Genomic DNA, 49,565 nt, shown 5'->3' with positions numbered 1-49,565 from the left:
GTATTTATATAATATATATAGTGCTTATAAATTTATTATTAGGTTTTTTAAGGAAGCGGTGAGGCCACCTTTTCACGTTAGAGAGATTATTAACTATTGCTTTGAGATTGGGTTAAAATCACTTCCGCTAATTACGCTTACAGGTTTTATTATAGGAATTGTTTTCACCAAACAATCGAGGCCAGCATTAGACGATTTTGGGGCTGCCTCATTATTGCCTTCACTTATTGGAATAGCTATAGTAAAAGCTATGGGAGCTTTGGTAACAGCTTTAATTTGTGCGGGAAAAGTAGGCTCGGGCATAGGGGCTGAGCTGGGCTCTATGAGGGTAAGCGAACAAATAGATGCTATGGAAGTATCTGCCATTAATCCATTTAAATATTTAGTTGTTACTAGGGTATTGGCTACAGCTATTTCTGTTCCTATACTTTCATTATATTGTGGATTGGTGGCCATGCTTGGTTCGTATTTAAATATAAATGCCAATGAAGCTACTAGTTTTATCACCTTTATTCAAAATGCATTTTCTACTATACAGTTTCTCGATATATTTACTTCGGTTGTCAAATCTATTTTGTTTGGTTTTACCATAGGGTTAGTGGGGTGTTATAAAGGATATAATGCTACACAAGGCACTCGTGGTGTGGGCAGGGCGGCAAATGAGGCCGTGGTGCTTGCTATGTTTTTGGTTTTTATTGAAGAGATGATAGTAGTTCAAATATATAATTGGATACGCTTGTATTAATATAATATATGGATACGAAAGGAGAGGATATAATAAATAAAGAAACGAAAGTAATTTCCATTAGAGGATTATATAAATCTTTCGGCGATTTAGCGGTATTAAAAGGCATTGATTTGGATGTCTTTAAAGGGGAGAATGTGGCCGTTTTAGGCAAATCGGGTACGGGTAAATCGGTGCTTATAAAACTTATGGTAGGCCTGTTACTGCCTGATAAGGGAGAGATAAATGTGCTGGACCAGCAAGTAGATAAATTAAATACAAAAGAATTGGACGCTCTGCGATTGCGTGTGGGTTTCTCGTTTCAAAGTAGTGCTTTATATGATAGTATGAGTGTCCGTCAAAATCTTGAATTTCCACTAAAAATGAACAGGAAAAACATGGGGAAGAAAGATATAGATATGGCAGTGGAAGAGGTATTGGATGCGGTGGGTTTGAAAGACAAAATGAACCATATGCCTTCTGACCTTTCAGGCGGCCAACGTAAAAGAATAGGAATAGCAAGAACTTTAATACTTAAACCAGAGATTATGTTATACGATGAGCCCACTGCGGGTCTTGACCCTATTACCTGTATTGAAATTAATGAACTGATAAATGAAGTGCAGCAACAATATAATACAAGCTCCATTATTATAACCCACGACCTTACCTGTGCCAAGGAAACAAGCAATAGAATTGCGATGCTGCTTGATGGTAAGTTTTTAAAAGTGGGAACATTTGAGGAGGTTTTTGATACAGACAACGAACAGATAAATAGTTTTTTTAAATATAATTTTATACAATAATATTATGAGCGAGTCACCAAACAAACGAGCAATAATGGTAGGTCTTTTTATTGCCATAGGACTAAGTTTTCTTATAGCCGGAATTATGATAATAGGCAATGTACACGAAACTTTTAAAAGCAAAATAAGAATAGTAGCTTTTTTCGAGGATGTAAATGGTTTGCAAAAAGGAAGCAATATTTGGTTTTCAGGTGTGAAAGTAGGTATAGTGAGCGAGGTAAAACTATATAAAAAATCGCAGGTGGTAATAATGATGAAGGTAGAAACGAATGCACAACAATATATTCGTAAAGATGCCTTTGTTAAAATTGGTTCTGATGCCCTTATCGGGAATAAAATTTTAGTTATATATGGCGGAACCCCCCGCTACGCCCAAGTGGAAGAAGGCGATACGCTAGGCGTAGAAAAAGCATTTTCTACCGAGGATATGATAAATATGCTGCAAGAAAACAACAAGAATTTTTTAGCCATTACCACCGATTTTAAAAGCATCAGCCATAAACTAGCAGGTGGCGATGGCACACTGGGAAAACTCTTGAACAACAATGATGTGTATAATAATATAGATGCGGCAACAGCATCGCTACACATAGCTTCAGCAAAGGCTGAGCAATTAATAACTTCACTATCGGTATATAGTGCGGGACTTAATAAAAAGGGGACACTAGCCAATGAATTGGTAACAGACACTATATTATATAATTCACTAAGATTATCAGTATTGCAGCTCAGAAAAATTTCGGATACTGCCTCTGTTTTTATAAACGGCTTAAAGCACGCGGGCAGCAACCCAAATACGCCTGTAGGAGTATTGCTTCATGATGAAGTGGCAGGGGCACACCTTAAAGAAACTATTAAAAACCTAGAGAGCAGTTCGAAAAAACTAGATCAGGATTTGGAAGCAATTCAGCATAGTTTTTTATTAAGAGGGTTCTTTAAAAAGAAACCCAAAGCTAAAAAATAAAAGCCCGATAATTTTATTCCTCAACTTTGTTCTATTAGCTCAACACAAACCACTTTTTCCTATAGGAGATTATGCTTATACCGAAACTCAATATATAATAGTCCAAAAGAAAGGGACTAAATGTATTGTAGTTCGGCATTACCATTCTACAAACCAAATCCGCCACAGGCGGAGAACTATTTTAGTTTAAGAATTATTATTAGGGTTGACTCACATGGTTTCATTAATTTACATTTCTATATACGATGTTCTTTTAAAATGTATTTTTAATACCAAGCTGGTATCAAAAACAGCAAGCACGCCCAATGTGCTTAAGCTACGCATGGACAATAACATACAAGCCCTTATGGTGGCCACACAGGCGTCATTTGCGAACATCAACGGGCAGGAAGATGCAATTGCATCAACAACCTGTGAACCATGTAATATCTTTCACTACTTGTGTAAGCTCCTTTTCTTTGCTTATGCTCACCTTTGCCCCAACTACACTTTTTGTTTGTATCACATTGCAAAAAACATCTAAACATATATCCGATTTTATTCGTGAGTTCCAATTGGAACATCCCACCAAGGGTGTTTGCTTTGATGCAAAGGTGTATGTTTTTACTGCTGCCTTAACTTTTCAAGTAGAAAGTGAAATACATATAATGACTAAAACTTCAAAAGTTTTAGATACCATCAATATTTTAAATCCTGAACTGGAAGAAAGGGGCTTGCCTAATATGTTCGAGATAGGGAAAGCTGAGCTTGCCTTTAAGCTAAAGAAGGGACTTATGATAAAAGGAGTCGCTCCGCATCAAGGTGATTATACAATCTTGATTCAACCTACTGGTAAAGATTGCGAAGAGCCCACCAGTGCCGAGTTTCACCCAAAGGTTAGTCTTTAATCACTGGTGTGTTGATGTTCCTTTGAGCTGGGATAGCGTGTTATGGTATCCCCCCTCGGACTGGGTCGTAATTCGTAATTCAACAAAGCTTGCACGTGGTTGGTTTCCTCACCACAGATGTTAGGAACATCTTGAAACCATTGGTACATATCACACCTTAGGTGTTTCAAAAACTTTATTACAATTATTTGCTGCCGAGATAATGCCTATAACGGAACATTTCTGGCGTAGTTAATATCCCGTAGGTTAAAACATCGTTGGCAAATATGAAATGGGGTATTTGCATAGCCCCGTCAGGGGCGATATATAAATTCTTCTGAACACCAATGGTGTCCTCACCAACCACTTCTGCCTAATCAAAACTAAGAGATAGAAAATGAAATGGTTAAATTTGTCTATTGTTTTCTATCGCTTGATTTGAGTTAACTTTGCAAGCGTATTTATGCATATACAAGTCCTCAAATCAAAGATACACCGTGCTCGCCTCACCCAAACCGAGCTACATTATGTGGGCAGTATCACCCTCGACCTTGCTTTAATGGAAGCGGCTAACCTTATAGAAAACGAAAAAGTACAGGTGCTCAATGTGCAAACAGGTGCCCGCCTAGAAACATACGTGATACAAGCCCCGCTAGATAGCGGCATGGTATGCCTCAATGGCCCCGCTGCCCGTTTGGCACAAACCGGCGACACGGTAATTATAATCTCCTATTGCTCTATGGAGTTCGAAGAAGCTAAAGCCTTTAAACCCTGGGTCATATTCCCTGATGAAAATAACAAAGTAGTACGTTGAAACCTTCAAGCAAAAACGGATTAAAAACCACTGCCTTTATTCTTCTTGGCCTTGCTTTGCTGTGGCTCGCCTTGCGTGGCCAGGATACTAAAAAGCTTTGGAGCACCGTCACCCATGCTGATTATAAGTGGGTTATTATTGCCATGAGTATAGGTTTGCTTAGCCATATTCTTCGTGCACTTCGCTGGAACCAATTGCTCGCCGCTACAGGCCGTGCCCCCTCTACCCTCAATACTTTTTGTGCCGTAATGGTAGGCTATATGGTAAACTATGCCATACCCCGGGCCGGCGAAGTGAGCCGCTGTGCAATGCTCAAAAAGTCGGACGATATTGATTTGGAAAAATCTGTGGGAAGTGTGGTTGCAGAGCGTGTTTTTGATGTGGTGGTCATGCTGCTTTTACTAGGCCTCGCCTTTGTGTTCCAATACGAATTAATAAGCCAGTTATATAACGATCTTAAAAAACAAACAGAAGGCACAAACGGCAACTCTTTGCTAATGCCTATTCTGCTAGGTTGTATGGCCGGGTTTGCCATGCTTGTTTTTGTGCTACGTAAACGCATAGTGCAAATGGCCTTATACCACAAAGTAAAGAACCTTTTCTTTGGTTTCTGGCAAGGGCTTAAAAGCATCCTTGTGGTTAAAAACAAGTTCTTGTTCCTATTATACACTGTCGCTATTTGGTTCTGCTACTTAATGATGATGTATACAGCTTTTAAAAGCATTCCGGCCACGCATGATCTTACTTTCTCGAATGCGATTACCGTATTGGTGGCGGGCAGCTTGGCTATGATAGTGCCTACCCCAGGTGGTGTGGGTGCATTTCAGCTTATATCTGCCTATACCCTTATGCTATTCAGTGTGCCCCGTGCCGATGGCGACGCTTGGGCCAATATCGTTTTCTTCGCCCAGCTTATTATGTTTGTTGTGATGGGTTCTCTTTGTTATTTTTGGCTCATTTTTAAAAGTAAAAACCTTGAACCCAAGCGAACAAATATTGTGTAAAATTATTACACCTCATGCTTTGCCCACCCTTTTACAAAAATGGCAGGGCGAAAAGGTAGTGTTCACCAACGGGTGCTTCGATATTATACACCGTGGGCATATAGATTATCTGGCAAAAGCAAAAGCTTTGGGAACTAAACTTTTTGTGGGTATCAACACCGACAGCTCAGTTAGCACCCTAAAAGGCTCACACCGTCCGCTGCAAGATGAACAAAGTCGCTTACAAATTATGGCGGCCTTCTTTTTTGTGGATGCCGTAATGCTCTTCAACGAGGATACGCCCTTTAACCTCATCAAATCCATTCAGCCCGATGTACTGGTAAAGGGCGGAGATTACATACCTGAAAATATTGTGGGTTTTGATATAGTTACTGAAAAGGGCGGGCTCGTAACCACAATCCCCTTCCTCCCCGGTTATTCTACCTCGGGCATCGAGCGAAAGATTATCTTAGTCCATTCGTCAAAATAATGGAGCCCAATGAACAATTGGTTATTATTGAGCTTGAGGTTTTGCTTGGCCAATATCTCGAAACCTACACCGAGGCTAGTTCTATGAATGCTGTAAAAAGCAAAATTGCGGCCCATATCCACGATAAACAAGGGCAGGGCATTGCAAAGCTCATGAGTTTTATGTACCTTGTTGATGTGAAAGAAGAGCTTTTTAAGGATACACTTCAAAATGTTCCCGAAGCAGAACAGCCTAATACTTTGGCCCAGTTGGTAATAGACCGTTTGTTGCAAAAAGTATACACGCGGTTGCAGTACCGTAAATAACTTAGCCTCATATATCTTTTTTTTCCTTTATTTTTGTGGGTTGAAAAATCAGCAAATCTATACTATGTTATTTCCATAGCATTTTGCTTTGTTTTCCTTAACTCACAGCTTTGATTAAATACGAAAAATACCAGCTTAAAAACGGTCTAACCGTTATTCACCACTACGATGCAAACACCCCGATGGTGGTGGTAAATGTATTATATAAAGTGGGGGCAAAGAACGAGAACCCCGCTAAGACAGGCTTTGCTCACTTGTTCGAGCACTTAATGTTTGGTGGCAGTATTAATGTGCCTAACTTCGATACCCCTTTGCAACTTGCAGGTGGAGACAACAATGCTTTTACCAATAACGATATCACAAACTATTACGAAACACTGCCCGCAGCAAATATTGAAACAGCACTGTGGGTAGAAAGTGATCGTATGTTACAGTTAGACTTCAGCGAACAAAGCCTCGAGGTGCAACGCAAAGTAGTGTGCGAAGAGTTCAAACAACGCTACCTAAACCAACCTTATGGCGATGTGTGGTTAAAGCTAAGACCTCTGGCATACAAAACCCACCCATACCAGTGGGCTACTATTGGTAAAGAACTATCGCATATTGAAAACGCTTCTCTAAAAGATGTGAAAGAATTCTTCTACAAACATTATGGGCCTGACAATGCAATACTGTCTATAGCGGGCAACATATCTTTTGATGAAACGGTAAGGCTCGCCGAAAAGTGGTTTGGTGGAATTGAAAACCGCAATATTACAAAAACAAATATGCCCATAGAGCCGCTGCAAAATGAGGAAAGATTCGAAACCGTAAAAGCTGATGTTCCCCAAAAAGCAATATATAAGGCCTATCACATGTGCGATCGCCTCCACGTCGATTTCCATGCCACCGATTTTATGTCCGATATACTTTCTGGGGGGAAATCAGGACGTTTGTTAAACAAACTTGTTAAGGAACAAAAATTGTTTAGCGACATCAACGCATACATAAGTGGCGATATTGATGCTGGATTGTTTGTTGTGGAAGGACGCTTGAATGATAATATTACTTTTGAACAAGCGGAGGAAGGTATAAGTATTGAACTCATCAAGCTGCAGCAAGAAACTGTAACTGATACCGAATTACAAAAGGTGAAAAACAAAGCAGAAAGCATATTTGTTTTTGGCCAACTAAACCTTATGAATAAGGCCATGAATCTTGCATTTGCCGAAAACATTGGCCACATTGATTGGGTAAATACTGAACTAGATTTATATAATAACGTACAAAAAGAACATATACAAAAAGTGGCAAAGCAAGTTTTAGTTCCAACCAATTGCTCTACCCTATATTATGAACCAAAGTAAAACTTTTGATTTTAGACAAGCCTCTCCTGCTATTAACTTGGTGGATACACTCCCTGTGCCCAATCATAAAAAGTTGGTTTTGGATAATGGCGTAACATTGCATTTATTGCCTGAGCTTAACACCATCGGGTTTCGGATAGATTTATATTTTGCAGCAGGTATTAAGCACAATTTGCAGCCCACAACATCTAACGCTGCATTCAATTTAATGACAGAGGGAACATTTGGTAAGTCCTCGGAACAGATTCATGAAAGCCTTGACTTTTACGGCTCCTTTCTCGAGAAAGATATTGCCTATAATTATTCAAAGCTCACTGTTTTCGGTACTGAGCCGAATTTTAAAGACATCTTTATTCTCATAATAGATATTATAAGCAATGCGTCTTTTGAAAACAAGGAAATAGACTTATATATAAATCGCCAAAAACAACGGCTTCTTGTTGATTTGCAAAAAAACGGAACTATTTGCAAACGAGCATTTGCTAAAGCTTTTTGGGGTACACAACACCCCTTGGGCAACATTTCAGAAACCACAGACTATGATGCATTAAAACAATCTGATCTAAATGCTTTTTTTGAAACATTAATCAAATCCGGTTTGCAACAAATCGTACTTTCAGGATGCTGTAGCAACATAATAATTGACACTATTAAAGAATTAAACATTTATACTAGCACAAAAGCAACTACCCACACAGATTTATTGTCTGACTATATACCCCAAAAAGGATTGATCTTTATTCAAAAGGACGAATCTATTCAAGCAGCCATTCACATGGGAACAAAACTAATTAATCGCAAGCACCCAGATTTCGTATGTATGCAGGTGGTAAGTACGCTGCTTGGTGGTTACTTTGGTTCTAGGTTGATGAAAAACATACGCGAAGAAAAAGGTTATACTTATGGGATTGGTTGTAGCTTGCAAAACATTGCGGATTTTGGTGTGTTCTCCATACACACAGAGGTGCTGAATGATAAATGGAACGATACCCTTGCTTGCATCGATTACGAAATTAACAAATTAAAAACAGAGCCTGTAACGGAGGAAGAGCTTCGCACGGTGAAAAACTATATGTGTGGTAATTTGGCCCGACTTTTTGATGGTTCTTTTGCCCAAGCAGACAGACTACAAATGCTTTTAAATGAGAAACTAGATTGGGAATATTATACAACTTATTTAAATGCGATAAAAAATACTTCTATTCAAACGGTTCAACTTTTGGCTAATAAATATTTAAACAAAGAAGACTTCACCACTATTGTAGTTGGGAGTAAATAAAAATTGTAAATATGATATACAATACGAAAAGATTAATGTTGTTTATTGTGCTGTGTTTTACAATGCATAATTCATTTTCTCAGACCCCTAACTTAAGGAGGGCGTGTGTCTCCGATAATGATTCTGACATTATACTATATTGGATTACCCCAACCGATGGCTGTAATGGCTTTATAAGTATGCATATTTGGGGAAGACAAGACACCACCAAGTCTTTTGATATTATTGATAGTGTAATGTTTTTGGCACAAAATACTTATTCGCACAAAGGAGCTAATAAAATATCTAAAGATTGGCAATATTTTCTTATATATCATAATCTTTGTAATGGCGATTCCTCACTTGCTTCCGACACAATAACTATAGACATTAACAGGCCTCAAACATCGTCATTAGACTCTGTGAGTGTTAACTATGTAAATGGTGACCTTTTCTTAGGTTGGCAGAAAAATAGTTCACCTGACATTGCTGGTTATTTAATAGTTCAAAATCTTGGAGCCTCTAACATTATCATCGGGCAAACCTCTGATACCTTTTTTATTATTAAAGGCTCTAATGTTAAAGACTCTTCCTATTCTTTTGGTATTGCTGCTTTCGATAGCTGTGGTTTAACGGCTGCTGTTCCATCCTTCCATAGTTCCATCCTTTTAAGTAGTCAATTAAATGATTGTAAGGGTTTTGTAAGTATTCGCTGGACCCTTTACCAGGCTTGGCAAGTACTCCAATACGATGTATATGTTTCAAGAAATGGTAGTCCGTTTGTTTTGGAAAAAACAGTAGACGGTATTACCGATTCTGCCCAAATAGCTAGCCTTGTTTCAGGCGATAGTGTTGCTGTTTTTGTAAGAGCAACAAGAGATGATAGTAAGGTTTTTTCGACATCAAATATTATTGGTTATAACTTAAAAAATATTAAAAAGCCTAAAATTAACTATATAAATCATGCAACAGTTACCGATGACCAAAAAGTTGAAATTGAATGGGTAACAGACACCTCTGCCGCAATAAGCTCTTTTAAACTATTGAGAAGTGAAGGAGATTCCTTTTCATGGTTGCAAACTGCCAAAATTCCTTTTAATAACCAATTTATATATTCCTATACTGATTCTAAAGTAGACGTAGCTAATAAAAGGTATTATTATAAAATACAAGTTTTTGACAACTGCGGGAACATATCAGACAGTGGTTCCAATATTGCCAATAATATGATTTTAGACTCTTTTGGTATTCTTGGTTTGTACGATACAGATTTAGAGCTTAAATGGTTTCATTATCAAGGTTGGCCGTACAACGGAGTTTCTTTGTATTATGTTTATAGAGGTGGAAATTGTGGGGCTGCAAGTACTTATAATTTATTGGGAGCAAATAAACCAACAGACAGTTTTTATCATGATTTAGAATTGCCGTATGACATGAGCTGCCATGGTGTTTGCTACTATATTGAGGCCGTAGAAGGGAAAACAAATCCATATACTGGAAAGGTTGAACGATCACGTTCAAACATATTCTGTGAATTGCGTGAGCACCAAATCTATTTTCCAAATGCTTTTTGTCCTTTTGGCGTAAATAGAAAATGGAAACCGGTTGGTTCATATATAGATTACGATAAATCATATGTTAGAATATACGATCGCTGGGGAAGCATACTGAAAACCCTGGAAGGAGATGAAATAAGAAAGGGTTGGGACGGTAAAGACTCTCACGGGAATTATTACCCCGAATCAACCTATATGTTTTGGGGATATATAAAAGGACTTGACAAGCTACATAAAAACTACAGTGGCGTTTTCGATCTAATCAGATAATTGTTTTATAGTATTGCCAAAAATCGGTATTTTTTCTGTCGGGGTTAATTTTCAAGTGAAACAAAAAAGAATCATTAAAGCTTGGATGGAGTCAATTGTTCAGTCTGAATCGTTTCACGTGAAACAAATTAATTTGATTTTTTGTGATGACTTGTTTTTGCTAAATATAAATAAGCAATATTTGTCGCATGATTATTATACAGATATTATAACCTTTGATCTTGCCGATTCGGAATTGAATATAGTTGAGTCTGAAATATATATTAGTGTAGATAGCGTATTAGAAAACAGCAATAATCTAAAATTAAGTTTTTCTGAGGAGCTTTATAGGGTAATCGCCCACGGAATACTGCACCTCGTCGGTTACAACGATAAAAAAAAGACAGAAAGAGAAAGGATGAGGGAAAAGGAATCGCAATACATAGCTAAACTTTTATTGTTTCACGTGAAACAGAGTTATAATATAAAACGAGGTGTTTAAAGAATATGATTTAATAGTGGTTGGTGCTGGTCATGCTGGTTGTGAAGCAGCTAATGCTGCTGCAAAAATGGGTTCCTCTGTGCTGCTCATAACTATGGACATGGCCAAAATTGCACAGATGAGTTGCAACCCCGCCATGGGTGGAGTAGCAAAAGGACAAATTGTAAGAGAAATTGATGCTCTCGGCGGCCTATCAGGTATTGTATCAGACCTTTCCACTATACAGTTCAGAATGTTAAACAGGTCTAAGGGACCAGCAATGTGGAGCCCGAGGACTCAAAACGACAGGGCTTTGTTTGCATTAGAATGGAGAAATCAATTGGAACAAAATCTTGGAGTTGATTTTTGGCAAGACTCAGTACGAGAGCTTTTGATAAGAGACAAGGCTGTTGTAGGAGTTAAGACCTCTGCAGGACGAAGCATCTATTCTAAATCTGTTATATTAACAAACGGTACGTTTTTGAATGGTATAATCCATATTGGAGAAACCCAAATGAGCGGCGGCAGGATGGGCGAAAAGTCTTCTTCGGGTATAACAGAACAGCTTAAGGAAATCGGGTTCGAGTCGGGTCGAATGAAAACAGGAACACCCCCAAGGGTTGATGGTAGAACACTTGATTATTCAAAAATGGAAACTCAATTGGGAGACGAAAACCCTGGAAAATTTTCCTACACCAACACACCAAAACCTAAAGAACAAAGGTGTTGTTGGATTACTTATACTAACGAAACGGTACATAGCTATTTAAAAGAGGGTTTTGATAAATCTCCCATGTATTCTGGAAGAATAAAAGGCCTTGGTCCAAGGTACTGCCCCTCAATAGAAGATAAAATAAACAGGTTTTCGGAAAGGGAAAGACACCAGATTTTTGTAGAGCCTGAAGGCTGGAACACTGTCGAAATCTATGTTAATGGGTTTTCTACTTCCTTGCCCGACCATATTCAGATAAAAGCATTAAGGGCAATTGCAGGCTTTGAAAAGGTGAAAATGTTTAGACCAGGTTACGCAATTGAATATGATTACTTCCCTCCTACCCAACTAAAGCCAACATTAGAAACACATAATATAACAAACCTTTATTTTGCAGGACAAATAAATGGCACTACGGGATATGAAGAAGCGGCCTGTCAAGGTTTAATGGCTGGAATAAATGCCCATTTAAAAAACACAGAAAAAGAGCCTTTGATTCTAAATAGATCGGAAGCATATATCGGTGTTCTAATAGACGACCTCGTAAACAAGGGCACAGATGAGCCTTATAGGATGTTTACCTCAAGAGCTGAGTTTAGAATTCTATTAAGACAGGATAACGCCGACTTGAGACTAACAAATATTGGGCATAAAATTGGTCTGGCTTCAGATACTCGATTATTAAGAAAACAAGAAAAGGAGTCCAATATTTTCAAAATAATTGACTTTGTTAAAAAAACCAGCGTTGCTGCTGATTCGGTAAATGACTATTTGAACTCTGTGGGTTCCTCAAACATTAGCCAACAGGTTAAACTAATTTCTATTATAACAAGGCCACAAGTTTCCCTTTTGGGATTAGAAATGAATAACTCCGAAATTGCTAAATTTTTGTCTCTGTTTGATGAAGAAACAAAAATTGAAGCTGAAATTTTGATAAAGTATGAAAGCTATATCCTAAAGGAAAAAGAGCTTGCATTAAAGCTACTAAAATTTGATGATTTGGTCATTTTTGATGGTTTTGATTATTCTATTGTCCACAACCTTTCAAGCGAAGCAAGAGAAAAACTAATTAAACAAAAACCAAGAACACTCGGACAGGCTAGCAGAATTAGTGGTGTAAACCCTTCGGATGTGTCCTTGCTACTGGTTCATTTGGGAAAATAAACATATGGAAAAATTAATATTGTGCCCTGTTTGCAAAGAAGATTTATTAAAACGTTTTCTTTCATGTAAAGATTATGTTGCTTCTGGGGAAGATTTTAGCCTAGATCAATGCAATAATTGTGGGTTTGTTTTTACAAATCCGAGGCCCGATTTTAATGAGTGCGGCAGGTATTATGAAAGCGATAAATATGTGTCGCACCAAGACAACGACAAAAGCTTTGTTTTATATTTGTACCGCTGGGTTAGAAATAGAAACTTAAAATGGAAACTTAAAGTAATTTCTAAATACCAAAAGATAACTGGAGAGATTCTTGACTACGGTTGTGGACTAGGTAATTTTCTTAACTTTTGCAAACAGCAAGGTTGGAAATCAACAGGAATGGATGTGTCGGAAAATGCTAGAAATGTGGTAAAGGAAAGATATGACATAAACGTTTTTCCAAATGCTGAAATAAAAAATCAAGGTAACAACAAATATGATATAATTACATTATGGCATGTCCTTGAACATGTGTACGACATAGATGAAACTGTACTAGAGTTTCATAGAATATTAAAAGACTCGGGAACTTTGTTTATAGCTGTCCCCAACAGAAAAAGCTATGATGCTTTACATTATAAAGAAAAATGGGATGCATACGATGTTCCGCGGCATATCTATCACTTTTCTCCGGAAGATATGGGTGTCCTAATGAATCGCTTAGGTTTTAAAATAGTAGAAAAAAGAGGAATGTTTTACGATGCCTTTTATGTGAGTATGCGAAGTGAAATGCATAACGGGAGAGGAATGAAAATATTGCGTGGCTTTTACCGCGGTTTGATATCTAATATTAAAGCCGCAGGCAACCATAAGTACTCAAGCATGCTCTATGTTATAAAAAAGAAATGAAAACATTATACTTTACTTTTACATTGCTTTTATTTGCTTCATGTGCGAATATCGGCACTCCCTCTGGAGGGCAAAAAGACAAAACTCCACCAAAACAAATCAAATCAATCCCAGAAAATTATTCCATCAATTTTACTGGTAATATTATTAAGCTTCGTTTTGATGAAAACATCCTATTGATTCGTGGAGAAAACAATATTAATATTTTCCCAAAGCAAACTAATCCTCCAGAATATGAAGCAGTCGGAAAGGTATTAAATATAAAGCTAAAAGATTCCTTAAAACCAAACACAACATATCATATACAGTTAAAAGAAGCAATTTCTGATATAAACGAAGGGAATACCAATAACTTAATTGATTTCTATTTTTCTACAGGAAATATAATCAATAAGGGAAATATAAAAGGAAATATAATTGATGCGTACACAGGACATGACGGCACGGGATATACTGTTATTTTAAATAAACAAAATGAAGACTCTTCCATATTTAGAACAGAACCTGATTACGTCACCTTCTCAAGCAGTAAGGGTGAGTTTGATTTCGGCGGAGTAAAGGACGAGAACTATAGAATCTATGTTTTCAAAGACGAGAACAACAATAATAAGCCTGACAAAAATGAAATGTTTGGTTTTTATGGTCCTATGTTTTACGTAGATAGCAATACCAATAATATTACAATTAGAACATCATATGATAAAAGTTTAGAGACGCCTGAACTTAGAAAATACTTCTGTAAAAACTATGGTGTTTTCGAATTTGTTGTGGCTCCCAAAGGTGCTTATAAAAGATTGGTGGAAAACAACTTGTTTACAGATGAGGCTTACTTATTAGAATTCGGTGGAATTGATGAAGACACCTTAATTTGGTTTTCTCCCTCGGCTGAAATGCAGGACGGACATTTTGATGTGTATGTGAATGATTGGTGGTGGCGTGATGTAACAATGGCACACCAAATGAGCAATAAAATAAGGCGGCAATGCTGGCTTACAAATAATATCAAAGAAAACGGTAAGCTAGATTTATTTGATACCTTAAACATCCGTTTTCACAGTCCTATTTGGAACTATGATGATAGAAACCTGGAACTGTACGAAGATTCTATTAAAATAAAATACGTAGGTAACTCCTTTTTTAGAGATAACGAAAAAAGTCAATATGTATTACCAATAGATTTAAAACCAGACAAGAATTATTTAATAAAATTTAAAGATGGAGCTTTTAATGATATTTTTAATCAAAAAATAGATTCCTTTTCCATAAAATTCAAAACAGAAAAATCGGATTTATATGGTAGCTTAATAATAACCATGAATCAAACACAAGCCAAACCCTTATTGGTAGAACTACTCGATGAAAAACTAAACCCTATAAGGAGTAATATTATAAATGGTTCTAATAAACTAGAATATAAATATTTGTTGCCCGGAAACTATAGGATAAGGATTGTGGACGATATAAATTTGAATAATAAAATGGATGATGGTTATATAAATAAGGGCAAAAATCCCGAAAAAACGTTTTTGTTCGATGATATAATACCTATAACACAAAATATTGATCTAGATAATATTAATATTGACCTAGATAAGGTTAAATTTTAATAATACTGCAAAAATAAAATCAACAAATATTTAATAAAACCTCCTTTTTGTGTGGGTTAACTGTTCTAAGTTTTATTATAATTTTAGTTGTTAAAACTTAACCTATACATATATACATTTTAGTTATAATATACGCTCCTTATAAACCTTAAATCTACTCTTATTAACTACAATAACTGTTCACAATTGCATGTTAAGTTACTTATCAAGCCCTTCTTATATCTAACTTAAATCATTAAATATAAATAAAATAGAATGAAAGTAATTTGTTAATAGGTGTTAGAAACTATGTTAATACTGTACTAAACAAATATATTAATATATATATATTCTACAAATCCACAGACATAAGAATAGAGAAAGATTAAAGTTTAAAAGTTTATATTAAATTATAATACTGTTGAAAAGTCTAAAATAAAATCAAATTTTTTATAAGACCTTAAATCCTTTTATTTTGCAGTATGGTTCAGGATAGATGTAAAGAGTTAATTAATGATATCAATTTATTTACAATTGATTCTACTGAAAGTTTAGAGACTTTCAGGTTAAAATATCTTAGCAAAAAAAGTCCAATACAAGATTTGTTCAGCCTTTTAAAAAATACTAGTATTGATGAAAGAAAACAAATAGGACAGTATATAAATGATTTAAAGCAACATGCAGAAGCAAAGTTTGAAAAAAACAAAGAGCTTCACCATGTGGCAACTATAAAAAACCAAACTGTTTTTGATTATACGCTGGCTCAAGGTGGTCAATATTCAGGTTCTAGACATCCTTTGCAAATTACATTAAATAGTATAGTAGAATTATTTTCAAAACTTGGTTTTACTATTTCAAATGGGCCAGAATTAGAAAACGATTGGCATAATTTCAGTGCTTTAAATTTTCCAGCTGAACACCCAGCTAGGGACATGCAAGATACGTTTTTTATTAATAACGATTATGCCTTGCGTACACATACCAGTAGTGTGCAAGTAAGGTTAATGGAGAGTACTAAACCCCCTATTAGAAGTCTTATGCCAGGCAGGGTTTATAGAAACGAAGCTATATCAGCAAGAGCAAATTGTTTTTTTCATCAGGTAGAAGGTTTATATATAGATAAGGATGTTTCTTTTGCTGACTTAAAATATACTTTATATGAATTTGTGAAACAGTTCTTTAATGAGGAAGTAAAAATACGATTTAGGCCTAGCTACTTTCCCTTTACTGAGCCAAGTGCCGAAATGGATATTAGTTGTCAAATATGCAAAGGCAAAGGCTGCAATGTTTGCAAACACAGCGGTTGGGTAGAGATTTTGGGTTGTGGTATGGTAGACTCGCAGGTATTAGCCAATTGTAATATTAATCAAGATATATATTCAGGCTTTGCTTTCGGAATGGGCATAGAAAGGCTTACCATGTTGCAGTATGGCATCAGTGATTTACGCATATTCTTTGATAATGACTTAAGGTTTTTAAAACAATTTGTACCCGAAAACTAATGAAAGAAGAATTTAAAATATATAATACAATCAGCGGGCAAAAAGAAGTTTTTAAGCCAATTACACCGTCACATGTAGGTATGTATGTTTGTGGGCCAACAGTTTATAGTAACGCACATTTAGGAAATTGCAGAACCTATGTATCATTTGATATTTTATTTAGATATCTATTACATCAGGGTTATAAGGTACGCTACGTAAGGAATATTACAGACGCAGGCCATTTAGAGGGGGACCAAGACGAAGGAGATGATAAATTTGCTAAAAAAGCTAAACTCGAACAATTAGAACCGATGGAGATAGTTCAAAAATATACCATAGATTTCCATACGGTACTGCAAATGTTTAATACGCTTCCTCCCAGCATTGAGCCCACCGCCACAGGGCATATTGTTGAACAGATTGAGATGACAAAAAAAATAATAGAAAAGGGATATGCTTATGAAAAAAATGGAAGCATATATTTTGATGTAAACAGATATAGCGAAGAAAACAATTATACAGAATTATCTAACAGAAACTTAGATGACTTGCTTAACAATACCCGTGAACTTGGAGGGCAGGAAGAAAAGAAAGGAAGATTAGATTTTGCCCTTTGGATAAAGGCAAAACCAGAACATATTATGCATTGGCCAAGCCCGTGGGGTGAGGGCTTCCCTGGTTGGCACATTGAATGTTCGGCAATGAGTTCTAAATATCTCGGCAACGAATTTGATATACATGGTGGTGGGATGGATCTTATACCGACCCACCACACAAACGAAATAGCTCAAAACATCGCTTGTCACCATACAACACCAGCCCATTATTGGGTTCACACCAATATGTTAACGGTTAATGGGCAAAAGATGAGCAAAAGCCAAGGAAATTCTTTTTTGCCAGGTGAGCTTTTCGAAGGGAAACACGCACTTTTAGATAAAGGCTATAGCCCCATGAGTATCCGTTTTTTTATGTTGCAAGCACATTATAGAAGCACGCTCGATTTTAGCAACGAAGCATTATCAGCAGCAGAGAAGGGTTTTCAAAGATTGATGAGTGCGATGGATTTATTGGAAAAAATTGATACTGGTGACACAACAACATTTAACTTGGAAGCATGGAGAAAAAAATGTTTTGATTCAATGAATGATGACTTAAACACCCCAATATTATTGGCCAATTTGTTTGATGCTGTTAGGTTTATTAATTCAGCTAACGACGGAAAAGAATGCATAACAGCAGCGGACTTAGAGGTGTTTAAGAAGGAAATGAAAGTGTTTGTTTTTGATATATTGGGCTTGATGTCAGAACACACCCAAAACGAAGACAAACTCGACATAGCTATGCAAATACTTTTGCAAATAAGAGAAGAAGCCAAGCTTCGCAAGGACTACGAAACATCAGATAAAATTAGAAAAAGACTTGAAGCTTCAGGTTTTATTATAAAAGACGGAAAAGAGGGAACAGTTTGGAGCAGAGACTAAACAAACGATTAAAAAGTTTTTACTGTAATAATAACCTTATAAAAGCCATATTTCACTGGATTGTCCTGCATACTTACAATTACCACAGGACCACATTTCTCGGCTGCTTCTTCTTTAAAGCCTTGGTCTATGGAATGCAAAGAGGTATTTTTTGGTACAAATTCTTTCCATTTTCCCAAACAGGCCCTCACCAACGCAACGGTTTTTTTGTACTCAACTTCAATTTCGCTTTTATTATTCTTCTCTGTCATTTTACAAGTGAAATATAACTGATCATTACCTACCCAAATTCTAGTATCTGTAGCATTTGGCAATGAAACTTTTGAAGTATAATATATATCAATGATACCGTTCTTTCGCTCACTTTTTATCGGGTCAAAATTCTGACGACTGGCTTCAACAATCTTTTTTAAGTTATCAGCAAAATCTTCTTGAACACCAAAAGAAGAAGTTCCGAACCCAATAAGGAGGAGAAGGGATAGATATAATAGTCTTTTCATGGTAAACATACTATTTGTTGCAGCAAAGATATCTTATAAAGATCCGTTGGTTAAAGCATTTGTGTGTATTTCTTACAATTAAATTAATAAGAAAGCAAATTTCCTATAGCGGCAGATACCATTTCAGGATTTGGCAACATTGCCCTTTCAAGTCCAAGACTTATTGGAATCGCTGGCAGGTTTAATGCACCAACTAGCGTGACAGGGGCATCTAAATAACGAAAACAATTCTGTGAAATGCGACCTTGCAAACTCTCAGCAAAAGAATTTAACAACGGCTCTTCGGTGAGTATTATGCATTTTCCGTGTCGTTTAGCTAAATCAAAGATGGCCTCCTCGTCTAAGGGGTTTAGCGTGCGTAGATCCAGAATTTCTACACAGCCAGGATAGTTTTTTGCAGCAGCTTTAGCCCAATAAACACCCATCCCATAAGTAATAATACAAAGAGATTCCCCTGCATCAATACATGTTTCTTGTGCACTTAGAACAATATTGGCCCTTCCCAAAGGAAGGATATAGTTTTCGTCGGGCTCTGTGCATTTCGCCTCTTCTGTGCCGGGGTTTTTACTCCAGTAAAGACCTTTGTGTTCAAGCATTATCACGGGATTTGGGTCATAAAAAGCAGCTTTCATCAAGCCTTTCATGTCTGCCGAATTGGACGGGTAGCATACTTTGATACCCCGAATATTGAGAAGAGTTGACTCGATGCAGCCTGAGTGGTAAGGGCCACCGCCACCGTAAGCCCCGCAAGGTATTCGGATGACAGAACTTACAGGATATTTGCCCATTGTAAGGTAGCACGACTTGGAAAGTTCAGTTACCAATTGATTAATTCCCGTCCAATGATAGTCGGCAAACTGTATTTCCACAATGGGCTTTAGCCCCACAGCACTCATACCCGCAGTAGAACCAATAATATAAGCTTCCTGAATGGGAGTATTAAAAACCCTATTTTCACCGTATTTGTCTGCAAGAGTGGCAGCTTCTCTAAACACCCCACCAAGCCTTTTGCCAACATCTTGACCATAAAACAAACATTCAGGATGTTTTGCCATTAGTTCATCAACTGCATGAAGAGCAGCATCTACCATTAAACAGGGTTCTTTATCCGTAGGGCTTCGGCTTCCTGTTTCTAGTTTGATGGCTGTCTCTGCAAACTCATGTTCATTAACTGTTAGTGGGTCTGGTTCTGCAGCATTGCAGGCTAAGTTAAACTGACTTGCTATATGTTCCGAGGCTTTATGTTCTATATCATTAAGTTCTTCTTCTGTTAATCCGAGTTTTTTTAATGTTGTTTTTAGTTTAGGCTTTGGGTCTTTTAAAAGATGTTCTTTCAAATCGTCATCACCGCGATACCATTCTTTGCGTACACCAGATGTGTGATGGCCCAAAAGTGGAACAGCTGCGTGAATTAGCAAAGGTTTTCTTTTAACCCGAATCCAATCCATGGCTTTTCCCACAGCAACCCACGAATCTTCAAAATTACTCCCATCCACACGAAGTCTTTTAAGGTTGCCGAAACCGGCAGCAAAATCATAGGCATCAACGGCTCGCATTTCTTTACCAGTTGCTGAGATTCCCCAATCGTTGTCTTGCACCAAAAACAGAATGGGCAATTTTTTCAACACTGCCATTTGGAACGCCTCCGAGACCTCGCCTTCGGTAACAGACCCATCGCCTAAGGAGCAAACAACAATAGGCTTTTCATCACTAGGTAGCAGACCCATGCTTTCCATATAAGCTATGCCATGTGCCATTCCTGTAGATGGGATTGCCTGCATACCTGTGGCACTGCTTTGATGTGGTATACGAGGGAATCCTTCTCTTTTTAGCGAAGGGTGAGCATAATAACTTCTTCCACCGCTAAAAGGGTCATCGGCTTTTGCTAAAAGCTGCAGCATCAGCTCATAGGGGCTTAAACCCATACCTAACAACATACTTTCGTCTCGGTAATATGGGCTTACATAGTCGCAGGATTTGAGCTGCATTCCTACAGCCAATTGTATGGCTTCGTGCCCTCTGCTAGTGCTGTGTACATATTTGCATATTTGCCTGTTGGCTTCATAGATGGAAGCCATAGCCCCCACGCAACACATATGCTCATAAGCCTCTATTAAAATATCTCTTTCTACCATGGGGCGGCAAAGCTAAGTAATATTTGAAATATATAAAGAGGTTTTTGGAGACGTGCAAACAGCGAAAAAATATGCCAAACCGAACAAGCTATTGTTACTGTTGCTGTTTTCAATACGCTTTGTAACAATTTTTTTTCACTTCCCGTATTTGTATTTGCTTAAATTAAGCCTAAAATTGTAACCCCAAATAAAAACGACACATGAAAAAACACTACATGCTAACAGCAATAGCAATTACAACAGCAGCCTTGGCAAATATAGTACTTCAACAGCCAGGAAAGCCTGCAAGCAACAAGCGAACGGCAAAACAAACCAGCTCTGCAAAGGCACTAAAACCAACACAGCCAACGGGACCGACAGCATTTGAGTATGAAGCAGAAAAGTTTGGAGACATACAAGTATTGCGTTATCAAATTAAGGATTTTGATAAATTAAGCCTAAAGCAAAAGGAACTAGTATACTATCTTTATGAAGCAGCACTTTGCGGAAGAGACATTATTTATGATCAAAAATATAAACACAACCTTAAAATACGCAAGACCCTAGAGACTATTTGGAATACCTATAAAGGTGACCGCGGTGGTCCGGAATGGGGCTTGTTCGAAACATATACGAAGCGAGTTTGGTTTAGCAACGGAATTCATCACCATTATGCAAGTGATAAAATAATTCCTACTTTTAGCCGCGAATATTTTAAAAAGTTGTTGGCCAATAGCGAGATAAGCAAAATGCCTCTTCTGCCCGGAATGAATATAGATATGCATTTTAACATGCTTACGCCAATGATGTTCGACCCCAAAATGGATTCTAAAACTGTAAACCTGGCCGATGGTGTTGACAATGTGAAGACATCCTGCAATAATTTTTATGAAAACGTGAGCGAAGAAGAAGTTGAGAACTATTACAAAAACAGGAATACATCTGAAAATAAAATACCAAACCTCTATGGCTTAAACCCAGAACAAATGCAAAAACTTGCAGAAACCTACCCAGCATTAAAACCTCAAACATTAACCCCGACAGTAGAAAACGAGGTGGTTTCTCCCGCCACAATTAGTGCTGTAAATATAGATGCACCAGTAGAGGTGTCTCCATCGTTGGCTGTAGTCCCAGAAACACCAATTTCTTATGGCCTCAATTCTAAATTAAAAAAGGAAGGAAAGACGCTTAAAGAGACCTCGTGGAAGGTTGGGGGCATGTATAGTAAAGCAATTGAACGCATTGTTTTTTGGCTGGACAAGGCAAGCAAGGTGGCCGAAAATGAGCAACAGAAAAAGACCATAATTAAACTAATAGAGTTTTATAATACAGGTAGTCTAATAGTTTGGGATGAGTATAATATTGAATGGGTTAAAGACGTAGAATCCACCATAGATGTGGTTAATGGTTTTATAGAAGTTTACCAAGATGCAATGGGCAAACGCGGAAGTTTTGAATCGGTAGTTTCGATCAAAGATTTTGAAGCGACTAAAAAGATTGAAACGATAGCCCGCAACGCACAATGGTTTGAAGACCAATCGCCAATACAACAAGAATATAAAAAACTAGAAGTAAAGGGTATTATTGGAAAAAGTATCAATATAGTAGTAGAAAGCGGAGATGCAGCACCTTACACACCTATAGGAATAAATCTGCCCAATGCAAACTGGATTAGACAAATGCATGGGTCAAAGTCTGTAAGCCTAGGAAACATAGTAGAATCTTATAATGTGGTGAGCAGTAAAAGTCCAGTAATGGCTGAGTTTGCGGCAGACAATACCATATTAGAAAGGGCCAAAAAATATGGAGCCCTTGCAGGAGAATTGCACACCGATATGCACGAGGTGATAGGCCACGCTTCGGGACAAATAAAGGCAGGTGTTGGAACGCCCGATGTTACCTTAAAAAACTATCAAAATGCATTGGAAGAAGCAAGGGCAGACTTGGTAGCACTATATTATATCGTAGACCCAAAACTTGTTGAAATAGGTGTAATGCCCTCCATAGATTGCGGAAAGGCCGAGTATGATAATTATATGATGAACGGACTTATGTTGCAACTTAATCGTATTGAGCCAGGAAAAGAATTAGAAGAAGCACATATGCGTAACAGGCAGCTTATAGCTAAATGGTCATACGAAAGAGGCGTTCCTGAAAAAACAACAGAAATGATAACCCGAGACGGAAAAACATATATCGTGATAAATGACTATGACAAACTAAGAACAATATTTGGTGAACTGCTGCGTGAAATACAACGCATAAAATCGGAAGGAGATTATGAGGCCGGAAAAAATTTGGTTGAAAATTATGGTGTTAAAGTAGACCGCGATTTACATAAAGAGGTTTTGGCACGCTATAGCAAACTAAATGTTGCACCCTACAAAGGGTTCATACAACCCAAGCTCAGCCCAGTATATGTGAACGGAAAAATAACGGAAATAAAAGTGAGCTACCCAAAAACATTTGCGGAGCAAATGTTAGAGTATGGAAAGAATTATTCTTTCTTACCATTAGACAATTAGTGGCTGTTATTTTTTAGCCACAGCAAAAATATCCCAGCAGCTATCAAGATTTTCCTTTTGCAGAGCAAAGTCTTTTGTGGTGATATGGAGCGTGTTGCTATTAGTATCCTTTAGGTTCTTCCGCATTTTACTAGTTAGGTAATTATAGGGTCTTACTAGCCAAGCAGCAGGTATTAGTTTGTGTAAACCCAAAGGGTCTAAACGAAGAATTTTCTTTGCCCAACGCGAATTATCGTCATAATACTTATTGACTACAACATTGCCATTCAGCCCCATAAGTTCATAGCTGCTTCCAAACACTTGTTCCATGTGCCTTTTCATTTCAGCAAAAGAATATTCATGAACGTGGAAAGGGTTTCGGGCAATTGACATAAGAGCATTTGGTGTGGTACAAATAAAAACACCGCCAGGTTTAAGCACCCGTTTCACATCTTTTATAAAGCCCAATTGGTCTTGAATATGTTCAATAAACTGAAAAGCTGTAACTACATCAACACTTTCGTCTTCTAGATCCAAAGGGGGCACTTTGCATTGCAGGAAAGACATGTTGGGCTTATCGGCATATTCTTTTTTATTATTTTCAATGGTGATTTCGGAATAATCGAGACCCTTAATCTGCGTGGCAAATTTAGCCAAATGCACTGTTCCATAACCATTGGCACAACCCACATCGGCAACAGACTTTCCAGTTATGTAGGGTTCGGCAAATTCGTAGGCAAAAAAACAACGCTGAACAGTAACATTGTTCGAGTCTTCAAAACTTGGGCGTTCACGATCGTATATCACAATAGGTATTAAATTAGGCGACAAAGTTAACCCATATAAATAATAATTTTTGCCCCATATTTGTAAGCTGATTTTTAGTAATGAAAAAAAACATATTTCTGGTAATTTATTTCTTTGCTGTTTGCGGAACAGCTTTAGCCCAAATAGACACCGCTTGCCAAACAAGTAGTAACGACTATGTGGTATGTGAACAAAACAACGAGCCAAGATATATGAATGGCAGCCAATCGATAGCTGTTCGCAAAGCAAATACGTTAACAATAAAATTAACGAACAAAACCACGCTAACATTTACCAATGCGATATTAGATAGTGTTTCGCCCAAATATGATTCAGTGAAAACATTTATATTTAAAAAACATTATAGGGAAAATAACGTTGTCGTAGTAGAAAGAATTACCAATAACGGAGCCGTGATGTTGGTTGTAAATTTAAACACCGGAAAAAAGGTGGAAACTAACTGGCTCCCCGTTTTTTCACCCGACAATAAAAGGTTTGCGGTAGTGAGTGGTACTGAGTACAATACCTATTCGCCTGAAATGGTGGAAATATATTTAAATAAAAAAGGAGACTTTGAAAAAGAATTTGAGTTTAAACCCGATGGGGCACTTAGCTATTTAGGTGCATGTAAATGGCAAGGGAACGACCGGTTAGCGGTGAAAAGAGTGAATTATGCAAAAATAAATAGCACAGGGAAACCCTTAAAAAGCGATATAACATTAGCAATAATAGACAATAAATGGAACGTGATGGGAAAATGAGCGAAGAAGAATATATATTAAAGTGGAGTCAGGTAAATCAGTATTGGCAAAAAACATTCAATAAACCACCCGACCTGAATAGCATGCTTTTTTTAATTGGCCAGAGAGAGACAGACCAACCCAAAATCAAATATAAAAAGCAAGAAAAAATGGATTTTTTCCATGTAGCTATCTGCAAACTATTAAGCCAAGATGGGTACTATGAAATGATGGGTTACGATGATGACGGATGGCCTCACTATGAGCAATTAAAGGAATTACCCGCCATTGATATATTTACTCAGGAAAAGGTATTAAAAGAAAAAATAATCAATTATTTTGAACAAGAAAACATTATAACATACCAAATCATAATATAATTAAATATTATTTACAAAATGAAAAAACTATTATATTTTATTCCTGTTTGCTTAGTAATATACTCATTTGCAAACCAGCAACCCTCAAAGGTTTCAAAAAACCAAACCAAACCAAAAATTGACACAACCTATATGGTATTGATGAAAACAACAATGGGCGATATAACATTAAAACTATATAATGAAACTCCTAAGCACAGAGACAATTTTATAGATTTAGTAAAAAAGAATTTTTTTGACAGCCTGTTGTTTCACAGAGTGATTAATAATTTTATGATTCAGGGAGGAGACCCCAACTCGAAAAATGCACAAGCGGGGGCGATGCTTGGCGATGGCGATGTGGGATATACAGTTCCAGCAGAGTTTAACACAAAATTGATACATAAAAAGGGGGTCTTGGCAGCAGCAAGAAACGACAATCCAGAAAAAGCCTCAAGTGGATGTCAGTTTTATATAGTACAAGGTAAAAAAACAGATTCACTTACACTAAACATGTTGGAAAAACGCAATGGTTTGCAATATACAGCCGAGCAAAGAAAGATATATCAGACAATAGGAGGAACACCGTTCTTGGACAACAGTTATACAGTATATGGAGAAACTATTTCTGGAATAGAAGTAGTAGATAGGATTGCAGTAGTGCCAGGCGATGGTAGTAACAGACCCAACACTAATATATATATACTCTCTACGAAGTTAATTATTACAACAGCTAAAGTTAAATAAGTGAGCGTATATAGAAAAGTTATATATATATATTTATCTGTTTTTTTACCGATTAATTTACTCGCACAAGGAAGCATCTCGGGCAGCGTAAAAGATTCAGAGTCGGGCGATGCAGTGGCTTATGCAACAATAAAAGCTATTATATCGGGGACTAAAACACAAGCAAACTTTGACGGGAGCTTTATTATACAACTAAACACACAGTTGGACTCTTTAGAAATATCGGCATCTGGATTTATAACTAAAAACATAAAAATAATCGACACAGGAATATTGCTCATTAAATTGAGTAGACAAACCACAGAATTAAAAGCAGTGGTAATAAAACCTAAAGCAAACAAAGCATTACGAATATTGGACAGTGTATATATTCATAAACAATATAATAGCCCTGATTTGTTGATATCCTATCAGTGCGAAAATTTTAATAGGATAGAACTAGCGGTGAACAACCTATCAAAAAGTATGACCAACAAAACATTGACAAAAAAACTAGCAGTTTTAATGGACACAAACAAACAAATATTGAACGAAGATGGAAAATTTGTATTGCCTGTTTTTATTTCAGAAAGTGTGAGCGATTATTATTGCATAAAGAAACCCCTCAAAGAACGAGATATTATAAAAGCGGTAAAAATAACAGGGGTGGGGGTTCAAGACGGTGCCACCATTTCTCAATTAACAGCCTCAGTATTTCAAGAATATAATTTTTATAATAATTGGATTACCGTTGTCGACAAGCAATTTGCTTCACCGCTGAACCCACAATCAAAAAAACTTTATTATATAAAACTAGTAGACTCAATGGATATAGATGGAAAGAAATGTTACCAAATTTCTTTAAGGAAAAAACATTCTCAAGATTTATTATTCACGGGCGACATTTGGATTGAGGACTCAACCTTTGCTTTAAAAAGAATGGTACTTGAAACAGACAAATCAGCAAACATAAACTTCGTTGAAAAAATAAAACTCCAACAAGAATTTTATGCGACCACCGCAGGCCCTTGGCTCCCTTCAAAAACAAGAATCACAATAGATATTGACCAGTTTCAAAAGAAAGCAGCAGGTGTAATTGCAAAATACTACACCACCTCTAGCAACATAATAGTAAACAGCCCCAAACCGCTTAAGTTTTTCGAGGATAGAGTTACAGTGAATGAAGATTCGCATTTATACCAAGATTCCTTTTGGAACAACAAAAGGCAGGAAAACACAGCCGATGCAGACCCTAGATTTATCAGTATGGTTGATTCAGTTAAAGAAGTGCCGGTAATAAAAAGGTATACAGATATAGTTGATATAATAGCTAATGGGTATTTTCATTATAAAAAACTTGATTTCGGACATTATTTATATCTGTTTAACCATAATTATGTTGAGGGCTACAAGGTAAGATTGGGTTTTAAAACAAGCTATAAATGGAACCGAGATTTACAATTTGCAGGGTACGTTGCATATGGTTTTCAAGACCAAAGAGTAAAATACAGGGTGCGTGTTGACTATGTTTTCAGCCGCAAACCATGGATAAAAGCAGGCTATGCACACCGACACGATATAGAAGGACTGGGCTTAGGAGATGTTAATTTTTCAACCAAAAACAATTTATTTGCAGTAGTTTCTTTTTTTACAAGTTTAAAGAAATTTAACTTAGCAACAGAGCATTTATTGTGGTTAGAATCGGCTCCTACTAGAGGATTGACAACACTATGCTATATTAGAACCAAGAATTTCAATCCACAAGGGTTATATACTTTTGGATGGAATGATGCACAGAACAATCATTATAAAACTTTCAACGATTTTTCGCTAACTATTGACAACACTTATTCAAGAAAGGATGTATATATACAGAACAATAATGAAAGAATTAATCTGGGGTCAGTATCACCAAGATTTAATGTTTCATATACTCTTGGAGTAAAGGATGTATTGCCCAAAAGTTTTTCTTATCATAGTTTTTCTTTTTATATAGACCACAAGGTGTTCCTAAAAAAACTAGGAACAGCATATTATAAAATAAGAGGGAATTATATTTTGGGAACCATACCCTATTTACTGCTCGACATACAAAAAGGAAATCAAGCTTTTGTATATAACTCATCAACATTTAATATGATGAATTTTGTTGAATTTGTAACCGACAAATCTATTAGTGCTGAATACGAACACCACTTTGAAGGTTTGTTTTTCAGTAGGCTGCCTATTATCAAAAAATGGAATCTGCGTTTCTTCGTCAATGGTAAAACCTTATGGGGTTCCTTAAGGCAAGCAAACTGGGATTTTTTACCCCAAGCAAACCCCGACAATGTAACTATAACTCGTTTCCAGCTATTGAATAACCAACCTTATGCAGAGGTGGGATACGGCATCGAAAACATATTAAAAGTAATTAGAATAGATTTTTTACACAGACTAACCTATTTAAGCAATCCAAATACTCGTGCCTTTGGTATAAAGCTTAGTGCCCAATTTAAGTTTTAGCAGAGCAAAACCGCTGCATACAAATATGAAAAAAGAATAAAAAATTTAGAAACAACTCACTCAAATATTTCCTTAACTTTGTCGGCAACCATTTGAGAAAAAGTAATATAATAGCAACATGGTAACAGAAGAACAAATATTAGAATCAGTGGTAATTCGCTTTGCTGGCGATAGCGGCGATGGCATGCAGCTTACGGGCACACAATTTACCAATGCGGCTGCCCTATATGGTAACGATTTGGCCACATTCCCCGACTTTCCTGCCGAAATACGTGCTCCTCAAGGAACACTCGCAGGCGTTTCGGGTTATCAAATTCATTTCGGCTCCAAAAAAATTAACACCCCTGGTGATATTTGCGATGTACTGGTAGCCATGAATGTAGCCGCCCTCAAGGCCAATATTAAACAACTAAAACTGGGAGGAACTATTATAGTTAATACTGATGGATTTGACACTAAAAACTTGAGGCTTGCCAATGTTCCAGAAGCAGAAAACCCTCTTGAAAACGGAAGCCTTGATAAATACGAAGTAAAGAAATTAGACATCACAAAAATAACCCGCTTGGCCCTGGCAGATAGCGGCATGGGGACCAAAGAAATAGACCGTAGCAAAAACATGTTTGTGCTGGGTTTGGTGTACTGGATGTATAATAGAAGTATTGATAACTCAATTGAGTTTATCACCTCAAAATTTAAAAATAAACCCCAAATAGCCGAAGCCAATATTAAACTTTTAAAAGCAGGATACCATTATGGCGAAACCACAGAAACATTTAACTCTCGATATGAAGTAAAACGAGCAGAAATGCCAAGCGGAGTTTATCGCAGTATTATGGGAAACCAAGCATTGTCTTACGGTTTGGTGGCTGCATCGGTTAAAAGTGGGCTACCTATTTTTCTTGGGACTTATCCTATTACCCCAGCATCAGATATTTTACACGAACTTGCCAAATTAAAAAACTTTGGTATTCGCACTTTCCAAGCAGAAGATGAGATAGCAGGCGTTTGTGCCGCAATAGGTGCAGCTTATGGTGGAAGTATTGGAATAACCACCTCAAGTGGACCGGGTATCGCCCTCAAATCGGAAGCAATTGGGTTGGCAACAGTATTGGAGTTACCCTTAGTGATATGTAATATACAACGCGGAGGGCCAAGCACAGGGCTTCCCACCAAAACAGAACAGGCAGATTTAATGCAGGCCTTATATGGGCGTAACGGAGAATGTCCGGTAGCTATTTTGGCTGCATCCACCCCTGCCGATTGTTTTGAAATGGCATACGAAGCCGTTAGAATAGCCTTGGAACACATGATACCAGTTTTTTTATTAAGCGATGGATATATAGCTAACGGAGCTGAACCTTGGTGTTTCCCGCAAGCCAAAGATTTGCGTGATATAAACATCCAATTTGCAAAACAAACAGAAGAGAAATTTATGCCTTATTTGCGTGATGAAAAACTTGCTAGGCCTTGGGCTGTGCCTGGTACCGCAGGTTTAGAACATAGAATAGGAGGCTTAGAAAAACAGAATATCACAGGAAATATTAGTTATGATGGCGACAACCACGAATTTATGGTAAACCTACGCCAAGAAAAAGTAAACCGCATTGCACAATATATTCCACTGCAAGAAATAGACAATGGCGACACTACAGGGAAATTATTGGTATTAGGTTGGGGTAGCACTTACGGAGCAATAAAAACAGCCGTTCACGAGTTGAGAGGGAGCGGATATAGTGTTAGCCATGCCCAAGTAAAATATATGAACCCGTTGCCTTCAAACTTGGAGAATTTATTAAAAGGATTTGATAAAATATTAGTACCAGAAATGAACAGTGGACAGTTCATAAAAATAATTCGGGAAAAGTTTTTAATCGATGCAATTGGCTATAGCAAAGTGCAGGGTCAACCATTTGCCACCCATGAAATAGTGTCCAAAATTAAAGAACTTATATAAGACCTTAAAAACATAAAACCATGTCAAATATTATTGACCAAACTGCACCGAAACTCACTGCCAAAGATTTTGCCAGCGATCAAGACGTTCGCTGGTGCCCAGGTTGCGGAGATTATAGTATTCTAAAACAAGTACAAACAGTTTTGCCCGATTTGGGTAGACCCAAAGAAGAGTTTGTATTTGTTTCGGGGATAGGTTGTAGCAGCCGATTTCCATATTATATGGACACTTATGGGCTACATAGTATTCACGGAAGGGCAGCAGCAATTGCTACGGGCATTAAAACCTCGCGACCCGAACTTTCCGTTTGGATGATTTCGGGCGATGGTGATTCTTTGTCTATTGGCGGCAACCATTTTATACACTTACTTCGCCGCAATCTCGACATCAACTTGTTGTTATTCAACAATCAAATATATGGGCTTACCAAAGGACAATATTCACCAACTTCTGAAGCGGGCAAAGTAACGAAATCGACGCCGATGGGGAGTATTGATCATCCTTTTAATCCAGCAGCTTTGAGCCTTGGTGCCGATGCAACCTTCGTAGCCCGCAGTATGGACAGAGACCCAAAACACATGCAAATGGTAATTAGAAGAGGCTATGACCATAAAGGCACTTCGATGATAGAAATATATCAAAACTGCAATGTGTTCAACGATGGAGCGTTTGAAATATATACTGAGAAAAGCAGCAAGAAATTAGAAACACTTTTTGTTGAGAACGGGAAGCCACTTATGTTTGGTGAAAATAACGACAAGGGAATAATTCTGGATGGGTTTAAACCCAAGGTTATTAACATAGGAGAAAATTATAGTGCCAACGATTGCTGGATACACGATGAACAAGACCAGGTAAAGGCAAATATCTTAGCTAGGTTCTTCGACGACCCATCTAAAGAGGATCATCTCCCAAGGCCCTTTGGTGTTTTTTATGCCATCGAACGTGCAACCTATAATGATTTGCTTAACGAACAAATAGAATTTGCGATTGATAAATTTGGCAAAGGCGATTTGGATAAACTTATAGCGGGGAAAGAAACGTGGACAATTAACTAATTTATATATAAAACGCAAATTCGAAAAACAACAACATGAAAAAAAAGATACTAAGCATTCTTACATTTTTAGCTTTTACTTCGGCAACTCTTGCCGATGAAGGCATGTGGCTCCCAATTTTATTGGGACAAAAAAACTATACCCAAATGACACAGATGGGTCTAAAACTAACCCCCCAACAATTGTATGACGTGAACAACGCCAGCATGAAAGATGCGGTAATTTGGTTTGGCGGAGGTTGCACCGGTGAAGTTATTTCTAACGAGGGATTGGTTCTTACCAACCATCATTGTGGTTACGATGCTATAGCAACACTTAGCACGCCAGATAATAATAGACTGGCAAACGGGTTTTGGGCATTGGACAAATCGCAAGAACTACCCGCACAAGGATTGTCGGTAGCATTCTTGGTAAGAATGGAAGACGTAACGGAAAGAATGATGGCGGAACTTGCTAAATATCCAGCCGATTCGCAATTATTTTATGCACAAAAAGAGGGCGAAAAACTAGCCAAAGCTGCAAAAGAAGATGGTCGTTACGAGGCATTTGTTAGAGACATGTTTAAAGGGAATCAATTTTATTTGTTTGTTATGGAACGCTATACAGACGTGCGTTTAGTAGGAACACCGCCAGAAAGCATTGGTAAGTTTGGAGGAGATACTGACAACTGGATGTGGCCTAGGCACACGGGCGATTTTAGCATGTTTCGTATATATGCAAACAAGGATAATAAGCCCGCAACCTACAGTACAGAAAATGTACCTTTCAAACCTAAAAAATACTTGCCCGTTTCGCTTAAGGGTGTGGAAAATGGAGATTTTGCAATGATATTTGGTTTTCCCGGACGCACCAATAGATATGAGACCTCCATGGGTGTGAAATTAGCGATAGAGCAAACAAACCCAGCTATTGTAAAGCTACGCACAAAACGCTTGCAATTAATGAAGGAGCAAATGGATGCAGATGTAGAAGTTCGCTTACAACTGGCCAGCCGCTATGCACAGATAGCAAACTATTGGAAATATTTTATTGGCCAAACGGAACAATTGAAACATAATAAAGTATTTGAACGCAAGTTTGCCGACGAAGCAGTTTTTAATCAATGGGCCACTTCCAACCCAAATTATTCAGTGCTTTTTGGCAATTTAGAAAAAGAATATGATATATATAAACTATATAATAAGCACCAAGTTTATTTAGGCGAGGGAATTCGTGGGTCAATACTTGTTTCGTATGCAGCCGCTTTTATCGATTTAGAAAAGGAATTTATGAAACCCGAGCTAGACAACTCAAAAATACAAGCACAAATAATTATTTTAAAAGCAAGATATGCTTCTTTTTATAAAGCATATTATAATAAAGCAAGCGATGAAGCAATTATGGCCGCAACACTCGAAATGTATTATAATGATATTGACAAAAGCCAACACCCAGAAATGCTTACAAAGCTTATGGCCAAAACCAAAACAGGAAAAGAAAGGGAACTTATTAATAAAACGGTAGAAAAGATTGTTGCCAAAACCATGATTACCGACTCTGTGAAATTAAATAAATTTTTTGACAAACCAAATCTCAAAGCCATTCAAAAAGACCCCGCCATTCAATACGCTTTGGCTTTTATGAAAAACTACAATAACAACTATAAAAAGTATATAGATGCATTCAATTTTGCAAATGCAAACTTTGGCAACAAGTATATGAAGGGATTAATGCAAATGCAACCCAATAAATATTTTTATCCTGATGCAAATAGTACCATGCGTTGTACTTACGGAAACATTAAAGATTATAGCCCCAAAGACGCTGTTCATTTTTCGCATTTCACCACTCTTAAAGGCATAATGGAAAAAGAAGATCCAAACAACGACGAGTTTGTGGTGCCAGCAAAACTTAAAGAACTATACAAGAACAGAGACTACGGACAATATGCAGGCAAAGATGGAGAAGTACCCGTTGGGTTTCTTACCACAAACGATATTACAGGAGGGAATAGTGGCAGCCCTGTAATAAACGGGAATGGTGAATTAATAGGAACAGCATTCGATGGTAACTGGGAAGCAATGAGTGGCGATATAGCGTTCGATGCACAATTTAAACGCACTATATGCGTAGACGTGAGATATACCTTGTTTATTATTGACAAACTTGGAGGGGCAGGGAATTTGATAAAGGAAATGACATTGGTGAAATAGTATGATATATCGATTAGAAAAAACAGCATGAAGTATTATATATATATATTCACACTTTTCTGTTTGGTATCATGCAAAAGCGAGCAAAAAGTCCCGACACCAGAAAAGGAACCCGATACTATAAAACACATGCCCGACGACATGGCCTTGTACGAAAAATACGGCGATAGCACCTATATACCTGGCACACCAATCGAGGCTGTTATGGCTCACGAAATATTGAACGATAAAGATTCGTTTGTTACGGAGCTCAAGGGAAAAATAATTGAGGTATGTCGCGAAGCAGGATGCTGGTGTGAAGTATTAACCGAGAAAAACAAAACGCTCCATATTAAGACAGGAGGTAATTTTTTTCTAGACACAACAGCTTTGGGCAAGGAAGCTTTTTTTGCAGGTTATCTATACAGGCAAACACCAGAAGACAAACACAGTAAAGAATTGGGAGAGCTTACCTATTGGGCTACTTCTGCTTGGGTACATAAGTAATAATTATTTCAATGAAAACACTTTTTGCGGGTCTTTTATTTTTTTTATTTATTGCACAGAAGGCATATTCTTGGGGCTTTCACGGGCATAAGATTGTAAACAACTCGGCAGTTTATGCTCTTCCACCCGAGATGTTTATTTTCTATAAAAACTATATTGACTTTATAACAGAACACTCTGTTGACCCGGACAGAAGAAGATATAGCGATACCGCTGAAGCATGCAGACATTATATAGATATAGATTATTATGAGAAAACGCTACCGATAGACAGCATACCACGCTATTGGCCAGAAGCAGTAGAAAAATATGGTCGAGACACACTCGTCGCTCACGGAATTGTGCCCTGGCATATTATGCTCATGAAAAACAGGCTTACCGAAGCCTTCAGGGTGAAGGATATGATGACGGTTCTCAGGCTTTCGGCCGACATAGGACATTATATCGCCGATGCACATGTTCCGCTCCACACAACGCACAATTATAATGGACAATTCTCGGGGCAGCACGGTATTCACGCTTTTTGGGAGTCTAGGTTGCCTGAGCTTTTCTCGGAAGGATATGATTTGATGATTGGGCCGTGCTATTATATTGACAGCCTTAACCAGCAAATATGGAAAACAATAAATGACAGCTATGCTTGTTTGGACTCTGTTTTAGGTTTTGAAAAACGCTTGTCCAAACTTTTTGGAGATGACCGAAAATATGGTTTTGAAGAAAAGAGCGGACGTAATATTAAGGTATATTCCAACGATTTTTCGTTGGCTTATGCAAGAATGCTCGACGACCAAGTTGAAAGAAGGCTTAGGCTTTCGGCATTAATGACGGCAAGTGTTTGGTATACCTGTTGGTTTGATGCCGGGCAGCCAGTTTTGGAAGGTTTGGACGCCTTCGATCTGCAAGGACAAGGCACAAAAGAACTTGATTTGGAAATAAAAAAAATGATGTTAGGAAGGCAGGAAGAATGATTTTAAGGGCAAACTTTTGATAACCAATCAACAGCATTTTTTTTTTCAATTCTTGAAAACAGAAGGTTAACTTCGCAGACTTTCCAAACAACTTTATAAGCAATAAAAAGACAACCAAATGAAATTTATAGTATCAACCAACGACCTGCTTAAACAACTAGATTTAGTAGACGGTGTAGTGGTTTCCAAGCCACTTATTCCTATTTTGGAAAACTTCCTTTTTGAAATAAAGGACGGAAATCTTAAAATCACCACTACCGACTTGGAAACGTTTATGACAACCTCATTAAAGGTAGAAGCCGATAGCGATATTGACATTGCAGTCCCATCTAAGGTTTCTCTTGAAACTTTGAAAAACCTTCCCACCCAGCCTGTTACATTCTCTGTGGATGAGGCAAGCAAAAGTATAGAAATAAACACAGGAAATGGGCGGTATAAACTTACCGGAAATGACGCTAAAGATTTTCCAAAATTTCCTGTGCTAGAAAGCGACAACTCAATTGTGCTTTCAGCTAAAGTACTATCAAAAGCCATTAATAAGACAATTTTTGCAACAGGCACCGACGAGTTGCGTATTAACCTAACAGGTGTTTATTGCCAAGTGTCCGATAGCAACATAAATTTTGTGGCAACAGATGCCAACCGACTGGTGAGAGTGCAAAGGAAGGGGTTCAACAATGGTTTTGAAACATCATTCATTTTGCCCAAAAAAGCGATGAACCTTTTAAAAAGCTCCCTGCCCAATGATGATACCCCGGTAAAAATAGATTTTAATACCTCTTATGCTTTTTTCTCCTTTGCAGGCGTAAGCCTAATTTGCCGTTTGATAGACGAGCGTTATCCTGATTATACGGCGGTTATACCGACTGAGAACCCAAATAAGTTAAGCATTAACCGAAACGATTTTATCAGTGCGATGAAAAGGGTTTCTATATATGCCAATAAAACAACTAACCAGGTTCGATTAAAGATTGCCGGAAGTGAGATGACAATATCTGCAGAAGATTATGATTTTGCCAACGAGGCCACCGAAAGATTGTCTTGTAATTATGAAGGATCCGATATTGAAATAGGCTTTAATGCCCGTTTTCTAACCGAGATGCTTAATGCTATGGACACGGAAGATGTGAGGATGGAGTTTTCAATGCCCAACAGGGCGGGACTATTATTGCCAGCAGAAAACGATAGCGATGAAGACATACTCATGCTCATCATGCCAATGATGATAAATGTTTAACTAAAAACAAAATAAGTAAAACAAAGCTAAGCACCATTGTGTCGAAAGGCACGATGTGCACAAGATTTAAACAAGGCAGACGAAATTATAAAACGTAGAAAATCAAGGAATAAAAATTTTTTTAAATACTCCTTTTTGAAGAAAAACACGTAAATTCCATATTCTATCAGAGGTGTCAATTTCATGTACTGAACATCATATTTAAATGCAGTTCGTAGTGTTTTTGGTACTTGTGTTAGCGGTAGGTGGCCGAACCACTTAATATATACAAAAGTTTAACACTTTAAAAAAAAACCTAAACAAAAGCCTATGGTGAAATTTTGTACTCTTCAACAAAACGTTCTTAGCTTTCAGCGTACCCAGCAGTTCTTTATGGAACAGAGGTTCGAGCATTGCCTCATCGAAAGCACAGAAAATTTATTTTCTGACTTTGCTCACACAACTTACTTAGAAAAATCAATTAAATTAATCTAATCAAATTATGTTATCCAAATCTACTCAACAAAATGAGTGGCTTGGCTCGGTATCTCCGACGCCCACCCGCTCGTCAAGAAGGACATTGATGTCTTGTCTTGGCATGATCATGCTGATGTTGTTCTCCTACGGGGGTGCAAAAGCTCAGCTAACCTCTAACTACAGTTTCAGTAAAGCTCTGGGAACTTACACACCTATTACTACTGGTGGTGGTGCTTCGGTGTTTAAGTCTGGTACTTATGATTACTGTGGTGTATCAAGTGCGATTACCATTCCCTCTTTTAACTTTAATGGTAGTTCCTACACAAGTTTGCAAATTCAAGCAAACGGCTATGTGGTTTTTGGGTCAACAGTACCAAACTGCGACCCACAACCAATCAGTTCTTCATCAAGTTACAGCGGTGTAATTTGTGCAAGTGGTTATTATAGTTATACAGGTGCTTCTGGCACCTCTCCCTCTATTATCTACCAACAGGTAGGTAGCGAATTTATCGTTCAATGGACAGATCATGCTTGTTATTATCAAGATGGAAGATTTGGATTTCAAATTAGGATGAACACCTGTAATGGTGTTATTAAAATAGTATACGACTCAGTTCTAACTCAACCAACGGGAAGCTACACCGCTAGACAAGTAGGTCTACGAGGCTCATCAAACTCGGATTATTTAAACCGTACCTCTAGTTCAGGAACCTGGTTTGCAAATGATGCAAATGGTTCATCAAATTCTGCTTATTGTAATATGGGCGGTAGCGGTAACAGGCCCGATAAAGGCCTTACCTATACCTATACACCTTCTAGTGGTTCATCAATGGCAGTAAATAATATTAATTACAGTACAGCTAGTGTAAACTCAGTTTCTGCAGGTTCAAATGCAAACGAAATTATTCGTATGGATATTGATGTGCAAGGTGTTACTGGAACACAGATTTTGGATACTGTTATAGTTACTTCAAACAACACAGCCGATGCTGACGTATCAAAGGTAAAACTTTATGTTTCTTCATCGAATGTATTTAGCACAAGCACAGCTACACAAATAGGTGCTGGTGCTGGTGTTTCTTTTGTAAGCGGCAAAGCGTCGTTTTATGGTTTAAATCACAGCCTTCCATGTGCAGTTACCTATTTATACGTGGTGTATGATGTAGTTGCCAGTCCAACAATGTACGATTACTTGGATGCTAAAATAAATGCTGGCGATATTCACATAAGTGGAGTTACATTCCCAAGCACAAACAAGTCTCCTGTTGGAAACAGACAGTTAATTCCTCCAATGACTTACACATCGTCTACCGTAACCCAAGCAAGCACTGTTTTTGTAACTAAAGGTTCAACTACTAATGCTATACTAGGTATAAACGTAGATATGTCTGTAACTGGTTCTCCTATTAATATGGACTCTATTGTATTGCACACAACAGGTACCAATGGTACTAACAATGCAACCACCAATATTTCCAATGCTAAAATTTGGTATACAGCTAATAGCAGTGCTTTTGCTGCTACCACCCAGTATGGAAGTACTATCGCTGCCCCAAATGGTCAAATGAACTTTCTGGGTACACAGCCCCTTACAAACAATACAAACTATTTTTGGTTAACCTACGATATCAAATCGGGTGCTAACACAGGCGACTCGGTTGATGCTAGAGCTATTAGGATGAGGGTTGCTGGAACTGCACAAACACCTACTGTAACTAGCCCTGCTGGTTATCGCAGAATTATTCCAGCTTATTGTACCCCAAGCCATTCTTATAACTATAGTGGTCTTGCAGGAATGGGTATTACCAATGTATCGCTCAACAACTTAAATGTTACCACAACTGCTGGTGCTACCAGTAGCCCCGCTTACACTACCAGTAATTCTTTTGCCACAGTTCAACGCAAGTCCAACCCGACATTAGCTGTAAGTTTAGGTGCATTCAGTGGTAGTCCTATTGGAATTGTTGCTTGGATTGACTTCAACCAAGATGGAGACTTTTACGATGCAGGAGAACAAGTAGTGACTACTGCTTCTGGCAACGGTACCGCAAGCACCACGCACACATTTGTTATCCCTATTCCTTGTACAAGCAGTTTGGGATATACAAAAATTCGTGTAATGGCGGCATATTATTCAGCCAGTTATTGGTCTGATCCCTGCATTACTTATGGTTATGGTGAAACAGAAGACTATTTGGTAAATGTTACCGATAGTCCGCTTTCCTATGCAGCTAGTTTCACAGCTCAAAACAACACTTTAGCGGTTAGTCCCGGTACAAGCAATGTAGAAATTATTGCAATGCCGGTAATAACTTCAGGTTGCAATGGTAGCTTGAATGCAACCAGCTTTAGCCTTAATGCTAATGGTTCTACTAGTGTATCTGGCGATGTTACTGGTGCAAAAATATATTGGACAGGCAATAGCAGTGCTTTTGCCACAACCACTCAGTTTGGATCTACGTATACAGGAAGCATGACAGCTTCTTATAATATTACAGGAACTCAGGCACTCGTGTCAGATACAAACTGGTTTTGGTTAGCATATAACCTAAATGGAGGTGCTACTATTTCCAATGTTGTAGATGGAGAGTTTACCAGCGTTACAGTTGGTGGAAATGCTTATACACCTTCAAGCACAGCCCCTTCGGGCAGTAGGGTTATTGATAACCCAATGACTTGGAATAGCACCACAGGTATTCAACCCTCTACTGGCTCTGTTGGTAAAGGAACAAGGTATCATGCGGTATTGGGTGTCCAAATTAATATGAGCTCAGGTTCTTCGGTGAATTTGACCCAACTTAAATGGCAAACAAACGGTACGAATAACATTACAAGCAATGTTGACACTGCCCGTATCTATTACACAGGCAACAGTGCTACTTTTGCTCCTACCACACTGTTTGGCACCTACCAACTTAGCCCAGCAGCCACTACTACCTATACAGTTAATTCAACTAGAGCATTGTTGCCAGGCAATAATTATTTCTGGGTTGTATACAGTATAAAAACAGGGGCAAACACTGGCGATAGTGTTGATGCTAGAGTTAGTCAAGTTACCATTGCGGGCTCTCCTTATACTCCAAGTGTAACAGATCCTACAGGTAAACGCAAAATCATTCCACAACCATGTACTCCTTATACCTCTGGATACAACTATGGCAATGGTGGTATCACCAATGTGAGCATAGGAAGCATCAATAACAATACAGGTTTACCTGCTGCTAATAATACTTATACTGATTATACTAGTATGAGCACCACAATTCAAAGAGGTTCACCACAATCCGTTTCAGTTACTTCGCAAACATATCAGTATATGTATACCTCTGTATGGGTTGATTGGAACCAAGATGGAACTTTCCAATCTACTGAGAAACTTGCTCAGTTCACGGATGCGACCAGCCCGGTTACAAATTTATTTAATTTTACTGTTCCCTGCAATGCAGCTCTTGGCCAAGCCAGGATGCGTGTTAAAGAAGAGTATTTTTATCAAACTGGTGGTACTCAAGACCCTTGTAACGATTTATACTATGGTTACTATGATGAAATCGAAGATTATACACTAACTATTTCCGATAGTGCCCTTACTGTGGTAAGTGCTACCACTTTACAAAATGTAACATTGGCTGTTGGTACAGGTACTAACAATAACCAAATAGTACGTGTACAAGTAGTTACCAAAGGATGTACAGGAACACAAACCTTAACATCTATTAATTTAAATACTACAGGCAATACCGACCCTCAAGGCGATATAGACTCTGCTATTATATATTTTACTGGAAATAGCAATACATTTGCTACCACTACCTTGTTTGGTAAAATTGCAGGTAGCAGCCTATCTAGTAATGCTAATTTTAGTATTACAGGTTCTAGGGCATTGGTTACCGATACCAACAATTTCTGGTTGGTTTACAATGTGCCTAGTTCTGCCACTGTTGGCGACTATTTGGATGCACAAGCGAACAGCGTAGATGTAAACAGTGTGAACTATAGCACTACCATTCCTTCTCCTTCGGGAAACAGACAAATATTGAACCCAATGAGCTATACAAGTTCATACTTAACCCAAACAGCTTTCAACGGCATGCCTAAAGGATCTAGCAACCAAAAGATAGCAGGATTGGAAATAGTGATGAGCACGGGTACTTCAATTAACTTGGACAGTTTGATATTCACCAATACAGGTACTGCAAACTTCTCAACTAATGTATCAAACATGCGTTGTTTCTATACTGGCAACAGTAGTGCTTTTGCTACAACAACACAATATGCAAGCACGCTAACTACTGTGTCGGGTGGTGAAATTCGTTTTGGTCAGTCTATGGCGATTTTGCCAGGGACTAACTATTTTTGGTTAACCTACGACATCAAAACAAGTGCTACTACAGACGATTCAATAGATGCTACCATAGCTCGTGTTCGAATTGCAGGTAGTACCTATACTCCCTCGCCTACAACTGTTACAGGCAAACGTTATGTAATACCTAACTATTGTGATGTATCATCAAAGTATTACAATTCCTATAACTACGGTATTACAAATGTGAGCTTGGGTGCTATTAATAATACAACCAATACACCTACTGCTTATGCACAATATAATGATTATACAGCACAGTCGGCTACATTATACAAGTACCAATCATATACATTGTCTCTTAGTTATTTAGCCCAATATGGTTATGGTAACATAGCAGCATGGATTGACTGGAACGGAGATGGCGACTTTGCTGATGCAGGCGAAAAAATTGGACAACCAGCATATAGTACTGGCAATTCAAGTGGAACAGTCACCATTAACTTTACAGTTCCTTGTGCTGGAGTGGTAACAGGTCAAACACGTATGCGTATCTGTGAAGAGTATTATGCCAATGGTGGTCAACCTCTTGATCCTTGTAATTATGTATATCCTAACGCAGGTGAAACAGAAGACTATACAGTTGATATAAACAACAACCCACTTACTTATACTAACAGCACAACCACCCAGCAAAACACTAGCATAGTTCCTCAAGGTTCTAACAATGCTGAGGTGATAGGTATGTTAATAAATACTAGTGGATGTGGCGGTACATTGAATGTTACCCAGTTGAATTTTAATACAACAGGTACCACTGCAGCAGCAGCTGATATTACCAATGCCAAAGTTTGGTTTACAGGCTTAAGCAATGCTTTTGCAGCAATTACACAATTTGGTTCAGCAGTGGCTTCCCCTAATGGCAATTTCAGCATTAGCGGCACACAGGCCCTTAACGCTGATAGTAACCACTTCTGGTTAACATATAATGTTAACAGTGGTGCTACCAATGGCAATAAGATTGATGCTCAATGTACAGGTATTACTGTAGGGGCTTCTACTTATTCTCCATCTATTTCTAACCCTTCGGGCGATAGAACTATTGCATCTCCTGCCACCTATAACACACACACCTGGTCTAAATATACCATTTCGTTAGGAACAAATTCTACAAACAATAAGGTTGCTAGAGTGAAAATTACTATGAACAGCGGTGCTGGTGTAAATTTAGATTCTTTAATCTTTAATACTACAGGAAACACAAGTGCTTCAGATGTTACTAATGCGAATGTATGGTTTACAGGCAGCAGCAGCACATTTGCTACTACTACCCAGTATGGTGCTACCATTGCTTCGCCTAATGGAACTCTTTCCATCTATGGCTCTGCAGCATTACAGCCAGGAGATAATTATTTCTGGTTCACTTATGATATCCCATCAGGAGCTACGCTCGGCGATTCAGTAAACGCTAATTTAGTTAGACTTGCTACTGGAGGGTCATCATACAATGCAAGCCCTGCTACGATAGCTGGCAAAAGCAGAATACGTGCTACCTATTGTACGACTTCCGATTACCAGTACAACCAATATGGTGTTACAGGTATCAGCAATGTAACTTTGGGAGGCATTAACAATACTTCTAGTGTACCATCCTCAACAACAACTTATTCTGACTATACATCTCAAACAGGTACACTTCAAAAAGCTAAATCCTCTACAATTAGTGTAAGTTGGTCAGCTAACTATTCATCTTATTATGGTGCAGTTTGGATTGACTGGAATGGTGATGGAGACTGGACAGATGCAGGTGAAAATATAGGAGAATATTCTGACCAGAGCAATTATTCTGGCACCTATACTATGAATATTACCCCTCCATGTACTGCAGCAGTCGGTTCTACTCGTATGCGTATACGTTCAGAGTATTATGGCTATGGAGGAAATCTTGTTCCATGTGCATATAATTATTATTATGCGGGAGAAGTAGAAGATTATAGCATCGACATATTGGATAGCCCACGTAGCATTCTTTCTAGCGTTGCAGCACTTCCACTAAACTTGGACGTACAACCAGGTTCTACCAACCAACAAATATTGAAACTTCGTATTAATTCTGCGGGTTGTGGCAACAATTTAAATGTAACACAATTGAACTTTAGTACTGCAGGCACTCCAGGTTCTACCAATGCAAGTGGCGACATTACCAATGCCAAAGTTTGGTACACCGGCAATAGCCCCATATTTGCTACTACTACCCAATGGGGAAGTACCGTAAGCAGTCCCAATGGTGCATTTACTGTGAATGGTTCTACAACTATAGCAAATGACTCGGTTTGGTATTGGCTTACCTATGATATTGCATCGGGAGCCACTGTTACCAATGTAGTGGATGCAAAAATTACCTCTATGGTAGTTAGCAGCTCAAGTAGCACGCCTACCAATAGCGACCCTTCAGGTTCGCGTGCCATTAACAATCCGTCAACTTATGTAAGCTCTTCTATGACTATGCCGTTTACATCGGCTGTGGCAAAAGGCGGGGTTCAACAAAAAATCGTTTTGTTAAAAATAACACAAAGCAGCACAGGATCCCCTGTACCCTTAAACTCTATTAAGTTAAACACAACAGGGTGTACAGACCCCACTACAGATATCAGCAACGCAAAACTATTCCTAACAGGGGCTAGCACTACATTTTCTAGCACTTACCAATATGGTTCTACCATTGCCGCACCTAACGGAGTTATGAGCTTTACCTCATCTACCGATAACGTGAACCCTGGCGATAATTATTTGTGGCTTACCTACGATATTAAATCAGGTGCTACAACTAACGATTCGGTTACTGCTAAATTTGATTCGGTAACAGTTAACGGAACGGCTCAAGTACCTACAAATACAACTGTTTCTACCAAACGCAAAATCAACCCTAGTTATTGTGCTCCATCCGATTACTATTATAATCAGTATGGATACCCAGAAGGTATTACCAATGTTACATTTGCAGGAATTAATAATACAACTTCAGCTCCTTCGGGCTCAAGTACTACTAATGATTATTCTTACCTTACAGCCTCTGTGCAAAAATCACAAACCTATACCATAAGCTTAACAGCGGAAGTAGCAAACTACTGGTGGACAGGATATACTGGTGTTTGGATTGACTGGAACAATGATGGCACTTTCTCAAGTGGTGAAAAAATTGGTGAAACAAGTGATGGTTCAGGAGGAAGCAGCACAGGCCAACTTTCGGTAACAATACCTTGTAGTGCTACTTTAGGTTCTACCCGCATGCGTATTGTTCACGAAAACCATTATGGTGGTTCTGGTGCTCTTGATCCTTGTTATCAATATGCTGGTTATCTAGGCGAAACAGAAGACTATTCTGTAGATATTGCCGATAGCTCGCGTAACATTACAAGCACAAATGCTTTCCACCCTTCATTAATTGATGTTATGCCTGGTGCAACAAATGCCCAAATAATGGGTGTTCGTATTAATGCGGCTGGTTGTGGTACCTATCCTTTAACCAATGTTACCATGAATACATCAGGTAGCAATGGTACTACAGCAACTTCAGATATTACCAATGCTAAATTATGGTATACAACCACTAATGTGTTTGCTACAACCACGCAATATGGCAGTACAATATCTAGCCCAAATGGAGCTATGAGCTTTAGTGGTTCACAAACAGTACCCGATTCTTGTTGGTTATGGTTAACTTATAACGTAGCAAGCGGAGCAACAATTGCAAATTATTTAGATGCCGCAGTTACTTCATTAACTATTAACAGCAATACCTATAATCCAACAAATAGTAGCCCTACAGGTGGAAGACAAATCAACTACCCTGCTACTTATGTTAGCTCATCTTTGTCAATGCCTATTACCTCAGCGGTAACCAAAGGTATTAACAATCAGTCGATAGTTCGTATTCTAATTAATATGAGCAGCACAGGTTCGACCATTGCACTAGACAGTTTAAAACTTACAACAACTGGTTGCACAGCACCTTCTACCGACATCCAAAATGCAAAAATTTGGTATACTGGAAGTAGTGCAGGCTTTGCAGCAACAACACAATTTGGCTCTACCATTGCGTCTCCTAACGGCACAATGAAATTTGGAAGCACAACAGTATTATTGGTTCCAGGAGCTAACTATTTCTATCTATCTTATGATATTAAAACAGGAGCTACCACCAATGATTCTGTTACTGCTACTTTAGACTCAGTTGTTATTGCAGCCACAGGTTATGCACCTTCTAATTCTACGGTTTCTACTAAGCGTCGTATCAATGCCCCATATTGTACTCCCTCAGACTACAGTTATAATCAATATGGTTATGCAGTAGGAATGACAAACGTTACCGTTGCAGGTATTAATAACACTACAACAGTAAGTACAAGTTCTACTACGCACTCAGATTATACTGCACAACATGCTTCAGTACAAAAGGCACAGGCATATACCATGACTGTTGCAGCATCGAACAGCGGCTATTACACGCAATACGTTGCAGCATGGGTTGACTGGAACAATGATGGAACTTTCGCTAGTGGTGAAAAGCTAGGTGAAGTAACAGTGAATTCTAGTACAGCCACTTGTACCTTCAACTTTACTACTCCATGTTCAGCTTTAGCTGGTACTACACGTCTACGTGTAAGAGGGGAATATTATGCTAACGGAGGAGGATTGGATCCATGTAACTATAACTACAACTTTGCTGGTGAAACAGAAGATTATTCTGTAGATATTATTGATAGTCCACGTAATATTACTTCAGTAGTAAGTGCACAACCCGTTACGGTTGATGTATCGCCTAGTAATACCAATGCTCAAATTATGAGAATTCGTGTAAACTCGCAAGGTTGTGGTACTGCTGCTTTAACCCAGCTTAACTTCAACACTGCAGGCACTACTAGCACTTCCGATATTACCAATGCCAAAGTTTGGTATACTGCTTCTAGCCCTACATTTGCTACAACCACACAATTTGGTTCTACATTAAGCAGCCCAAGTGCAGCATTTAGTATAACAGGTACACAAAACCTTACCACAGATTCTGCTTGGTTCTGGTTAACTTACGATATAGCAAGCGGTGCCTCAATAGGCAATTTGGTTGATGCCGAAGGTACAGCAGCTACTATTAACGCTACAACCTACTCATCGGTTGCTACCGTTACAGGAAGCCGTACCATCAATATCCCTGCTTCTTATGTTAGTGCTACTTCTACGCAAGCAAGTGTAGCAAATATTGTAAAAGGAAACACCAATAATGCAATTATAGGTGCTCAAATTGTAATGACAACGGGCTCTGCACAAAATGCAACAAACCTTGAATTTACTGTAGTAGGCTCGCAAAATGTAAGCACAAATATTAGCAATGCCAAATGTTGGTATACTGGTACTAGCAACGCATTTGCAACTACCACGCAATATGGTAGTGTTTATAACTCTCCTACCTACAATGTATCGTTTAACGGAAATCAATCATTATTGCCAGGAACCAATTATTTCTGGATGACTTATGATGTTCCTACCTCAGGAAATACTGGCGATTCGGTTGATGGTACTTTCGAACAATTCGATTTGGATTCAAATGGAACTACCAATACCTATGTTCCATCGGTAACTGCTCCAGCAGGCAAACGCAAATTGGTTCAACCTTATTGTACAGCTCAAACGTATCAGTATAACCAATACTCACTTACAGGTATTACCAATGTAACTATGGGAACCATTAACAATACTACTAGTGTTCCTAATAGCACAAGTACCAATAACAGTTATTTGGCTCAGTCAACCGACATTCAAAAAGCTGCTAACTATACTTTAAGTGTTAGTGTTTCTACCAACTATACTCCTCAATATACAGCAGCCTGGATTGACTTCGATGGTGATGCCAATTTTGATGCATCTGAAAAACTGGGACAAGTTGGAACGAATGGTACTACAGGTACAGTATCGTTTAGCTTTACAGTGCCATGTGGTGCTAGTTTAGGTTCAACACGCATGCGTGTTAGAAACGAGTACTATGCCAACAATGGTCAAGCACTTGATCCTTGTAATTATACTTACTACTACGGTGGCGAGGTAGAAGACTACAGTGTTAATATTACCGACAGCCCACTAACAGTGGTATCAGTAACTACAAGCACATCTTCTACTTTGGATGTATTTGCAGGGGCAACCAATCAACAGATGATTGCTATACCTGTTGTACTTAAAGGATGTTCTGGCTCTAAAACAATTACACAGCTAGACTTAAACACCAATGGTTCGAGCAGTGCTAGCAATGACATTGCAAATGCTAAAGTTTGGTTTACAGGAAGTAGCAATGTGTTTGCAGCATCTACGCAGTTCGGTTCTACGAGTAGCGGTCCAGTAGGTAATTTCAGCGTATCAGGCAGTATGGCTTTAGCGAGCGATACAAACTGGTTCTGGGTTACTTATGATATTGCTAGTGGAGCAACCACCAATAACAATGTTGATGTTGAATGTAGTAGTGTTACAGTTAGTAGCAGCAACTATACTCCTACAACTCAAGCTCCAAGCGGAAGCAGAATGATTAACGTGGCCATGTCATACACTAGTTCTACCACCGTGGCTCCTACCACCAGCCCAGTTGAAAAAGGAAAGCGTTATTATGAAGTAGCCGATATACAAGTTGTAATGTCTACTGGTGCTACTGTTAACCTCACTCAACTTAACTTGAGCACGGGGGCTAGTACGAATGCTTCTGGAGATATAGACACAGCTAGAGTGTACTTTACTGGAAATAGCGGCACATTTGCCACTACTACTTTGTTTGCTACACAAGTTGGTCCCAATGGAACATTCACAGCAACAGGAACCCAAGCTTTAGTACCAGGTACTAACCACTTCTGGGTTTCATACAGTATCAAAACAGGTGCAACTACTGGCGATTCAGTAACTGCGTGTTGCTCACAAATTACCATTAATGCAGCAACTCATACCCCTACTGTTACTTGTCCTGCTGGCAAACGTAAAGTTATTGCTCAATATTGTACTCCAACATGGGGCTACAATGGTTACAATACACAAATGTATATAGCTAGAGTAAAAATTGGATCGTCAATAGACAATACCACATCTTATGGTAGTGGACCAAACTATTATACCTACTACAGCAGCCAAACATGTTCGTTAACAATTACTGGCAACGATACAATTAAAGTGGAAGCAGGCAGTGGTTATACCCAAACAGTTAATGTGTATATTGACGCTAACCAAGATGGAGACTTTGCAGATGCAGGCGAAAGCTTAGGCGGCAATACTTCTGTTGGAACGTCATTGGCTAATATACCTGTAAGCGTGGCTTCTGGTGCCTTAATTGGCACAACACGTTTGCGTGTAATTTCTACTTATTATGGTTATTCGGTAGCAACAGCTTGCGGTAGTAACTATTATGCTGGCGAATGTGAAGATTACAATGTGGTAGTACTGGGGCCAAATGCACCAAATGCAACTATTAGTCCTAATACAGCGACTTCTATGTGTCAAGGAATAGGTCAAGTATTCACTGCAAGCCCAGTAAATAATGCTTATACCTATACATGGAAAGAAGGTGCTACTGTTAAGCTAACTGGTACAGGTACAAGTTATGCTACCTATAGCTATAACCCAGCCTATACAGGCACATACAGTATCACATGTACTATCGCGGACCAATATAGCCAGACAGGTGTTTCTCCTGCAACCACTATCACTATCAACTCTAACCCTGTTGGTGGAACTACATCAGTAACATCTACTGCACTTTGTTCAGGACAAACTGATACATTGAGCGTGAGTGGAAATTCTGGTAGCCCTCAATGGCAGTCTAAAGTTGGAGCAGGTGCATGGACAGATATATCTGGAGCAACAACAACAACTTATGTGGTTATGCCTTCGGTTACTACCTCTTATCGTTGTAAATCAACTTTAGGTGTTTGTGGTTCTGCATACTCTACCCAAGTTACAGTTAGCATTGGTACTGCAGCGGTGTGGATAGGTGCTTATAGCACAGTATGGACCTATGGCCCTAACTGGTGTTCAGGCACAGTGCCCACCAACAGTTCAAATGTGACTATCAGTACTGGTACATTCCAACCTGTACTTACAAGTACCGTATATTGTAGTAACCTTACCATTAATTCAGGAGCCACACTTACCATAAACAATGGAGGTGTGCTTCAAATAGGTGGCACGTTTACCAAGAACGGAACGCTTACCCACAACTATGGTAAAATTATATTTACCTCGCCACAAACACTTCCAGCTAACGCATACTACTGGTTAAGCCTAAATGGCTCAGGTACTTATACCTTGTCTGGAAATACTATTGTGAACAGTAACTTGAACATCGTTAGCGGTGTAACAGTTGCAACCGCAGGTTTTAACCTTACTGCCAAACGCGATGTAGCTTGTAATGGTACGATTAGTGGAACAGGAAACTTGGTGTTGGACAACAGCACACTTAACCAAACAGTTTCTGG

General features: G+C 38.3%; 33 protein-coding genes. 29 read left to right on the top strand and 4 right to left on the bottom strand.

Annotated features, from left to right (window positions below; all coding sequences use genetic code 11):
* Positions 1–13 precede the first annotated feature (13 nt).
* From SGJ10_00330 to SGJ10_00320, 3 genes are read left to right on the top strand one after another with little or no spacing between them, the layout of a single operon-like run.
* Complete coding sequence (locus SGJ10_00330) at positions 14–745, top strand: ABC transporter permease (GenBank protein MDZ4756568.1); 732 nt, start codon at positions 14–16, stop codon at positions 743–745.
* Positions 746–753: 8 nt separating this feature from the next.
* Positions 754–1,530 (top strand): ATP-binding cassette domain-containing protein, encoded by a 777-nt coding sequence (locus SGJ10_00325; protein MDZ4756567.1) that lies wholly within the window; start codon positions 754–756, stop codon positions 1,528–1,530.
* Positions 1,531–1,534: 4 nt separating this feature from the next.
* A complete protein-coding gene (locus SGJ10_00320; protein ID MDZ4756566.1) occupies positions 1,535–2,494 on the top strand; it encodes an MlaD family protein in 960 nt (319 codons plus the stop codon).
* Between the two features lie 228 nt (positions 2,495–2,722).
* On the opposite strand, the gene SGJ10_00315 is transcribed toward SGJ10_00320, so the two are convergent.
* Entirely contained in the window at positions 2,723–2,875 is a 153-nt protein-coding gene (locus SGJ10_00315) for a hypothetical protein (GenBank protein ID MDZ4756565.1), read from the bottom strand.
* A gap of 125 nt (positions 2,876–3,000) precedes the next feature.
* On the opposite strand from SGJ10_00315, the gene SGJ10_00310 reads away from it, so the two are divergent.
* The 14 genes from SGJ10_00310 (at position 3,001) to cysS (ending at position 18,158) form a co-directional block, all read left to right on the top strand.
* Positions 3,001–3,381: a hypothetical protein gene (locus SGJ10_00310; protein MDZ4756564.1), complete on the top strand. Its 381-nt coding sequence runs from the start codon at positions 3,001–3,003 to the stop codon at positions 3,379–3,381.
* Between the two features lie 442 nt (positions 3,382–3,823).
* Positions 3,824–4,174 (top strand): aspartate 1-decarboxylase, encoded by a 351-nt coding sequence (gene panD, locus SGJ10_00305; protein MDZ4756563.1) that lies wholly within the window; start codon positions 3,824–3,826, stop codon positions 4,172–4,174.
* Entirely contained in the window at positions 4,171–5,178 is a 1,008-nt protein-coding gene (locus tag SGJ10_00300) for a lysylphosphatidylglycerol synthase transmembrane domain-containing protein (protein MDZ4756562.1), read from the top strand. The genes panD and SGJ10_00300 overlap by 4 nt, the downstream gene beginning before the upstream one ends.
* Entirely contained in the window at positions 5,150–5,647 is a 498-nt protein-coding gene (rfaE2, locus tag SGJ10_00295) for a D-glycero-beta-D-manno-heptose 1-phosphate adenylyltransferase (protein MDZ4756561.1), read from the top strand. Before SGJ10_00300 ends, rfaE2 begins: the two co-directional genes overlap by 29 nt.
* On the top strand, positions 5,647–5,952 hold the full coding sequence (locus SGJ10_00290) for a hypothetical protein (GenBank protein ID MDZ4756560.1): 306 nt from the start codon (positions 5,647–5,649) through the stop codon (positions 5,950–5,952). The genes rfaE2 and SGJ10_00290 overlap by 1 nt, the downstream gene beginning before the upstream one ends.
* A gap of 110 nt (positions 5,953–6,062) precedes the next feature.
* Positions 6,063–7,298, top strand: coding sequence for a pitrilysin family protein (locus SGJ10_00285; GenBank protein MDZ4756559.1), 1,236 nt, complete (start codon positions 6,063–6,065; stop codon positions 7,296–7,298).
* On the top strand, positions 7,285–8,577 hold the full coding sequence (locus tag SGJ10_00280; GenBank protein ID MDZ4756558.1) for an insulinase family protein: 1,293 nt from the start codon (positions 7,285–7,287) through the stop codon (positions 8,575–8,577). Before SGJ10_00285 ends, SGJ10_00280 begins: the two co-directional genes overlap by 14 nt.
* 62 nt (positions 8,578–8,639) lie before the next feature.
* Positions 8,640–10,382, top strand: a complete 1,743-nt coding sequence (locus tag SGJ10_00275; GenBank protein ID MDZ4756557.1) for a hypothetical protein — start codon at positions 8,640–8,642, stop codon at positions 10,380–10,382.
* Between the two features lie 55 nt (positions 10,383–10,437).
* On the top strand, positions 10,438–10,863 hold the full coding sequence (gene ybeY / locus SGJ10_00270; protein MDZ4756556.1) for an rRNA maturation RNase YbeY: 426 nt from the start codon (positions 10,438–10,440) through the stop codon (positions 10,861–10,863).
* Complete coding sequence (mnmG, locus tag SGJ10_00265) at positions 10,856–12,718, top strand: tRNA uridine-5-carboxymethylaminomethyl(34) synthesis enzyme MnmG (protein ID MDZ4756555.1); 1,863 nt, start codon at positions 10,856–10,858, stop codon at positions 12,716–12,718. Before ybeY ends, mnmG begins: the two co-directional genes overlap by 8 nt.
* 4 nt (positions 12,719–12,722) lie before the next feature.
* Positions 12,723–13,607: a class I SAM-dependent methyltransferase gene (locus tag SGJ10_00260; GenBank protein MDZ4756554.1), complete on the top strand. Its 885-nt coding sequence runs from the start codon at positions 12,723–12,725 to the stop codon at positions 13,605–13,607.
* Positions 13,604–15,214, top strand: coding sequence for an Ig-like domain-containing protein (locus SGJ10_00255; GenBank protein ID MDZ4756553.1), 1,611 nt, complete (start codon positions 13,604–13,606; stop codon positions 15,212–15,214). The genes SGJ10_00260 and SGJ10_00255 overlap by 4 nt, the downstream gene beginning before the upstream one ends.
* Before the next feature lie 461 nt (positions 15,215–15,675).
* On the top strand, positions 15,676–16,695 hold the full coding sequence (locus SGJ10_00250) for a phenylalanine--tRNA ligase subunit alpha (GenBank protein ID MDZ4756552.1): 1,020 nt from the start codon (positions 15,676–15,678) through the stop codon (positions 16,693–16,695).
* A complete protein-coding gene (gene cysS / locus SGJ10_00245) occupies positions 16,695–18,158 on the top strand; it encodes a cysteine--tRNA ligase (GenBank protein ID MDZ4756551.1) in 1,464 nt (487 codons plus the stop codon). Before SGJ10_00250 ends, cysS begins: the two co-directional genes overlap by 1 nt.
* Positions 18,159–18,166: 8 nt before the next feature.
* Here the strand turns inward: cysS and SGJ10_00240 are convergent, their stop codons facing one another.
* Both SGJ10_00240 and SGJ10_00235 read right to left on the bottom strand, forming a co-directional pair.
* On the bottom strand, positions 18,167–18,658 hold the full coding sequence (locus tag SGJ10_00240; GenBank protein ID MDZ4756550.1) for a hypothetical protein: 492 nt from the start codon (positions 18,656–18,658) through the stop codon (positions 18,167–18,169).
* Positions 18,659–18,741: 83 nt separating this feature from the next.
* Positions 18,742–20,793 (bottom strand): thiamine pyrophosphate-dependent enzyme, encoded by a 2,052-nt coding sequence (locus SGJ10_00235; protein ID MDZ4756549.1) that lies wholly within the window; start codon positions 20,791–20,793, stop codon positions 18,742–18,744.
* A gap of 200 nt (positions 20,794–20,993) precedes the next feature.
* Here SGJ10_00235 and SGJ10_00230 point away from each other — a divergent pair, with 200 nt between their 5' ends.
* Entirely contained in the window at positions 20,994–23,297 is a 2,304-nt protein-coding gene (locus SGJ10_00230; GenBank protein MDZ4756548.1) for a dihydrofolate reductase, read from the top strand.
* A gap of 6 nt (positions 23,298–23,303) precedes the next feature.
* Here SGJ10_00230 and SGJ10_00225 read toward each other — a convergent pair whose 3' ends face one another.
* Positions 23,304–24,083, bottom strand: coding sequence for a class I SAM-dependent methyltransferase (locus tag SGJ10_00225; protein ID MDZ4756547.1), 780 nt, complete (start codon positions 24,081–24,083; stop codon positions 23,304–23,306).
* An 80-nt stretch (positions 24,084–24,163) separates the two neighbouring features.
* Between SGJ10_00225 and SGJ10_00220 the strand changes: the two genes are divergently transcribed.
* The 11 genes from SGJ10_00220 to SGJ10_00170 all read left to right on the top strand — a co-directional run.
* Positions 24,164–24,844: a hypothetical protein gene (locus SGJ10_00220; protein ID MDZ4756546.1), complete on the top strand. Its 681-nt coding sequence runs from the start codon at positions 24,164–24,166 to the stop codon at positions 24,842–24,844.
* On the top strand, positions 24,823–25,203 hold the full coding sequence (locus SGJ10_00215; GenBank protein MDZ4756545.1) for a hypothetical protein: 381 nt from the start codon (positions 24,823–24,825) through the stop codon (positions 25,201–25,203). Before SGJ10_00220 ends, SGJ10_00215 begins: the two co-directional genes overlap by 22 nt.
* 18 nt (positions 25,204–25,221) lie before the next feature.
* On the top strand, positions 25,222–25,929 hold the full coding sequence (locus SGJ10_00210) for a peptidylprolyl isomerase (GenBank protein MDZ4756544.1): 708 nt from the start codon (positions 25,222–25,224) through the stop codon (positions 25,927–25,929).
* Positions 25,930–28,413 (top strand): DUF5686 family protein, encoded by a 2,484-nt coding sequence (locus tag SGJ10_00205; protein MDZ4756543.1) that lies wholly within the window; start codon positions 25,930–25,932, stop codon positions 28,411–28,413. It begins immediately after the preceding gene.
* Between the two features lie 118 nt (positions 28,414–28,531).
* The gene (locus tag SGJ10_00200) at positions 28,532–30,367 is read left to right on the top strand and encodes a 2-oxoacid:acceptor oxidoreductase subunit alpha (protein ID MDZ4756542.1); all 1,836 of its coding nucleotides are present in this window, start codon (positions 28,532–28,534) and stop codon (positions 30,365–30,367) included.
* A gap of 20 nt (positions 30,368–30,387) precedes the next feature.
* The gene (locus tag SGJ10_00195) at positions 30,388–31,425 is read left to right on the top strand and encodes a 2-oxoacid:ferredoxin oxidoreductase subunit beta (protein MDZ4756541.1); all 1,038 of its coding nucleotides are present in this window, start codon (positions 30,388–30,390) and stop codon (positions 31,423–31,425) included.
* 35 nt (positions 31,426–31,460) lie between these two features.
* The gene (locus SGJ10_00190; protein ID MDZ4756540.1) at positions 31,461–33,617 is read left to right on the top strand and encodes a S46 family peptidase; all 2,157 of its coding nucleotides are present in this window, start codon (positions 31,461–31,463) and stop codon (positions 33,615–33,617) included.
* Between the two features lie 27 nt (positions 33,618–33,644).
* On the top strand, positions 33,645–34,103 hold the full coding sequence (locus tag SGJ10_00185) for a DUF4920 domain-containing protein (protein ID MDZ4756539.1): 459 nt from the start codon (positions 33,645–33,647) through the stop codon (positions 34,101–34,103).
* Between the two features lie 11 nt (positions 34,104–34,114).
* Positions 34,115–35,071 (top strand): zinc dependent phospholipase C family protein, encoded by a 957-nt coding sequence (locus tag SGJ10_00180; protein ID MDZ4756538.1) that lies wholly within the window; start codon positions 34,115–34,117, stop codon positions 35,069–35,071.
* A gap of 118 nt (positions 35,072–35,189) precedes the next feature.
* The gene (gene dnaN, locus SGJ10_00175; protein ID MDZ4756537.1) at positions 35,190–36,308 is read left to right on the top strand and encodes a DNA polymerase III subunit beta; all 1,119 of its coding nucleotides are present in this window, start codon (positions 35,190–35,192) and stop codon (positions 36,306–36,308) included.
* Between the two features lie 589 nt (positions 36,309–36,897).
* The coding region (locus SGJ10_00170; protein ID MDZ4756536.1) for a BNR-repeat neuraminidase N-terminal domain-containing protein at positions 36,898–49,565 on the top strand (12,668 nt) is incomplete at its 3' end.

This window comes from Bacteroidota bacterium, from assembly GCA_034439655.1.
GTDB lineage: Bacteria > Bacteroidota > Bacteroidia > UKL13-3 > UKL13-3 > CANJUD01.
Note: the sequence above shows the minus strand (reverse complement) of the source record. Positions and strands in the feature narration are given on the sequence as shown.

Excerpts from the sequence above, each read along its gene's own strand:
- SGJ10_00325 (MDZ4756567.1), top strand. The coding sequence starts at position 754 with ATGGATACGAAAGGAGAGGATATAATAAATAAAGAAACGAAAGTAATT.
- SGJ10_00320 (MDZ4756566.1), top strand. The coding sequence starts at position 1,535 with ATGAGCGAGTCACCAAACAAACGAGCAATAATGGTAGGTCTTTTTATT.
- panD (MDZ4756563.1), top strand. The coding sequence starts at position 3,824 with ATGCATATACAAGTCCTCAAATCAAAGATACACCGTGCTCGCCTCACC.
- SGJ10_00290 (MDZ4756560.1), top strand. The coding sequence starts at position 5,647 with ATGGAGCCCAATGAACAATTGGTTATTATTGAGCTTGAGGTTTTGCTT.
- SGJ10_00280 (MDZ4756558.1), top strand. The coding sequence starts at position 7,285 with ATGAACCAAAGTAAAACTTTTGATTTTAGACAAGCCTCTCCTGCTATT.
- SGJ10_00275 (MDZ4756557.1), top strand. The coding sequence starts at position 8,640 with ATGCATAATTCATTTTCTCAGACCCCTAACTTAAGGAGGGCGTGTGTC.
- SGJ10_00260 (MDZ4756554.1), top strand. The coding sequence starts at position 12,723 with ATGGAAAAATTAATATTGTGCCCTGTTTGCAAAGAAGATTTATTAAAA.
- SGJ10_00255 (MDZ4756553.1), top strand. The coding sequence starts at position 13,604 with ATGAAAACATTATACTTTACTTTTACATTGCTTTTATTTGCTTCATGT.
- SGJ10_00250 (MDZ4756552.1), top strand. The coding sequence starts at position 15,676 with ATGGTTCAGGATAGATGTAAAGAGTTAATTAATGATATCAATTTATTT.
- cysS (MDZ4756551.1), top strand. The coding sequence starts at position 16,695 with ATGAAAGAAGAATTTAAAATATATAATACAATCAGCGGGCAAAAAGAA.
- SGJ10_00240 (MDZ4756550.1), bottom strand. The coding sequence starts at position 18,658 with ATGAAAAGACTATTATATCTATCCCTTCTCCTCCTTATTGGGTTCGGA.
- SGJ10_00235 (MDZ4756549.1), bottom strand. The coding sequence starts at position 20,793 with ATGGTAGAAAGAGATATTTTAATAGAGGCTTATGAGCATATGTGTTGC.
- SGJ10_00230 (MDZ4756548.1), top strand. The coding sequence starts at position 20,994 with ATGAAAAAACACTACATGCTAACAGCAATAGCAATTACAACAGCAGCC.
- SGJ10_00220 (MDZ4756546.1), top strand. The coding sequence starts at position 24,164 with ATGAAAAAAAACATATTTCTGGTAATTTATTTCTTTGCTGTTTGCGGA.
- SGJ10_00215 (MDZ4756545.1), top strand. The coding sequence starts at position 24,823 with ATGGAACGTGATGGGAAAATGAGCGAAGAAGAATATATATTAAAGTGG.
- SGJ10_00210 (MDZ4756544.1), top strand. The coding sequence starts at position 25,222 with ATGAAAAAACTATTATATTTTATTCCTGTTTGCTTAGTAATATACTCA.
- SGJ10_00200 (MDZ4756542.1), top strand. The coding sequence starts at position 28,532 with ATGGTAACAGAAGAACAAATATTAGAATCAGTGGTAATTCGCTTTGCT.
- SGJ10_00195 (MDZ4756541.1), top strand. The coding sequence starts at position 30,388 with ATGTCAAATATTATTGACCAAACTGCACCGAAACTCACTGCCAAAGAT.
- SGJ10_00190 (MDZ4756540.1), top strand. The coding sequence starts at position 31,461 with ATGAAAAAAAAGATACTAAGCATTCTTACATTTTTAGCTTTTACTTCG.
- SGJ10_00185 (MDZ4756539.1), top strand. The coding sequence starts at position 33,645 with ATGAAGTATTATATATATATATTCACACTTTTCTGTTTGGTATCATGC.
- SGJ10_00180 (MDZ4756538.1), top strand. The coding sequence starts at position 34,115 with ATGAAAACACTTTTTGCGGGTCTTTTATTTTTTTTATTTATTGCACAG.
- dnaN (MDZ4756537.1), top strand. The coding sequence starts at position 35,190 with ATGAAATTTATAGTATCAACCAACGACCTGCTTAAACAACTAGATTTA.